At 63.5% G+C, this 56,556-nt stretch carries 53 protein-coding genes (1 of these 53 cut by a window edge); 31 read left to right on the top strand and 22 right to left on the bottom strand.

Annotated features, from left to right (window positions below):
- Positions 1-138: 138 nt before the first annotated feature.
- The 7 genes from BraRD5C2_RS26245 to BraRD5C2_RS26275 form a co-directional block, all read right to left on the bottom strand.
- Positions 139-492 carry a cupin domain-containing protein gene (locus BraRD5C2_RS26245; protein WP_223973370.1) on the bottom strand — a complete coding sequence of 118 codons (354 nt, stop codon included), beginning with the start codon at positions 490-492 and terminating at the stop codon, positions 139-141.
- 57 nt (positions 493-549) lie between these two features.
- Positions 550-753: a DUF2934 domain-containing protein gene (locus BraRD5C2_RS26250; protein ID WP_223973373.1), complete on the bottom strand. Its 204-nt coding sequence runs from the start codon at positions 751-753 to the stop codon at positions 550-552.
- Between the two features lie 431 nt (positions 754-1,184).
- Positions 1,185-2,270, bottom strand: coding sequence for an alpha/beta hydrolase family protein (locus BraRD5C2_RS26255; RefSeq protein ID WP_223973375.1), 1,086 nt, complete (start codon positions 2,268-2,270; stop codon positions 1,185-1,187).
- A gap of 48 nt (positions 2,271-2,318) precedes the next feature.
- Entirely contained in the window at positions 2,319-3,704 is a 1,386-nt protein-coding gene (gene gor / locus BraRD5C2_RS26260; RefSeq protein WP_223973377.1) for a glutathione-disulfide reductase, read from the bottom strand.
- Between the two features lie 153 nt (positions 3,705-3,857).
- Complete coding sequence (locus BraRD5C2_RS26265) at positions 3,858-4,391, bottom strand: DUF2059 domain-containing protein (RefSeq protein ID WP_223973379.1); 534 nt, start codon at positions 4,389-4,391, stop codon at positions 3,858-3,860.
- Positions 4,392-4,414: 23 nt separating this feature from the next.
- Positions 4,415-5,113 (bottom strand): ribose-5-phosphate isomerase RpiA, encoded by a 699-nt coding sequence (gene rpiA / locus BraRD5C2_RS26270; protein WP_223973387.1) that lies wholly within the window; start codon positions 5,111-5,113, stop codon positions 4,415-4,417.
- A 105-nt stretch (positions 5,114-5,218) separates the two neighbouring features.
- The gene (locus BraRD5C2_RS26275; protein ID WP_223973389.1) at positions 5,219-6,052 is read right to left on the bottom strand and encodes an SDR family NAD(P)-dependent oxidoreductase; all 834 of its coding nucleotides are present in this window, start codon (positions 6,050-6,052) and stop codon (positions 5,219-5,221) included.
- Positions 6,053-6,126: 74 nt separating this feature from the next.
- Between BraRD5C2_RS26275 and BraRD5C2_RS26280 the strand changes: the two genes are divergently transcribed.
- The 6 genes from BraRD5C2_RS26280 (at position 6,127) to BraRD5C2_RS26305 (ending at position 12,765) form a co-directional block, all read left to right on the top strand.
- The gene (locus tag BraRD5C2_RS26280; RefSeq protein ID WP_223973390.1) at positions 6,127-6,807 is read left to right on the top strand and encodes an HAD hydrolase-like protein; all 681 of its coding nucleotides are present in this window, start codon (positions 6,127-6,129) and stop codon (positions 6,805-6,807) included.
- A 161-nt stretch (positions 6,808-6,968) separates the two neighbouring features.
- A complete protein-coding gene (locus tag BraRD5C2_RS26285) occupies positions 6,969-7,433 on the top strand; it encodes a hypothetical protein (RefSeq protein WP_223973392.1) in 465 nt (154 codons plus the stop codon).
- A gap of 280 nt (positions 7,434-7,713) precedes the next feature.
- On the top strand, positions 7,714-8,748 hold the full coding sequence (gene moaA, locus BraRD5C2_RS26290; RefSeq protein ID WP_223973394.1) for a GTP 3',8-cyclase MoaA: 1,035 nt from the start codon (positions 7,714-7,716) through the stop codon (positions 8,746-8,748).
- 348 nt (positions 8,749-9,096) lie between these two features.
- Positions 9,097-9,636 carry a TRAP transporter small permease subunit gene (locus BraRD5C2_RS26295; RefSeq protein ID WP_223973396.1) on the top strand — a complete coding sequence of 180 codons (540 nt, stop codon included), beginning with the start codon at positions 9,097-9,099 and terminating at the stop codon, positions 9,634-9,636.
- Complete coding sequence (locus tag BraRD5C2_RS26300; protein WP_223973398.1) at positions 9,633-11,237, top strand: TRAP transporter large permease; 1,605 nt, start codon at positions 9,633-9,635, stop codon at positions 11,235-11,237. The genes BraRD5C2_RS26295 and BraRD5C2_RS26300 overlap by 4 nt, the downstream gene beginning before the upstream one ends.
- Positions 11,238-11,460: 223 nt before the next feature.
- Positions 11,461-12,765: a M20/M25/M40 family metallo-hydrolase gene (locus tag BraRD5C2_RS26305; RefSeq protein ID WP_223973400.1), complete on the top strand. Its 1,305-nt coding sequence runs from the start codon at positions 11,461-11,463 to the stop codon at positions 12,763-12,765.
- A gap of 44 nt (positions 12,766-12,809) precedes the next feature.
- Here the strand turns inward: BraRD5C2_RS26305 and BraRD5C2_RS26310 are convergent, their stop codons facing one another.
- Both BraRD5C2_RS26310 and BraRD5C2_RS26315 read right to left on the bottom strand, forming a co-directional pair.
- Positions 12,810-14,144, bottom strand: a complete 1,335-nt coding sequence (locus BraRD5C2_RS26310) for a sensor histidine kinase (protein WP_223973402.1) — start codon at positions 14,142-14,144, stop codon at positions 12,810-12,812.
- 2 nt (positions 14,145-14,146) lie between these two features.
- Positions 14,147-14,821 carry a response regulator gene (locus BraRD5C2_RS26315; protein ID WP_092125557.1) on the bottom strand — a complete coding sequence of 225 codons (675 nt, stop codon included), beginning with the start codon at positions 14,819-14,821 and terminating at the stop codon, positions 14,147-14,149.
- 391 nt (positions 14,822-15,212) lie between these two features.
- Between BraRD5C2_RS26315 and BraRD5C2_RS26320 the strand changes: the two genes are divergently transcribed.
- From BraRD5C2_RS26320 to BraRD5C2_RS26335, 4 genes are all read left to right on the top strand, one after another.
- Complete coding sequence (locus BraRD5C2_RS26320; RefSeq protein WP_223973404.1) at positions 15,213-16,412, top strand: efflux RND transporter periplasmic adaptor subunit; 1,200 nt, start codon at positions 15,213-15,215, stop codon at positions 16,410-16,412.
- A gap of 56 nt (positions 16,413-16,468) precedes the next feature.
- On the top strand, positions 16,469-19,726 hold the full coding sequence (locus BraRD5C2_RS26325) for an efflux RND transporter permease subunit (RefSeq protein ID WP_223973413.1): 3,258 nt from the start codon (positions 16,469-16,471) through the stop codon (positions 19,724-19,726).
- Positions 19,726-21,321, top strand: a complete 1,596-nt coding sequence (locus BraRD5C2_RS26330; RefSeq protein WP_223973415.1) for an efflux transporter outer membrane subunit — start codon at positions 19,726-19,728, stop codon at positions 21,319-21,321. Before BraRD5C2_RS26325 ends, BraRD5C2_RS26330 begins: the two co-directional genes overlap by 1 nt.
- 306 nt (positions 21,322-21,627) lie before the next feature.
- Entirely contained in the window at positions 21,628-21,960 is a 333-nt protein-coding gene (locus BraRD5C2_RS26335) for a hypothetical protein (protein WP_223973417.1), read from the top strand.
- A gap of 37 nt (positions 21,961-21,997) precedes the next feature.
- Here the strand turns inward: BraRD5C2_RS26335 and BraRD5C2_RS26340 are convergent, their stop codons facing one another.
- The 6 genes from BraRD5C2_RS26340 to BraRD5C2_RS26365 all read right to left on the bottom strand — a co-directional run bounded on the left by BraRD5C2_RS26340 (position 21,998) and on the right by BraRD5C2_RS26365 (position 27,275).
- Positions 21,998-22,327, bottom strand: coding sequence for a hypothetical protein (locus BraRD5C2_RS26340; RefSeq protein ID WP_223973419.1), 330 nt, complete (start codon positions 22,325-22,327; stop codon positions 21,998-22,000).
- Between the two features lie 82 nt (positions 22,328-22,409).
- Positions 22,410-23,498, bottom strand: a complete 1,089-nt coding sequence (locus BraRD5C2_RS26345; RefSeq protein WP_223973427.1) for a TRAP transporter substrate-binding protein — start codon at positions 23,496-23,498, stop codon at positions 22,410-22,412.
- A 247-nt stretch (positions 23,499-23,745) separates the two neighbouring features.
- On the bottom strand, positions 23,746-24,834 hold the full coding sequence (locus BraRD5C2_RS26350; protein ID WP_097672506.1) for a TRAP transporter substrate-binding protein: 1,089 nt from the start codon (positions 24,832-24,834) through the stop codon (positions 23,746-23,748).
- Between the two features lie 326 nt (positions 24,835-25,160).
- Positions 25,161-25,397 carry a hypothetical protein gene (locus BraRD5C2_RS26355; protein ID WP_223973429.1) on the bottom strand — a complete coding sequence of 79 codons (237 nt, stop codon included), beginning with the start codon at positions 25,395-25,397 and terminating at the stop codon, positions 25,161-25,163.
- Positions 25,398-25,597: 200 nt separating this feature from the next.
- The gene (locus BraRD5C2_RS26360) at positions 25,598-26,728 is read right to left on the bottom strand and encodes an Mrp/NBP35 family ATP-binding protein (RefSeq protein ID WP_223973431.1); all 1,131 of its coding nucleotides are present in this window, start codon (positions 26,726-26,728) and stop codon (positions 25,598-25,600) included.
- Positions 26,729-26,837: 109 nt separating this feature from the next.
- Positions 26,838-27,275 carry a VOC family protein gene (locus BraRD5C2_RS26365; RefSeq protein WP_223973434.1) on the bottom strand — a complete coding sequence of 146 codons (438 nt, stop codon included), beginning with the start codon at positions 27,273-27,275 and terminating at the stop codon, positions 26,838-26,840.
- Positions 27,276-27,477: 202 nt separating this feature from the next.
- Here BraRD5C2_RS26365 and BraRD5C2_RS26370 point away from each other — a divergent pair, with 202 nt between their 5' ends.
- From BraRD5C2_RS26370 to BraRD5C2_RS26385, 4 genes are all read left to right on the top strand, one after another.
- Positions 27,478-28,350 carry an NAD(P)-dependent oxidoreductase gene (locus tag BraRD5C2_RS26370; RefSeq protein WP_223973436.1) on the top strand — a complete coding sequence of 291 codons (873 nt, stop codon included), beginning with the start codon at positions 27,478-27,480 and terminating at the stop codon, positions 28,348-28,350.
- A gap of 453 nt (positions 28,351-28,803) precedes the next feature.
- A complete protein-coding gene (locus BraRD5C2_RS26375; RefSeq protein ID WP_223973444.1) occupies positions 28,804-30,408 on the top strand; it encodes a sensor histidine kinase in 1,605 nt (534 codons plus the stop codon).
- A 154-nt stretch (positions 30,409-30,562) separates the two neighbouring features.
- A complete protein-coding gene (locus BraRD5C2_RS26380; RefSeq protein ID WP_223973447.1) occupies positions 30,563-30,766 on the top strand; it encodes a DUF1289 domain-containing protein in 204 nt (67 codons plus the stop codon).
- 25 nt (positions 30,767-30,791) lie between these two features.
- The gene (locus BraRD5C2_RS26385; RefSeq protein ID WP_223973449.1) at positions 30,792-31,376 is read left to right on the top strand and encodes a TIGR02281 family clan AA aspartic protease; all 585 of its coding nucleotides are present in this window, start codon (positions 30,792-30,794) and stop codon (positions 31,374-31,376) included.
- Positions 31,377-31,502: 126 nt separating this feature from the next.
- Here BraRD5C2_RS26385 and BraRD5C2_RS26390 read toward each other — a convergent pair whose 3' ends face one another.
- The 3 genes from BraRD5C2_RS26390 to BraRD5C2_RS26400 form a co-directional block, all read right to left on the bottom strand.
- Complete coding sequence (locus BraRD5C2_RS26390) at positions 31,503-32,600, bottom strand: alpha/beta hydrolase (protein WP_223973452.1); 1,098 nt, start codon at positions 32,598-32,600, stop codon at positions 31,503-31,505.
- Between the two features lie 294 nt (positions 32,601-32,894).
- Positions 32,895-33,185 carry a muconolactone Delta-isomerase gene (catC, locus tag BraRD5C2_RS26395; RefSeq protein ID WP_223973454.1) on the bottom strand — a complete coding sequence of 97 codons (291 nt, stop codon included), beginning with the start codon at positions 33,183-33,185 and terminating at the stop codon, positions 32,895-32,897.
- 111 nt (positions 33,186-33,296) lie between these two features.
- Entirely contained in the window at positions 33,297-34,874 is a 1,578-nt protein-coding gene (locus BraRD5C2_RS26400) for a 4-hydroxyphenylacetate 3-hydroxylase family protein (protein ID WP_223973456.1), read from the bottom strand.
- Between the two features lie 274 nt (positions 34,875-35,148).
- Between BraRD5C2_RS26400 and BraRD5C2_RS26405 the strand changes: the two genes are divergently transcribed.
- The 5 genes from BraRD5C2_RS26405 to BraRD5C2_RS26425 all read left to right on the top strand — a co-directional run bounded on the left by BraRD5C2_RS26405 (position 35,149) and on the right by BraRD5C2_RS26425 (position 39,571).
- Positions 35,149-35,778, top strand: coding sequence for an FAD synthetase (locus BraRD5C2_RS26405; protein WP_223973458.1), 630 nt, complete (start codon positions 35,149-35,151; stop codon positions 35,776-35,778).
- Positions 35,775-36,299 (top strand): flavin reductase family protein, encoded by a 525-nt coding sequence (locus BraRD5C2_RS26410; RefSeq protein WP_223973460.1) that lies wholly within the window; start codon positions 35,775-35,777, stop codon positions 36,297-36,299. Before BraRD5C2_RS26405 ends, BraRD5C2_RS26410 begins: the two co-directional genes overlap by 4 nt.
- A gap of 72 nt (positions 36,300-36,371) precedes the next feature.
- Entirely contained in the window at positions 36,372-37,241 is an 870-nt protein-coding gene (locus tag BraRD5C2_RS26415; protein ID WP_223973462.1) for an intradiol ring-cleavage dioxygenase, read from the top strand.
- A 68-nt stretch (positions 37,242-37,309) separates the two neighbouring features.
- On the top strand, positions 37,310-38,488 hold the full coding sequence (locus tag BraRD5C2_RS26420) for a muconate/chloromuconate family cycloisomerase (protein WP_223973464.1): 1,179 nt from the start codon (positions 37,310-37,312) through the stop codon (positions 38,486-38,488).
- Between the two features lie 165 nt (positions 38,489-38,653).
- Complete coding sequence (locus BraRD5C2_RS26425) at positions 38,654-39,571, top strand: LysR family transcriptional regulator (protein WP_223973466.1); 918 nt, start codon at positions 38,654-38,656, stop codon at positions 39,569-39,571.
- Between the two features lie 8 nt (positions 39,572-39,579).
- On the opposite strand, the gene dusA is transcribed toward BraRD5C2_RS26425, so the two are convergent.
- Entirely contained in the window at positions 39,580-40,575 is a 996-nt protein-coding gene (dusA, locus tag BraRD5C2_RS26430; protein WP_223973468.1) for a tRNA dihydrouridine(20/20a) synthase DusA, read from the bottom strand.
- Positions 40,576-40,839: 264 nt separating this feature from the next.
- On the opposite strand from dusA, the gene BraRD5C2_RS26435 reads away from it, so the two are divergent.
- The 3 genes from BraRD5C2_RS26435 (at position 40,840) to BraRD5C2_RS26445 (ending at position 42,380) form a co-directional block, all read left to right on the top strand.
- Complete coding sequence (locus BraRD5C2_RS26435) at positions 40,840-41,376, top strand: hypothetical protein (RefSeq protein WP_223973470.1); 537 nt, start codon at positions 40,840-40,842, stop codon at positions 41,374-41,376.
- The gene (locus BraRD5C2_RS26440) at positions 41,373-41,753 is read left to right on the top strand and encodes a hypothetical protein (protein WP_223973472.1); all 381 of its coding nucleotides are present in this window, start codon (positions 41,373-41,375) and stop codon (positions 41,751-41,753) included. The genes BraRD5C2_RS26435 and BraRD5C2_RS26440 overlap by 4 nt, the downstream gene beginning before the upstream one ends.
- A gap of 96 nt (positions 41,754-41,849) precedes the next feature.
- A complete protein-coding gene (locus BraRD5C2_RS26445; protein ID WP_223973474.1) occupies positions 41,850-42,380 on the top strand; it encodes a flavin reductase family protein in 531 nt (176 codons plus the stop codon).
- A 6-nt stretch (positions 42,381-42,386) separates the two neighbouring features.
- Here the strand turns inward: BraRD5C2_RS26445 and BraRD5C2_RS26450 are convergent, their stop codons facing one another.
- Positions 42,387-43,046 (bottom strand): Crp/Fnr family transcriptional regulator, encoded by a 660-nt coding sequence (locus tag BraRD5C2_RS26450; RefSeq protein WP_223973483.1) that lies wholly within the window; start codon positions 43,044-43,046, stop codon positions 42,387-42,389.
- Positions 43,047-43,157: 111 nt separating this feature from the next.
- On the opposite strand from BraRD5C2_RS26450, the gene BraRD5C2_RS26455 reads away from it, so the two are divergent.
- The 3 genes from BraRD5C2_RS26455 to BraRD5C2_RS26465 all read left to right on the top strand — a co-directional run bounded on the left by BraRD5C2_RS26455 (position 43,158) and on the right by BraRD5C2_RS26465 (position 46,261).
- A complete protein-coding gene (locus tag BraRD5C2_RS26455; protein WP_223973485.1) occupies positions 43,158-44,378 on the top strand; it encodes an acyl-CoA dehydrogenase family protein in 1,221 nt (406 codons plus the stop codon).
- Positions 44,379-44,401: 23 nt separating this feature from the next.
- Positions 44,402-44,821, top strand: a complete 420-nt coding sequence (locus BraRD5C2_RS26460) for a RidA family protein (protein ID WP_223973487.1) — start codon at positions 44,402-44,404, stop codon at positions 44,819-44,821.
- A 723-nt stretch (positions 44,822-45,544) separates the two neighbouring features.
- A complete protein-coding gene (locus tag BraRD5C2_RS26465; protein WP_223973489.1) occupies positions 45,545-46,261 on the top strand; it encodes a TetR/AcrR family transcriptional regulator in 717 nt (238 codons plus the stop codon).
- Between the two features lie 7 nt (positions 46,262-46,268).
- Here the strand turns inward: BraRD5C2_RS26465 and BraRD5C2_RS26470 are convergent, their stop codons facing one another.
- Positions 46,269-47,081 (bottom strand): enoyl-CoA hydratase/isomerase family protein, encoded by an 813-nt coding sequence (locus BraRD5C2_RS26470; protein WP_223973491.1) that lies wholly within the window; start codon positions 47,079-47,081, stop codon positions 46,269-46,271.
- A 69-nt stretch (positions 47,082-47,150) separates the two neighbouring features.
- Between BraRD5C2_RS26470 and BraRD5C2_RS26475 the strand changes: the two genes are divergently transcribed.
- A complete protein-coding gene (locus BraRD5C2_RS26475; protein WP_223973494.1) occupies positions 47,151-49,097 on the top strand; it encodes an AMP-binding protein in 1,947 nt (648 codons plus the stop codon).
- A gap of 100 nt (positions 49,098-49,197) precedes the next feature.
- Here BraRD5C2_RS26475 and BraRD5C2_RS26480 read toward each other — a convergent pair whose 3' ends face one another.
- Positions 49,198-50,007, bottom strand: coding sequence for an enoyl-CoA hydratase/isomerase family protein (locus BraRD5C2_RS26480; RefSeq protein ID WP_223973495.1), 810 nt, complete (start codon positions 50,005-50,007; stop codon positions 49,198-49,200).
- A gap of 132 nt (positions 50,008-50,139) precedes the next feature.
- Here BraRD5C2_RS26480 and BraRD5C2_RS26485 point away from each other — a divergent pair, with 132 nt between their 5' ends.
- From BraRD5C2_RS26485 to BraRD5C2_RS26505, 5 genes are all read left to right on the top strand, one after another.
- Entirely contained in the window at positions 50,140-51,681 is a 1,542-nt protein-coding gene (locus tag BraRD5C2_RS26485) for a class I adenylate-forming enzyme family protein (RefSeq protein ID WP_223973497.1), read from the top strand.
- Positions 51,678-52,859, top strand: a complete 1,182-nt coding sequence (locus BraRD5C2_RS26490; RefSeq protein ID WP_223973499.1) for a thiolase C-terminal domain-containing protein — start codon at positions 51,678-51,680, stop codon at positions 52,857-52,859. The genes BraRD5C2_RS26485 and BraRD5C2_RS26490 overlap by 4 nt, the downstream gene beginning before the upstream one ends.
- Positions 52,859-53,275 (top strand): Zn-ribbon domain-containing OB-fold protein, encoded by a 417-nt coding sequence (locus BraRD5C2_RS26495; RefSeq protein ID WP_223973501.1) that lies wholly within the window; start codon positions 52,859-52,861, stop codon positions 53,273-53,275. The genes BraRD5C2_RS26490 and BraRD5C2_RS26495 overlap by 1 nt, the downstream gene beginning before the upstream one ends.
- Before the next feature lie 166 nt (positions 53,276-53,441).
- Positions 53,442-55,049, top strand: coding sequence for a carboxyl transferase domain-containing protein (locus BraRD5C2_RS26500; protein WP_223973503.1), 1,608 nt, complete (start codon positions 53,442-53,444; stop codon positions 55,047-55,049).
- 17 nt (positions 55,050-55,066) lie between these two features.
- Positions 55,067-56,556, top strand: partial view of an acetyl/propionyl/methylcrotonyl-CoA carboxylase subunit alpha gene (locus BraRD5C2_RS26505; RefSeq protein WP_223973505.1) — the 5' portion only. The gene runs 511 nt beyond the window's last position; the window shows 1,490 of its 2,001 coding nt (coding positions 1-1,490); the start codon lies at positions 55,067-55,069; the stop codon falls past the right edge of the window.

Below are 56,556 nucleotides of genomic sequence, written 5' to 3' on the forward strand. Positions count from 1 at the left end.
GATGACAGTTCGGACACCGACTTGTGCCGGTTGCGGGTACTAGCCGAGCATGGTTGCTGCGGCGAAGCAGCGAAATTGATTATTGTTTATTTCGTAAGCGCATTCTTGGTTCTCACCTCTTGGGGCCCGGCACCGATCTCACACCACCTTCCGAGGCGCAGCCGTCGCCTTATCACCTGTGTTCGGCGTCCCCGTCGGTTCGATCAGCAACAGATGCACCTCTTCCCTTGCGACGGGTCGATGCTCGACGCCCTTCGGCACGATGTAAATCTGGCCGGGATGCAATGTGATGGTGCGATCGCGCAGCTCGATGTCGAGCACGCCTTTCAGCACGAGGAAGAAGTCGTCGGTGTCGTCATGCTTGTGCCAGACGAACTCGCCCTGCACCTTCACCACCATGACGTCGCAGGCGTTGAATTGCGCGACGGTGCGCGGCGACCAGTGATCGGTGAATGTCGACAGCTTCTGCGAAAGATCGATCGCGTCGCTCATGATGCCTCCGGGTCCGGGCCAGCTTGCCGGGCTCGTTAGCTCAGGCGCGCGACGCACTCAATGCACGCCCCTCAACTTCTCCGGATACGTTCCGTTGTGCCCGTTGACCTCGAAATGCGCCTCGCCGTTGGCGGCCTTGCGCTCGAGCAGCTCGCGTTCGGCCTTGTACCAGAGCTGATCCATCTGGCCCGGCGGTTCGCCAGCGTCCTTCCACAATTCGTAGGCGCGGGTCCGAATCTCCTGCTCGGTTGGGCCTGTCATGGGCGGCTCCCTCAATTTGAGACATCAAACTGTTTGGAGTGGAACTGCCAGCATAGCGCAAGGTTCCAAGGCGCGCGAGATCGCCGCGCTGCCATCCGTGCACAAGCGCCGTTGCGCAGGCCATTTGCCGGAAGCTGGGTCTGATTTGAGCGCGCGCGAAGAGCGGCCTATGCGCGTCAGCAAGGGTGCCCTAGTTCCCGCGACCCGATGCGGCCGCCGACAGCGCGCTGTCTTGCGGAGGCCCACCTACCCCTTTTGAGGTATGAAACCTTTGCGCGCTCCCACAGACTTAAGGTTATCAGGATTTTGCCATCACCTTCCTGGGGCTAGAGACAACGCCGCTCGCATGTATTTTAAGCGGGCGGCGTTGGACTTTCAGGCAGGGCTCGCTCCGTCCCCCCGCGAGAGCCGCACCAAGGCGCCGCGGTTGCTCAGCGCAAGCTTGCGGTGAAGAAATCGAGCGCAAGGCCGATCGTCTCGGCATGGACCGCGTCGCGGTCTGTGCCGTCGGGATCGCGGCATACGGTCCCGATCACCAGACGCCCTACCAGTGTACAGGTGTCGAAGAAGACGAAATGGCCCGCGCGCGGAAACAGCTTCAGCGTCGCATCGGGAATAGCCTTGCCGAGCGCCTCGGCGCCCGAGGCCGGCGGCGTGATCTCGTCGGCGCTTCCCGCGACGATCGCGACCGGGATCGATATGGCGCCAAGACTCTCCGGCGTGAAGGCTGGCACCGGCCCCGGCGCCATCGCGAACACGGCGCGAACGCGCTCATCGCGATAGGACTGGCCACCAAGGCTGTACCGCTGCCGGAAATCGGGATCGGTGGTCAGGCGTATCACGCTCTTCTGGCGCAGTTCCGTCGCGCCAGGCTGTGACGTGCACAACGCGTCCGCGGCGGGCGAGCGGCAGAATGCCTGAGTCCGCTCCGGATCGGTGATGCCGCCGGCGATGGCGATGACAGTGTAGCCGCCGTAGGAATGGCCGACAGCGCCGATCCGCGCCGGGTCGATCCGGTCGCCGAAGGTCCGGTCAGTGCGCATGGCGTCAATGACCCGGCTGAGGTCGACGGCGCGAAGCCACTTCAGCGCATAACCGTCGACCGTCCTGTCCTCGGATCGATTGTTGCCGGGGTGATTGACCGCAACGGCGATGAAGCCGTGCGCCGCAAGCCCCGCGCCGAGCCAGGCGAGATCGGTCGCGAGGCCGCCGAAGCCATGGGACAGCAGAACAAGCGGACGTGGTGGCCCCGCTGCCGGCGCCGCATCAGGTGCGGCGCGTCCGGTGCTGACGAACGGGACGAGGCGTGGCCCGATCCATTGCGGCTGCTCGTGCGCATCGGCCGCAGCTGGATACCAGATCACGGCGCGGAGCACATGCGTCCCGGCGCCGCGCCAGTCGTAAGGCTCGGCCGGAATGAAATCGCGCGTGGTGACGCCGACCTTGAATACGGCGTCCTCGGCAAATGCGAGATCCGGCGCCGCGAGCATGATCAGCAAGAGCGCCAGAAACCTCATCGGGATCTCTCCCTCCGGGTCGCAGGATCACCCCGGATCGCGTGTACCCTACTCCGCCGCCTGGCGGACGTGGCGTGCGGTTGGCGTCCGCATCGTCACCAGCTCTTCCGAGGCGGTCGGATGTAGCGCGACGGTGGCGTCGAAGTCCGCCTTGGTCGCCTTCATCTTGACGGCGATCGCAACGGCTTGCGTGATCTCGGCGGCGGCATCGCCGACGATGTGGCAGCCGAGCACGCGGTCACTCGAACCATCGACCACGAGCTTCATCAGCACGCGGGTGTCGCGGCCGGACATCGTCGCCTTGATCGGGCGGAAATCGGTCTTGTAGATGTCGACGTGGCTGTACTGCGCCCGCGCCTCTTCTTCCGTGAGGCCGACGGTGCCGACCTCAGGCTGCGAGAACACCGCGGTCGGGATCGTCGCGTGGTCGACCTGCACCGGGCGCTTGCCGAACACGGTATCGGCGAAGGCATGCCCCTCGCGGATCGCGACCGGCGTCAGATTGGTGCGGTGGGTGACGTCGCCGACCGCGTAGATATTGTCGACCGAGGTCTTCGACCAGCCGTCGACCTGGATGCCGCCATTGGCGGGATTGATGGCGACGGCGGCGGCCTCCAGCCCGAGACCCCTGACATTGGGATGCCGGCCAATCGCGAACATCACCTGGTCGGAGGCGATGCTCGAGCCACTGGACAGATGCGTGGTGTAATCCTTGCCGTGCTTGTCGACCTTCGCCACCGTGCAGCCAGTGATGATGGTGATGCCGCGCTTCTCCATCTCGGTGCGGACATGCTTGCGCACGTCCTCGTCGAAGCCTCGCAGGATGTTGTCGCCGCGGTAGACCACGGTGACGTCGGAGCCGAAGCCGGCGAAGATGCCGGCGAATTCCAGCGCGATGTAGCCGCCGCCCTGGATCACGATCCGCTTCGGCAGCTCCTTCAGATGAAACGCCTCGTTGGAGGAGATCACGTGCTCGATGCCGGGAACGGCCGGCCCGTGATTGGGCGCGCCGCCGGTGGCGATCAGGATGTATTTCGCCGTCACCTTCTCGCCGGTGGCGAGGCGGATGGTGTGGGCATCCTCCAGCACCGCGCGGGTCTTGACGATCCTGGCGCCCGACTTCTCGACATTGGTGGTGTAGGCGCCCTCGAGCCGGGCGATCTCCTTGTCCTTGTTGGCAACGAGCGTCGCCCAATCGAACGAGACCTGACCGATGCTCCAGCCGAAGCCGGCCGCGTCCTCGATCTCCTGGTGGACGTGGCTGCCGATCACGAACAGCTTCTTCGGCACGCAGCCGCGGATCACGCAGGTGCCGCCCATCCGGTACTCTTCGGCGACCATGACCTTCGCGCCATAATTGGCGGCGATGCGGGCGGCACGAACGCCGCCCGAACCACCACCGATGACAAACAGGTCGACGTCAAACTCGGCCATGGCAACCTTCTTTCTTCCTGCTCCCTCGCCCCGCTCTTGCGGGGAGAGGGTTGGTGTGAGGGGCTCTCTCCACGATCCAATTCGCGGAGAGTCCCCCTCACCCGGCACTACGTGCCGACCTCTCCCCGCAAGCGGGGCGAGGTGGCAACCGCCTTAGATATCCTTGCCGCGCTTCTTCATCTCGGCCTTGAACTGGCCGTTGACGATCACGCCGAACTGCTGCGCCCACTGCTGCATATATTGCAGCGATCCGTTGATTGCCGTGGGCTCCGCGGTCAAAAGCTTCTGACCGAGCGGGGTCTTGTAGAACGTCACGAGGTCCTTCAGCTCCTGCTCGGTGAACTCGGCGGCGTAGATCTGCGCCATGCCGTCGCCGATCTCCTTCTCGCCGCCCGCGAATTGCTTGGCGACGATCACCGCGACCTCGTCGAGATCCTTCTGGTAGTTCAGGTACTGCTGCAGCAGACCGGTCTTGGTCTTTTCGATGATGCCGGGAACGGCGCCGGAATACATCACCGCCACGTTCTTCATCGTCAGGATTTCCTTGGCAGCCGCAATCGCCGCCGGGGTCGACTGCTTGACCTTGGGCATCGGAGGCAGCTGCTGCTGCGCCATGGCCGGTGCGGCCGCGAGCGCCAGTCCAGCCGCCAGGGCCGCTGCCGACAAAAGTCCCGAAAAACGCTTCATTCCAAGTCTCCTTGCTTGCGGCGCTATCGCCGTTCAACAACCCGAATTCCCTGTGCGCCGGCCAGAACGGCGACGCTGCCGAGCCCGATGAACAGACCATGTTCAACCACGCCCGGGATCACGCTGAGCAAACCGGCGAGACGCGGCGGGTCGCCGATCCGGCCGAGATGGGCATCGACGATCCAGTGGCCGCCATCAGTGACAAAAACGTGACCGTCCTTGCCCTTACGGATGATCATTTGGCCGGACACGCCGGCCTCGGCGAACGCCCGCGTCATCGCGGCCTGGGTCGCGGCGAGCCCGAACGGGATCACCTCGACCGGCAGCGGAAAGCGGCCGAGCACGTCGACCCATTTGCTGTCGTCGGCGATCACGATCATGCGATCACTGGCGGCTGCCACGATCTTCTCGCGCAGCAGTGCGCCGCCGCCGCCCTTGATCAGATTGAGCGCGTGGTCGATCTCGTCGGCGCCGTCGATCGTGAGGTCGAGATGATCGACCTCGTCCAGCGTGGTCAGCGGAACCCCGCAACGGATCGCATCCGCTCGGGTCGCCTCCGAGGTCGGCACGCCGATCACCTTCATGCCTGATCGGACCTTCTCGCCGAGCAGCTCGACAAAATGCTTGGCGGTCGACCCGGTCCCGAGCCCAAGCGTCATGCCGTCACGCACTTCTTCGAGCGCGCGCGCCGCCGCCTGGCGTTTCAGTGCGTCCATGTCCACGGCCGATAGCCCTCGGTTGTCCCTTACGGGCGCGCCATCGGCCGCCCGGCGGGCGCATATCTAGCCTCGATTCACGGGCAGGAATAGCGCCATCCGGGCCCGTCTTTAGGCCGAAACGGCATCCATCGCGGCCAAAATCGCCGCAAAACGGTCCTCGACCTCGGCCCGCATCCCGGGGTGGGTGAAAACATAGAGCTGGTCGTCGTGAATCGCGGCCAGCACGCGGGCGGCAACCGACGCCGGATCGAGACCGGCTTCCAGCCGGCGCGCGATCTCGGCGACGACAGCGGCCATCGGGCTTGCCGGGTCGAGTTGGCGGGGCGGTCCGTAGTGCTGGGGGCGATTGCGCCCGCTCTCGCCGATCCGGGTCCGCACATAGCTCGGACAGAGCACGCTGACGCCGATCCCGAGCGGCTTCAGTTGCGCCGAAAGCCCTTCGGACAAGCTGACGACGGCGAATTTGGCCGCCGAATACGGGCTGAAGCCGAGTCCGGCATTCATGCCGGCCATCGAGGCGGTGTTGACGATATGGCCGCCCTCACCGTGCGCGCGGGTGTGCGGCAGGAAGCTCCTGATGCTGTGCACGACGCCCATCAGGTTGACGTCGATCACCCAGCGCCAGTCGTCGACCGAGATCTGGTCGATGCCGCCGCCACCCGCGACGCCGGCATTGTTGCAGACGACATGGACGTTGCCGAAGGTGCGGAACGATGCCTCTGCCGCGCGGTCGACGCTTGCAGGATCGGCGACGTCGCAGACCACGCCATGGACATCCGCGCCACCGGCCCGCAGCGCATCGACGGCCTTGTCCAGCGCGCTACTTTCGATATCGGCGAACATCACCTTCATGCCCTCACGCGCGAACGCGGTTGCCATGGCGAGGCCAATTCCGCTGGCCGCGCCGGTGACAAAAGCGGCTTTTCCGGCAAGTTCCCGCATCCGAGCCTCCCTTTTTTGCGGGACACTAGCATCTTCGCTTGCATCGCGCCGCGCTGCCCGATAGCCAGAAACAGATGTCCGCCTCCTCTCCCCCCATCATCGTGTTCGATCTCGACGGTACGCTGGTCGACACCGCGCCTGACCTGATCAGCGCGCTGAATTATGTGCTCGCCCGCGAAGGCCTGCGGCCGGTTCCGCTGTCGGCGGCGCGCAACATGATCGGCGCCGGCGCGCGCAAGCTGCTCGAGCGCGGGCTCGAGGTCGACGGACGCGTGGTTAGCCTCGCGGACCTCGATCGTCTGACCAAGGATTTCATCGACTATTACGCCGAGCATATCGCCGACGGCTCGCGCCCGTTCGACGGGCTTGAAGCCGCGCTCGATCGGCTCGCGGCCAAGGGCCATCGCTTCGCGGTCTGCACCAACAAGCTGGAGTGGCTGTCGAAGCTGCTGCTCGACCGGCTCGGTCTGACGCCGCGCTTTGCCGCGATATGCGGCCAGGACACGTTCGGTATCGCCAAGCCCGATCCGGCGTTCCTGCGCGAGACGGTCGCCCGTGCCGGCGGCAAGCTGCCCGGCGCCATCATGGTCGGCGATGCCGGTCCCGATGTCGGGGTCGCCCGGCGCGCCAGCGTCCCGGTGATCGGCGTCGATTTCGGCTATACCGACGTCCCGATGACCGAGCTGAAGCCGGACCGGCTGATCAGCCATATGCGCGATCTGCCGGACGCCGTCGCCAGCCTCGGCGCAGCATAATCTTTCCGCAACACATTGATATTGCTTGGCAATGATCTGCCATGCGAATCTTCCATTAACCATCGCTTAACGAACAGACCTCCCCCTGTTGCACCTCTGTTCCGACGCTCCTATGGTCGCGCCGGGGATTGTGGCTGATTGCCGCAGTAAGAGTGTGGATCATGCGTCGTACCATCGTGATTGCGGCCGCTGGGCTGAGCCTGGCCGGCTGCTCTTCGTTCTCATTGGATTCGTTCAAGTCGGCACCGCCGCCGATGCAGGTGCAACTGGATTCGGCCCCGCAAGGCGCCGACGCCGTGACCTCGATCGGACCGGGTTGCAAGACGCCTTGCTCGGTGTCGATCCCGGCGCCGGAGGCCAACTTCACCGTTACCTTCAACATGCCGAAGTTCCAGCCGGCGACGGTGCCGGTGACGGTGACCCGCTCGCCCGGCGACTTCACCAGCCCGGCCACCACCACGCTCGATCCGAGCCCGGTGTTCGCCGAGTTGCAACCCGCCGGCCCGCCGCCGCGCGGGCACAAGGCGATGCGGCCGAAAAAGAAGAAGCCGAAGCCGGCTGCCGCTGCGGCTCCTGCCGCTCCGGATGCCGCGGCACCGCCGCCGGCCGCCGCGCCCACGCGCTGACGCGCAACGCTGCGCCTATCCGGTCGAGATTGCACTGCACAAGAACCCGGCCCAAAGCCGGGTTTTTGTATTTTGTGGAGACACATCGGCGATTGCGATCATGCATCGCGCGATCTGTCTCACCTATCGCTTTGCAATTGGCGTTGCAGGTTGCGGATCATCCATTGGAACGCATTGTGACGGCGTGCCAACATGCATAGATTGCGTGTGCGGGGCCCGTCACGGCCCGGCGCTCTGGGAACGCCTTGGTTTGAAGGCTTGGCTTGAAGGCTTGGGTTGAATGAACGGATCCACGCAGGCGCAGTCCGACACGCTGTTTCGTCCGATGACCGATCCGTTCGGCCGGACGATCCGCTACCTGCGCGTCTCCGTCACCGACCGCTGCGACCTGCGCTGCTTCTACTGCATGTCGGAAGACATGACCTTCCTGCCGAAGGCTGACCTGCTGACCTTGGAAGAGCTCGACCGTCTGTGCTCGGCCTTCGTCGCCAAGGGCGTGCGCAAGATCCGCCTCACCGGCGGCGAGCCGCTGGTCCGCCGCAATGTGATGGGCCTGGTGCGTTCGCTGTCGCGCCACCTTTCGACCGGCGCGCTCGACGAACTGACGCTGACCACCAACGGTTCGCAGCTCGCGCGCTTCGCGCAGGAGCTGGCTGATTGCGGCGTGCGCCGCGTCAACGTCTCGCTCGACACGCTCGACCCCGTAAAATTCCGGGCCATCACCCGCTGGGGCGACATCGACAAGGTGCTGACGGGCATCGAGGCGGCGCGATCGGCGGGACTCGCGGTCAAGATCAACGCGGTCGCGCTGAAGAACATGAACGAGGACGAGATTCCCGCGCTGATGGAATGGGCGCATGGCAAGGGCATGGGCCTGACCTTGATCGAGGTGATGCCGATGGGCGACATCGGCGAAGGCCGCATCGATCAGTACGTTCCGCTGTCGCTGCTGCGCGCGCGGCTCGAGAAGCACTACACGCTGACCGATCTCGCCGACGACACCGGCGGCCCTGCCCGCTATGTCCGGGTCGCCGAGACCGGCGGCAAGCTCGGCTTCATCACGCCGATGACCCACAATTTCTGCGAATCCTGCAACCGGGTGCGGATCACCTGCACCGGCACGCTGCACACCTGCCTCGGCCATGAGGACGCCTCCGACCTGCGCCGGCCGCTGCGCGCCTCCGACGACAACGATCTGCTGTCGGCGGCCATCGACCGGGCCATCGGGCTGAAGCCGAAGGGGCACGATTTCATCATCGACCGCCGCCACAACCGCCCGAGCGTCAGCCGCCACATGAGCGTCACCGGCGGCTAGCTATAAAGCCCGCTGCCGACGCCTGCGACGTCCCCCGATTACCAAGGCGGGACAACGATTTGCCGCGCCGTCAATTTGCCCATTTTCCGATTGACGGCGTTCGACGGCGCTGATTTGGTGCCCCGGCTTTCACGCTCGCCCGGCCGGATAGGCCGCTGCCCCTGTCGGTACCCGCCGACGATCCGGCAGCCAAGAGCAACGAACAACGGCGGAAGCGGATTTCGGGGGAGGACGATCGCTTGCAACTGCTCCTGAAGGTGAGCCGTGGCTCCGTGCGCATGCGCGCGGCGGCCTGATGATGCTTGAGAAGATATTCGGTGCGCAGATCGCGCGACCGCGGAGATCGTGATGCGCCCAATGTTGGCACTCAGTCAGGCCATCGACCGACTGAACGAGAAGATCGGCTACATCTGCAATCTCCTCGTCCTGCTCGCCTGCCTGGTCAGCGCCGGCAACGCCATGATCCGCTACGCGTTCAGCTACTCCTCGAACGGCTGGCTCGAGGCGCAGTGGTACATGTTCGCGATCCTCGTGATGTTCGGCGCCTCCTACACCTTCAAGCGCAACGAGCATGTGCGCGTCGAGATCCTCTATCTGATGCTGTCCGAACGCGGCCAGCTCTGGCTCGACTTGATCGGCACCCTGTTCTTCCTGATCCCCTCCTGTCTGCTGCTCGCCTATCTGTCCTGGCCGTTCTTCCACCAGGCCTACGCGGTCGGCGAGATGAGCGGCAATGCCGGCGGTCTGCTGCGCTGGCCGATCAAGTTCGTTATCCCGTCCGGCTTCGTGATGCTCGCGTTGCAAGGCGTCTCCGAGGTGATCAAGCGGATCGCCGCGCTGCAGGGCTATGTGACGATCGACGCGAAGTACGAGAGGCCGACGCAATGACGATTACGCTGGAGATGATGCCGCCACTGATGTTCGGCGGCCTGATCATTGCAATGCTGATCGGCTACCCGGTGGCGTTCACGCTCGCCGCGGTCGGCCTGTCGTTCGGGTTTCTCTCGATCTATCTCGGCTTCTTCGACCTCAACTTCCTGCAGGCGATCCCGGGCCGCATCTTCGGCAGTGTGCTGTCTAACGAGCTGTTGCTCGCGATCCCGTTCTTCACCTTCATGGGCGCGATATTGGAGAGATGCGGGCTTGCCGAGGACATGCTGGATTCGATGGGCCAGCTGTTCGGCCCGATCCGCGGCGGCCTCGGCTATTCCGTGATCATCGTCGGCTTCATCCTCGGCGCCATCACCGGCACGGTGGCGGCGCAGGTGATCGCGATGGCGCTGATCTCAATGCCGGTGATGATCCGCTACGGCTACAATATCCGCTACATCACGGGCGTGCTCGCCGCCTCCGGCACCATCACGCAACTCGTCCCTCCCTCTCTCGTCCTGATCGTGCTCGCCGACCAGCTCGGCAAGTCGGTCGGCGACATGTATCTCGGCGCCTGGGGCCCGTCGGTGTTCCAGATCCTGCTGTTCGCCGGCTACACCTTCCTGCTCGGCATCTTCAAGCCAAGCCATGTGCCGGCGGTGCCGATCGAGGCGCGCACGCTGACCGGCTGGGCGCTGTGGAAGAAGTGCCTGCTCGGCATCATCCCCTCCGCAGTGCTGATCTTCGTCGTGCTCGGCACCATGATGATGGGCCTTGCGACCCCGACGGAAGCCGGCGCCATGGGCGCGGTCGGCGCCATCGTGCTCGCCGCGATCCACCACAAGGATTTCAGCGCGACCGGCCGTAAGGTGCTGATAACAGGCGTGATCGCCGGCGGCATCGGCACCATCATCGCGATGCTCTACACCGAGAACCTGCTCTTCAAGCTCGCCTTCGCGATCACCTACGCCGCGGTGGTCTGGATCTGCGCCGAGGCCGTCAAGATTCCGGACCTGCGCGACCTGATCAAGCAGGGCTACGAGACCACCATGCGCATCACCTGCATGGTCACCTTCATCCTGATCGGCTCGACCTGCTTCTCGGTGGTGTTCCTCGGCGTCTCCGGCGGCGTCTGGCTCGAGCACCTTCTGACCTCGCTGCCGGGCGGCGTCTGGGGCTTCCTGATCTTCATCAACCTGTTCATCTTCTTCCTGGCGTTCTTCCTCGACTTCTTCGAGATCGCCTTCATCATCCTGCCGATGATCGCGCCGATCGCGCAGAAGGTGCTGGCGCCGGTGGTCGGTCCCGACGCCGCGCTGATCTGGTTCGGCGTCATGCTCTGCGTCAACATGCAGACCTCGTTCCTGCATCCGCCGTTCGGCTTCGCTTTGTTCTATCTGCGCGGCGTGGCGCCGAAGGAAGTGAAGAGCTCCGACATCTACTGGGGCGCAATGCCCTGGATCGGGCTGCAGGCGATCATGGTGGCGCTGGTGATCGCGTTCCCTGTCGTCGTCACCGGACTGCTCGACAAGCCGCTCGATGTCGACCTCAACAAGGTGAAGATCGAGGTGCCGCAGATCGAGCTGCCGCCGCTCGATTTCGGGCAACCTAAGCAGTAGCCGGCGTCAGCTTCTGACGCGTGCCTAGAGCATTTTCGGTTCTGATTGAATCAGAACCGAAGCTCTAGATTCTTGTTTTGACGCGTTTCTTTACGCGAACCGGTGTCCACTTCGCTCGAAAACGCTCTTGCGGAAGTGGGGCACGCTGGAACCGTTGACGGCAGCGTCGAGTCCTGTGAAGACGCGGGGATACGGATCGTCCTCCAACTCACAGATGCCGACCATGCCCCAACCGCATCCTGCCCGTTCAATCGTTCGCCCGCTCGTCGTTTCCCTCGGCCTGGCCTCCCTCAGCCTGGCGTTTGCCGCTGCCACAGCACATGCGGCGCCGACGGCCGACATTCGCGCACTGGCGCAACAGGAGCAGCAGCCGCTGCTCGACACCCTGCGCGACCTCGTGCAGATCGAATCCGGCAGCAAGGACATCGAAGGCCTCAACCAGATCGCCGCGCGCATCGCCGGCCAGCTCAAGGAGCTCGGCGGCACAGTGGACATCCTGCAGACCACCGACATCTACCGCCTGGACGACACGCCGGAGAAGATCGGCCCGGCCGTGCAGGCCGTCTTCAAGGGCACCGGCAGCGCGAAGATCATGCTGATCGCCCACATGGACACGGTGTATCTCAAGGGCATGCTGAAGGATCAGCCCTTCCGCGTCGATGGCGACAAGGCCTACGGCCTCGGCATAGCCGACGACAAGCAGGGCATCGCCACCATCCTCCACAGCGTGGCGCTGCTGCAGAAGCTCAACTTCAAGGACTACGGCACGCTCACGGTGCTCATCAATGGCGACGAGGAGATCTCTTCGCCCGGCTGGCGCAGCACCATCACCCGCGTCGCCTCAGAGCAGGATGCCGTGTTCTCGTTCGAAGGCAGCGACGCCAGCGGTACGCTGCGCCTCGCCACCAGCGGCATCGGCTCGGCCTACCTCACGGTGCATGGCAAGTCGTCGCATGCGGGCGCGAGGCCCGAAGGCGGCGTGAATGCGCTCTATGAGCTGTCGCACCAGGTGCTGCAGATGAAGGACCTGTCGAAGCCCGAGCAGGGCCTCAAGCTGAACTGGACGGTTTCGAAGTCCGGCACCAACCGCAACGTGATCCCCGCCGAAGCCACCGCCCAGGCCGATGCGCGTGCGCTCAAGGTGTCCGATTTCGACGAGCTCGAGACGGCGCTGCAAGACAAGATCAAGAACCGCCTGTTGCCCGACTCCAAGGTGGACGTGAAGTTCGAGGTCCGCCGCCCGCCGCTCGAAGCCAACGACGCCTCGCGCCACGTGGCCGGCCACGGCAAGACGATCTATCAGGACCTCGGTATGCCGCTGAACGTGGCCGAGCGGGCCACCGGCGGCGGCACGGACGCTGCGTTTGCCGCCCTCAAGACCAAGGGAGCCGTGGTTGAAGGCATGGGCCTCTCGGGCTTCGGCGCGCACTCCAATGATGCCGAGTATGTGCAGATCAACAGCATCGTGCCGCGCCTGTATCTGACCACGCGCATGATCATGGACCTGTCCGACGGCAAGCTGAAGTAGGCCGGCAGGCCTCGCGGCACGACAGGTGCCGCAGCCCGAGCCGCTCAGGCAGCCGCCGGCTCCGCCTTGGCGAGGCGGAAGCTCAGCGTGAACTGGGCACCGCCGGACGGCAGGTTCTCCACCCTGATCGTCGCGTCGTGATCATCGACGACGCCCCGGACGATCGAGAGCCCGAGCCCCGCCCCGTCGGTACGCTGGCGCTGGCGATCGCCGCGCCAGAAGCGCTGGAACACCAGGCCCTGCTCGGCGGGCGCAATCCCTGGCCCGCAGTCGCGCACCTGCACCGAACCGTCCTCATGCACCTCGACATCGACCGAGGTCGCGTCCGCGGTGTACTTGATGGCGTTCTCCGCTAGATTGAAGATCGCGCGCTGCAGCATCTCGGCATTGCCCTTGACCCGCACCGGACCGTCGGTGCCGCGCAGCGCGATATCCTTCTGCTGCGCCAGCGCATAGGGCGCGATCGAGCCGACCACCTCGGCGCACACCGCGCGCAGATCCGCGGTTTCGCCGGGGTCCAGCACCAGCGTATCGAGCTCGGCGATCTCGAGCAGCTGGCTGACGATGCGGCTCATGCTCTCGATGTCGGCATGCAGCTCCTTGGTCCCCTTGGCTACATCCAGCGTCTCGATCCGGGTCCGCAGGATCGCGAGCGGGGTGCGCAGTTGGTGCGCAGCATCAGCAGTAAACTGCCGCTGCACGTGAAACCCGTCCTCCAAACGGTCGAAGGCCTGGTTGACGGCGGTCACCAGCGGCAGGATCTCGCTCGGAATCCCCTCCGTCGGCAGACGAATGTCGGTCCTGGCCGGTCCGATGGCCCTGGCCTCCTCCGAAGCCCGCAGCAGCGGAATCACGGCGCGGCGGAAGATCAGGATGTCGGTCGCCAGCAGGATGAGGAGGATCGGGATGGTGATCCAGCCGACCCGGCGGAAGAAGTTGGAAACGATGTCATCGATGATGACGTCGCGATGCGACAGATCCTCGGCGACCTGGATGCGCAGCGTCTGGCCGCCGACGAGCTTGGTGGCGCTGGCGCCGGAAATCCGGTCGGCCAGGGCCGGCAGCCGCGGCGCACCGCGATGCGACGAAAACAGCAGATTGTCGTCCGCATCGTAGATGTCGTAGCGATAGCGGCCGTAGGCGTCGGAATAGAGCCCCCTCAGGCTGTCCGGCAAATTGAGCTGCACCTTGCCGGCGGAATCGACCACGAGGTTCTGGCCGAGATCGGCGGCTTGATCGCGCATCGCTTCGCGATGCAGCTGGTTGATCTCCGAATTCAGCAACCACAGCAGCAGCAGCGGCAGGAAGATCGCGGCGACCGCGACCGCCACGATGTGCAGGAACACGATCCGCGAGGTCAGCGACGTGAAGCGGAACACCCCTATTTCTCCTCCGCCATCAGATAGCCGACGCCGCGAATGGTGTGGATGATGACCTTGGCGCGGTGCTCGGTGAGCAGCTTGCGCAGGCGCGACACGTAGACCTCGACCGCATTCGAGGCGACCTCGCCGGACAGACCGAAGATGTGGTCCTCGACATTCTTCTTCGGCACCACCCGTCCCTGCCGTCGCAGCAGGATTTCGAGCACCGACGTTTCACGCGCGGAGAAGACGTGCGGAGCACCGTCGACGAACACCTGCTTGCTCTCGGTGTCGTAGACCAGATTGGCGAGCTTCAGCGATGAGCCGAGCAGCTGGCCGGGCCGGCGCAGGATGGCTTCGAGCCGTGCCACCAGCTCCTCCAGCGCGAACGGCTTCGCCAGATAATCGTCCGCGCCGCTGCGCAGGCCGTTGACCCGGTCCTGCAGGCCGTTGCGCGCGGTCAGCACCAGGACCGGCAGCGGGTCGGTCTTGCGGCGCAGCTCCGACAGCACCGACAGACCATCGCCGTCAGGCAGACCGAGATCGAGGATCATGGCAGCATAGGTGACGCTGCGCAGCGCATCACGCGCCTCGGCAACGCTGTTGACGATATCGGACTCATATCCCGCCGCCACCAGCCCGCTCGCGAGCAGTCGCGAGAGCTCGAGATTGTCCTCGACGATCAGAAGGCGCATCGCAGCAGTCCTGTTTTCATTCGACCGGTCTTCCGTTTGCACACCGTGTTGCGATGCGCCAGCCTAGCGACAATTCCGCAACAGATCGCACGCTGAGCAATCCCGATGTGCAAACGATACGCATTTAAGCACAACGCCCGGATTGCCGCCCACAGCGCTATGTTTTGGCTATGTGCCGCCGCTGCTATTCCCACGCAAAATAGATAAACCGGGACCCGCCGCAATCAAATTCGCGCGCCGGGCGCGCTATTGAAAAGGGCAAATGTAAGGCTGGCGTCAGCTAGCCCTGATAACTGTTCATTCGCTCTCACCGGGAGATCGGACGACGGCCCGCCACGCGGCAAGACCTCGTCTCTCGCGCGAGGCTTTCATGCAGTATTGGCGGCCGGCGATGTCATTTCGAATGAAGTATATGGGCTTTGCGGCGATGCCGGTGCTGGCGGCGCTTCTCGTCGGCGCGTGGCTCACGACGCGCGCCGATGGTGTCGTGAATGCCAAGGCCGCGCAGGAGTCCGCGCCGCAAGACGTCAACGTCGAGCAGCAATACGTCGCGCTGAGCGACAAGCAGGCGGCTTCGCTGAAGACCATCGCCGCGGAGCAGCGTTCGTTCCGGACCCTGAAGAACGCGGTCGGCTCGATCGACTTCAATCAGAACATGCTGGTGCAGGCGTTTACCCCAAATCCCGGCAGGATCGTCGACACGCCCCTCAATGTCGGTGACGAGGTTGCGAAGGGCGACAGGCTGTTCACGATCGACAGCCCCGATCTGCTGCAGGCCGAGTCGTCGCTGCTGGCCTCGGCGGGCGTGCTCGAACTGCAGACCAGAACGCTGGCGCGGGTCAGGCAGCTGCTGAAGACCGGCGGCGGCGCGCAAAAGGACGTCGACCAGGCGACGTCGGATCAGCAGACCGCCGAGGGCAACTACAAGGCCGGGCGCGACGCGGTGCGCATCTTCGGCAAGAGCGACGCCGAGATCGACCGCATCGTCGCCGACCGCAAGGTCGATTCGATCCTGGTGGTGCCGAGCCCGATCTCCGGCCGGATCATTGCGCGCAATGCAGCGCCGGGACTCTTCGTGCAGCCCGGCAATGCGCCGGCGCCCTATTCGCTGGCCGACATCTCGACGATGTGGATGGTCGCCAATGTGATCGAGACCGACGCTCCCGCCTACCGGATCGGCCAGCCGGTCGAGGTGCGGGTGCCGGCCTATCCGAACGAAGTGTTTCGCGGCCGCGTGACGACGCTTGGCCTCAACATCGATCCGAATTCGCACCGCCAGCTGGTGCGTTCGGTGATCGACGATCCCCAGCACAAGCTGCGCGCCGGCATGCTGGCGAGCTTCACCATCGAAACCGAGCCGCCAAAACTGTCGGTGAGCGTTCCGCTGGACGCCATCGTGCGCGAGGGCGACGGCACGATGACAGTGTGGGTCACGAGCGACGGCCGCAAGTTCGACCGCCGCACAGTGACGATCGGCATGGAGCAGGACGGCTGGCGGCAAATCCTCAACGGCCTCGCAGCCGGCGAGAAGGTTGCCTCTACCGGCGCGATCTTCCTCAGCAACAAGTTCGCCAACGCGGCCACCGGCTAGCGCGCCAGCCGCAACGCTGGCCGCGCCCTCGTCCGCTCAAGAGTAAGTGCAGCACCTTGATCAAGAGCCTCCTCCAATTCGGCCTGACCCGAAGCGCCGTCATCGTGCTCGGCCTCGCCGTGTTCTGCGCCGCCGGCTTCGCTGCGTTCACCAAGCTGAACATCGAGGCCTATCCGAACCCGGCACCCGTCATCCTCGAGATCACGGCGCAGGCCGCCGGCCTCTCCGCCGAGGAAATGGAGAAGTACTATACGATCCCGATGGAGGTCGGGCTGTACTCGACGCCGGGCGTGGTCAACATCCGCTCGACCTCGTTCTACGGCCTGTCGTTCGTCCGGGTCACCTTCAGATACGGCGTCGACTATTACTTCGCGCTCTCGCAGGCCACCAACAACCTCACGCAGAATGTCCAGCTTCCCGGCAACCAGATCCCCCAGATCCAGCAGTCCAGTCTGGTCGGCGAGATCTATCGCTACCAGCTCGTCGGTCCGCCGAATTTCGGCCTGACCAATCTCCGGACGTTGCAGGATTACGTGGTTGCCCGCCGGTTGATGACGATACCGGGCGTCGTGCAGATCAATTCCTGGGGCGGCACCACCAAGCAGTTCAACGTCGACGCCGACCTAGCCAAGCTCGAAGCCTACAACATCACCGTGCCGCAGCTGATCAGCGCGCTCGGCAACGCGAACATCAATGTCGGCGGCCGCGAAATCGCCATCGGTCAGCAATCCGTCAACATCCGCGGCATCGGCCTGATCAATTCAGGCGGCGATGACGACATCACCAAGGGCTACCGGGTCCGGGACATCGAGAACGTCGTCCTGACCCAATCCAACGGACTGCCGATCCAGATCAAGGACGTCGCGAAGGTCTCGGTCGGCTATGTGCCGCGGCTCGGCATCGCCGGCAAGGACAGGAACGACGACGTCGCCGCGGCGATCGTCGTGATGGGACGCACCCAGCACACCAACGACATCGTGCCCAAGGTCGAGGAGGAAGTCGCCAAGATCAACAGCGACGGCACCCTGCCTGCCGGCGTCAAGGTGGTCCCCTATTACGACCGCACCTCGCTGGTCAGCGTCACGACCCACACCGTGCTGCACAATTTGATGTTCGGCTGCCTGCTGGTGTTCGTGATCCAGTGGGTCTTCCTCGGCGACCTCAGAAGCGCGCTGATCGTCAGCGCCAACATCCCGTTCGCGCTGTTCTTCGCGATCATCATCCTGGTGCTGCAGGGCGAGGACGCCAATCTGCTGTCGCTCGGGGCTGTCGACTTCGGAATCATCGTCGATTCCGCCGTCATCATGATGGAGAACATCTTCCGCAACTTCCAGTCCAGCCCGGAGAACCGGCTCCGGGTGCTGCAAAACCTCGCCGAGGGATACTGGGGTGGCGATCCCACGACGCGAAACGGCCAGCCCGCGCCGGGCTGGACCGAGCGGCTGCGGATGATCTTCGTCAGCGCATTGCAGGTCGACAAGGCGGTGTTCTTCACCGCTGCCATCACGGTGACCGCGTTCGTGCCGCTGTTCACCATGCAGGGCGTCGAAGGCCAGATCTTCGGACCGATGGCGCGAACCTACGGCTACGCGCTCGCCGGCGCGCTCTTGGCGACCTTCACCGTGACACCGGTGCTGGCATCGCTGCTGCTGCCGCGGCATATCGAGGAAACCGAAACCATCATCGTGCGCTCGCTGCGCAAGGCCTACACGCCGGTGCTGCGCTGGTCGCTGACGCATCTGAGCGTCGCGGTCGCAGCCGGCATTATCTTCCTCGGACTGAGCGGCCTTGCTGCGAGCCAGCTCGGCAGCGAATTCCTGCCCGCGCTCGAGGAAGGCAATTTCTGGATCCGCGCCTCGATGCCGCCAACCATGTCGCTCGACGCCGGCACCGAGCCGACCCGCAAGATGCGCGAGATCCTGTTGCGTCACCCTGAGATCATCACGGTGGTGTCGCAGCATGGCCGCCCTGACAATGGCAGCGACGCTTCTCCGTTCTCGAATGTCGAGCTGTTCGCGCCGATCAAGCCGTTCGACCAGTGGCCGCCCGGCCTGACCAAGGAGAAACTCACCGAGGAACTGCAGCGGGAGTTCGACGAGGAGCTGCCCGGCGTCACCTTCAACTTCTCGCAATACATCCAGGACAACGTCGAGGAGGCGCTGTCGGGCGTCAAGGGCGCGAACTCGGTCAAGATCATCGGTCCCAACCTCGCCGTGCTCGAGCAGCTCGCGACCAAGGTCGCGCAGGAGATGGCCAAGATCCGCGGCGTCGCCGATCTCGGCATCTTCCACCTGGTCGGGCAGCCCAACCTCAACATCAAGGTGAACCGCGAGAAGACTGCGCGCTACGGTCTCAATACCGGCGACGTCACAACTGTGGTGCAGGCCGCGCTCGGCGGCACCAGCGCGACGACGGTGCTGGAGGGCGACCGGCAGTTCGGCGTGGTGGTGCGGCTCGATCCGAAATTCCGCCAGAGCATCGACGAGGTGCGCGAGATCAAGGTGGCCTACCAGACGCCATCCGGCACCAACGCCTACATCCCCTTGAGCGAGCTTGCCGACATCTCGCTCGATACCGGCGCGTCGTTCATCTACCGCGAGCGCAGCCAGCGCTACATCCCGATCAAGTTCAGCGTGCGCGGCCGCGATCTCGGAAGCACGGTGGCGGAGGCGCAGACGCGCGTCGGCGAGGCCGTGCAGCTTCCGACCGGCTACCGGATGATCTGGTCCGGCGAATTCGACAATCTCGAAGCCGCCAAGGCGCGGCTGATGATCGTCGTGCCGGTGACGCTGCTGCTGATCTTCGTGCTGCTCTACAGCCTGTTCAACTCGCTACGCGACAGCCTGCTGGCGCTGGCTGGCATTCCCTTCGCGGTCGGCGGCGGCCTGATCGCGCTGTACTTCGCCGGGCTCGATTTCTCGATTTCGGCCGCGATCGGCTTCATTTCGCTGTTCGGCGTTGCCGTCATGGACGGCATCCTCAACATCACCTATTTTCGCGAATTGCGGGCCTCGGGCATGAGCATCGCGGAGGCGGTGTTCAACGGCGCCGAGCAGCGCATGCGGCCGATGCTGATGACCGCGCTGTCGGCGGGCGTCGGCCTGTTCCCCGCGGCGCTGTCGCACGGCATCGGCAGCCAGGTGCAGCGACCGCTCGCGACCGTGGTGGTCGGCGGCATGTTCATCGGCCCGCTGCTGCTGCTGATCGTGGCGCCTGCGCTGCGCAAGATCTTCCTGTCGCGCGAGCCTGTCGCCTCTCCCGACCAGGCGGCTGCCACGGCGCCGCCCGAAGCGGCGCATGAAGGGGGCGCCTGATGTCCGAGATCGTCGCAAAAGTTGTTGCCGCGCTCGCGCAGTGCGGAAGGCGCGCCCTGCGTCCGACGCTTGGCGCCGGCGCCGCCGGGCTGTTGCTTGCAAGCTGCGCCGTCGGTCCGAATTTCGTGCCGCCGGTCGCCCCCGACGTCGATCGCTACACGCCGGAGAAGCTGGCCTCCCCCAGCTCGAATGCCGGGGGCCCCAGCGTGCCCAAGCAGCACTTCGTCAGCGGGGAAGACGTATCGCTGCGGTGGTGGACGGCATTTCGCTCAAAGCCGCTCGACGAGCTGATCAAGATGTCGGTCGAGCACAACCCGTCGCTGCAGGCGGCCGAGGCGTCGATCAGGATCGCGCAGTACAACGCGCTGGCGCAGCGCGGGCTGTTCTTCCCGCAGCTCGGCGCAAACTACACGCCTTCCCAGCAGCAGATTTCCGGCGCGTCGGGTTCGGGCCCGGGCGGCCAGTCGCCTTCGGTATTTTCGCTTCATACCGCGCAATTGAACGTCAGCTTCGTGCCGGATATCTGGGGCCAGAATGTTCGCGCGGTCGAGAGCCTCGACGCGGTCTCCGAGCAGCAACTGTTCCAGCTGGAAGCGGCCTACCTCACCCTGACCGCCAACGTCGTCACCGCGGCGATCCAGGAAGCATCGCTGCGCGGCCAGATTGCCGCGATCCAGCGCGTCGTGAAGATCGAACGCGGCATTTTGGAGATCGTGAAGAACCAGTTCAACGCGGGCAGCGCCGCCCAGGTCGACGTGCTGGCGCAGGAGGCCGCGCTGGCCCAGTCCGAGCAGCTGCTGCCGCCGCTCGAAAAGCAGCTCGCGGTTCAGCGCGACCTGCTGACGTCGCTGGCCGGGCAATTCTCGGCCGACGAAATCCTGCAGAAGTTCACGCTCGACCGCCTGGCGCTGCCCGCACATCTGCCGGTGAGCCTGCCGAGCAAGATGATTGCCCAGCGTCCCGACGTCAGGGCCGCGGAGGCGCTGCTGCATTCGGCGAACGCCCAGGTCGGCGTGTCGATCGCGGCGCGGCTGCCCAACATCACGATCACCGGCAATGCCGGCGCCGCCGGCTTCAGCCTCGCCGAATTGTTCGCGCCGGGGACCAGTTTCTACGTCATCGCCGCGAGCGCGACCCAGCCGTTGTTCGATGGCCTGACGCTCTACCACAAGCAGAAGGCTGCGGAGGCGGCGGTGGACCAGGCGGATGCGCTCTATCGCCAGGCTGTCGTCACGGCGATGCAGAACGTCGCCGACGCCTTGCGCAGCCTGCAGGCCGACGCGCGCGCCTTGCAGGCTGCGGTCAAGGCCGAGCTCGCCGCCAAGGCCAGCCTCGACATCATCCAAAAGCAGCTTGCGCTCGGGCAGGTCAATCAGGTGGTCGTGCTCAATGCCCAGCAGGTCTATCTGACGGCGGCAGTGGTCCGCGTTCAGGCCCAGGCGACGCGTCTCTCGGACAGCGCCGCGCTTTTCATGGCGCTCGGCGGCGGCTGGCCGACAAACTGCGCATCCGACGACTGGCGCAAGTGTGCCCTGGAGGATTTGCCCGCCACCACCCCGCAACGGGTCAGCGAAAACGGACCTGCTGCCCGCTGACAAGCGCCGCACAACGCTACTGACTGGAGGAACCGACGAATGAAAAACATTCTCGTCTTGGCGGCAATTCTCCTCGCGGTCTCCGCGGGATCCGCGGCCGCACAGAGCGCGGTCGGCGGTCCGAAGAAGCCAAGCAATCTCGGCGGTCCCACCGAGCAGAAGAACCCGGTGGTTCGCACAACGCCGGCTGCCGGATCAACAACGCCTCCGGCAGCGCCGCCAAAGCGATCGCCGAGGAAATAGCGGCAGGCTTCTGCGATCGAATTGGCTTCCGAGATTCACGCTGATCGGCTCGATGAGACCCATATGAAAAATACAACGCGTCTGCTTCTCATCGCTGCGGCCGGTGCCATGTTGGCGTCGGTTGCCTGCGCGGCGCCTGTTCAGGTCACGCGGCCGTCACCGCAAGGCCCGGCAAGCATCGTTCAGGTACGGCTCGCGTGTGATCAATACTGCCATTGCTGGCAGACACGCTATCAGCAGCGAAGCTATCGCCGGACAATCGACGATCAGGCGCGACAGGATCCGAATTACTGCCCGGGCGGCGGGCACTATAACGGCCATTACCGCACCGGGCCGGCCACCGGATTGAGCTTCGAAAGCCGCCTTCCCGTGCGCTCATTGCCGTTTCCATTTTGAACGACGGCAGGTGCACGGTGGTTGCGAGCGAAGGCGCCTACCAGATGACGGCCGCGCATACCAGCGCCAACGGCACCGCGGCGCCGCCGATCACGACCCACCTGCGCATATCAGCGGGATCTCTGGAATACCTGAAGATCTGGACGGCGACGAAGAGGCAGACCGCGGCGCCCAGGATGATGCGAAACAGATCGGATGGCGTCTCGTAGGCCGACCAGATGGTTTCGTTTTGCGGGCTCGCGACGCGAGCCGTTATGACCACCACAAGGATCAGAAACAACGTCCGCAGGATAAGACCGAGGAAACGCATTTGGCGCCCTGATTCACGCTCCCGGGCAACGTTAGCACGAATCTCGCCGAAAAGCATTCATTTGACTGGCCCCTCGCCGGCTCCAGCAAAAACCCCGGGCCTTTGCCCGGGGTTTTGCTCGCATTGAAGGTGCGTGGCATCAGGCCTGAGAGTGGCGTGCCATGAAATTGTCGTAGCCGACTTCGGCGACCTGGAACCACTGGTAGCCGTTGTTGGAGAACGTCGTCAGCGAGTCATAGACCTTCTTGAAATTGGCGTTCGTCGCCGATACCTCGGCATGCAGCTCCTTGGCGGCCTTGAAGGACGCTTCCATCACCGTAGCCGGGAACGGGCGCAGCTTGGTGCCGGCCGCCAGCAGCTTCTTCAGTGCGAGCGGGTTGGCCTGGTCGTAGCGCGCCATCATCCAGTTGTTGGCGAGATGGCCAGCCTGCTCGAGCACGAACTGATAGTGCTTCGGCAGCGCGTTCCACTTGTCGAGGTTGATCATCGCCACCAGCATCGGGCCGCCTTCCCACCAGCCGGGGAAGTAGTAGTTCGGCGCGACCTTGTAGAAACCGAGCTTCTCGTCGTCGTAGGGACCGACCCACTCGGCCGCATCAATGGTGCCTTTTTCCAGCGCCGGATAGATGTCGCCGCCGGCGAGCTGCTGCGGCACCGCGCCGAGCTTCTGCATCACCCTGCCGGCAAAGCCGCCGATGCGGAATTTGAGGCCCTTGAGATCGTCGACGCTGTTGATCTCCTTGCGAAACCAACCACCCATCTGGCAGCCGGTGTTGCCGGCAAGCAGCGAGGTGACATTGTAGCTCTTGTAGAACTCGTTGAGCAGCTCCTTGCCGCCGCCCAGCATGAACCAGGCCTGGTTGAGCCGCATGTTGGGCCCGAATGGCACCGAGGAGCCGAAGGTGAAGGTCGGGTCCTTGCCGAAATAGTAATAGGGCGCGGTGTGCCCCATCTCGACCGTGCCGTTCTGCACGGCGTCGAGCACCTGCAGGCCGGGCACGATCTCGCCGGCGGCAAAGGTCTGGATCTGGAATTTGTTGTCGGTGGCCTCCCCCACCGCCTTGGCCATCAGCTCGGCACCGCCGTGCAGCGTGTCGAGCGACTTCGGCCAGCTCGTCGTCAGGCGCCATTTGAGCTCCGGCATCGACTGCGCGATCGCGGGAGCTGCGACCGTTGCCGCGCCTGCGACACCTAAACCCGTGACCTTGATGAAATCTCTGCGCTTCATTTGAATCCCACCCTGTATGATTGTGTTTATCCGAGCGTCGACGGCTTGCGATCGTCGCGCTGCGTTTCTTTGCCGTCATGACCGGTGACCGGTCACGCGCCCGCCTTCGTGCCGAGGCTTCGGGCGCGAGCATGGAACATCCCCTCGGCGAATGCCAGACGCAAAGAACCCGGCCCCCTTGCGGGGGCCGGGCTACTTAAGTCGAAGCTTCTGGCGCGTTCTCTGCTCGCGAACGCTCGAAGCGCTGTTAGCCGCGGGTGCGCGAGCGGATCATGAAGCTGTCGAAGGTGTATTCGGCGACCTGCCACCACAGATACTGATCGGAACGGTACGCCTGCATCGCGTCGATCGACTTCTTGAAGTCGGCATTCTTGGCCGAGATTTCACCCCACAGCTCGTTGGTCGCCTTGAGGCAGGCCTCGAGCACTTCGTTGGTGAACGGACGCAGCTGCGTGCCGCCGGCAACCAGCCGCTTCAGCGCCGAAGGGTTCTGCATGTCGTAGCGCGCAGCCATCCATGTGTTGGCGTTGGCGGTCGCGTTGGTCAGGATCGCCTGGTAGTTCTTCGGCAGCGCGTTCCACTTTTCGAGGTTGCAGTAGGCGTGCACGGTCGGGCCGCCTTCCCAGAAACCCGGATAGTAGTAGTACTTGGCGACCTTCTGGAAGCCGAGCTTCTCGTCGTCATAGGGACCGACCCACTCGGCGGCGTCGATGGTGCCCTTTTCCAGCGCCGGATAGATGTCGCCGCCGGCGAGCTGCTGCGGCACCACGCCGACCTTCTGCAACACTTGGCCGGCGATGCCGCCGATCCGGAATTTGAGGCCGGAGAGATCGGCGACCGTCTTGATCTCCTTGCGGAACCAGCCGCCCATCTGGGTGCCGGTGTTGCCGCAGGGGAAGCCGATCACGCCGAACTTCTTGAAGAACTCGTTGCCGAGCGCCTCGCCGCCGCCCTGGTACCACCAGGAGTTCTGCATGCGGGCGTTGAGGCCGAACGGCACCGACGCGTAGATCGCAAAGGTCGGGTCCTTGCCGACATAGTAGTAGGACACGGTGTGGCACATCTCGACCGTGCCGTTGGAGGTCGCGTCCAGCGCCTGCAGGCCGGGGACGATCTCACCTGCCGCGAACACCTGGATCTGGAACTTGTTGTCGGTCATTTCGGCGACATACTTCGCCACCTGGTCAGCACCGCCGTAGATGGTGTCCAGCGACTTCGGGAAGCTCGAGGTCAGGCGCCACTTGATTTCAGGCGAGGACTGCGCAATCGCCGGCGCGGCAACCGCCGTCGCGGCAGCACCAGCCGCAGACACTTTCAAAAAATCACGACGCTTCATCGTAAGGCTTCTCCTTGAGGGGCGTTTCCCAGTGACCGCAAGCAGTTCTCCGGCAGGAGGCTCGCAAGCAGAACACTTGCAAAAGGCCCGCCGAGGCGCTCTCGATCGGCCCTTTAACACGGAAGACGGCCTCACGGAAACGCGACAATGGCATGACCGCACCAATTAAACGAAAGTCTGATGAGGCGGGAAATTTGCCGGAAAATGCAGGCTCAGGCTGCGGCAACGACGACTTGCAGCGGCTGGCGAAGCTTGCTGCCGTCACGCGGTAAATCGCCGCGTGCGGGCCGCCCGGCCGGCGCTCAACCACCGGGCTAACGTGGCAATCAGCGCCGCGCCGTCTCTCGCGCCTTCTTGGCTTTATCGGCCAGATGCCGCCCACGCCGAATCCAGCTTTGCGCCGTCGTCTTGCTGACGCCAAAGGTCTTGGCGATCGCCACGGCGGCCTCGCCGATCGAGTCGGATTTCTTGGCAAGATTGAACGCCGCCCGGGAGGCCTCTTCGCGCTTCTCCCGCGTCAGGTGCTTGCGGCGTTGTTTGTTTGCTTCGCGTGATGCTGCCATGTCGCTGGTCGCCTCACGGCCCCTCCCCGTATGTCGGCTGCCCGTGCCCGCCTTCAATTGACGGAACGGTGGTACGATTCGGCCAGTGCCGGACAAACATACAGGCCGGACGCGATTCAGCAATCGTCCAAGGGCGACATGCCTGTGAAGAAGGGCCGCCGGGATCCCGGCCTTTCGGGCTCATCGGCCATCGCGCAGGCTCAGGCGGCGGCGATCACGCCTTGCAGCTGCTCACGGACCTTGCTGCCGATCGCGCGGTAGATCGCCGCATGCGGGCCGTCCGGTTCGCTCTCGACAACCGGGTTGCCGGAATCCGAGGCAGCGCGGATGGCGATGTGCAGGGGGATTTCGCCGAGGAACGGCACCCCGAGCTTCTCGGCCTCGTGGCGGGCGCCGCCATGGCCGAAGATGTCCGAGCGCGTGCCGCAATGCGGGCACTGGAAATAGCTCATGTTCTCGACAATGCCGAGCACCGGCACGTTGACCTTCTTGAACATCGCCAGTCCCCGCCGTGCGTCGATCAGCGAGAGGTCCTGCGGCGTCGAGATGATGACAGCGCCCTTGAGCGGGACGTTCTGCGCCAGCGTGAGCTGGGCGTCGCCGGTGCCGGGCGGCATATCGACGACCAGCACATCGAGCGTGCCCCAGACGACGTCGCGCAGCATCTGGGTGATCGCCGACATCACCATCGGCCCGCGCCAGATCATCGCGGTGTCTTCCTCGACCAGGAAGCCGATCGACATGATCGCCAGGCCGAAGCGCTGCAGCGGGATCATCTTCTTGTCGTCGTTGAGCTGCGGCTTCTCGCGGATGCCGGTCAGCCGCGGCACCGATGGGCCGTAGATGTCGGCATCGAGCAGCCCGACGCGCAGGCCGATGTCGCGCAGACCGAGCGCAAGGTTGAGCGCCGTGGTCGACTTGCCGACCCCGCCCTTGCCGGAGGCAACCGCGATGACCGCGGAGATGCCGGGAATCTCGGCCTGGCGCGCCATCGGCGATTGCGCACCGGGCGGGTGCGGATGACGGTGCGCGGACGCAGGCTGGACACCGCCGGCCGGTCGCGGCGCAGGCGCCGCACCGCCCGCCTTGCGCTCGGCGGTCAGCGCAATCATCGCGACGCTGACCCCGGGAATGGCGCGCACGGCGTTCTCGGCCTGCGCACGCACGCTCTCCCAGGCGCGGGCTTCCGCGGCATCGACATTGATCGAGAAGAACACCTTGCCGTCGGTGACCGTGATCGCCGACAGCACATTGGCGTTGGTCAAGGCTGTGCCGCGCGGCGACATCACCTTGGCAAGACAATCGAGAACCTGTTGCTGCGTCACGCTCACCGCGCATCTCCTGGCTTTTTAGCGGGGCGTGATCTTGTCGGAAAACCGCTTCACACTTTTCCGGATCACGCCCAGGAGACGACCCAATAAAGCGTTGCAGCGCAAAAGGCTACCTCGCTCCGACGTCGTCCCGCCGTTCGGACGGCGCTGCGGAGCCGCCCTCCTTGGCGGCCTCGTAGTTCAGCTCTATCATGACCCCGTTGGGGTCGTTCACGAAGATCTGCCAGAGGTCGCCGCCGGGAACCTGGCGCGAGTCGAATTCCATGCCTTTGGACTGCAGCCGCTTCCGCATCCCGTCAAAACCCTGACTGGCAAAGGCGACGTGATGGACGACGCCGGAGTCAGGCTTTTGTGCCTCGTCGGTCGCGGAAATATCGACCAGATGCACGACCGCCTTGCCCTCGCTATACATCCACGCACCGGGGAACGCGAAGTTCGGCCGCGCACCCTTTTCCAGGCCCAGAATGTCCTCATAGAACCGCACCGTGGCGGTGAGATTCCGGGTCCGGATATTGAAATGATCGAGCACACCGACGCTCATGCCCATGCGAGACACTCCCTTTTTTGTGAGGTTCTTTGGTGGGCCGATCCTAGCACAAAACCGGGGTCTGCCATCCAACGAAGCCGTTGCCCTCCGCTGCGCAGGGGGTATGGTGCGGCTCCCTTCCATGGACGGAATGCCCTGCCCGCCGCGCCGTTTTCCGGCGGTCTCAAGGGGCGATCACCACGGCAATCACAAGGTAACAGACATGGCTAAAGTCGCTTTCCTCGGTCTCGGCGTAATGGGTTTCCCGATGGCGGGACACCTCGTGAAAAAGGGCGGCCATGAGGTCACCGTTTACAACCGGACCGCGGCGAAGGCGAAGGAATGGGCCGACAAGTTCGGCGGCAAGACCGCGCCGACCCCGAAGGCCGCCGCCGAAGGCCAGGATTTCGTGATGTGCTGCGTCGGCAACGACAACGACCTGCGCGCGGTCACGATCGGCCCCGACGGCGCCTTTGCCGGCATGAAGAAGGGCGCGACCTTCGTCGACCACACCACCGCCTCCGCCGAGGTCGCCCGCGAGCTCGACGCCGCCGCTACCAAGGCCGGCTTCAAGTTCATCGACGCGCCGGTGTCCGGCGGCCAGGCCGGCGCCGAGAACGGCGTGCTGACGGTGATGTGCGGCGGCAGCGCGGACGCCTATGCCGGCGCCGAGCCGATCATCATCGCCGCCTATGCGCGGATGTGCAAATTGCTCGGACCGGCAGGCGCCGGCCAGCTGACCAAGATGGTCAACCAGATCTGCATCGCAGGCCTCGTGCAGGGCCTGTCCGAGGGCATCCACTTCGCCAAGAAGAGTGGCCTCGACGTCGCCGCCGTGATCGAGACCATCTCCAAGGGCGCCGCGCAGTCCTGGCAGATGGAGAACCGCTACAAGACCATGAACGAAAACAAGTACGATTTCGGCTTCGCGGTCGAGTGGATGCGCAAGGACCTCTCGATTGCACTGGCGGAAGCCCGCCGCAACGGCGCCACTTTGCCGGCGACCGCGCTGGTCGACCAGTTCTATGCCGAGGTCGAGAAGATGGGCGGCAAGCGCTGGGATACGTCGAGCCTCTTGGCGCGGCTGCAGCGGTAGCTGTCCGCATTGGCACGGTGACCCGCGTCGGCGGGCCACCGTGCCATGCAGCGTCGTCTCGCGAAGGAGCATTCCCCTTAGAAGGTGCGCGCTGCCAAAATATCGAAAACAACCCCATGCAAAGTAGCCCGCCGCCGGCATTCGATTTGGCAACTTGACACGTCGGGCAAATCAGGCGCACATTTCCATTATTCCGAAATCATGGACGTGGCTAGCGTCTGGGGTTCACAGGCGGTCACGCAATAGATGTATGCCGAAACTTGCCGTCTTTCGTTGCAGTCCTCGAAAGCCGTGGCTCTCCTCGGACCAACGGCGCGGCGCCCGGCGCAAAAGTTAATTTAACCTCCGGTTAACGCTTTTCTTTAGCTCTTTAAGGTAACGCTTAATGAATTGGCGTCACAGATAGACAATGCAAAAAGCCCGCGCGGTTCGCGGGCAGGATTTGTGTTGTTGATGAGTAATCCCGCAGAAAAGCCTGAAGTTGTACAGCTTCCGGCAGGACCTCAGGTGACGGTGCCGGTCAACAACCGGCGCGTCGCAGCACAGCGGGTGCGCGAGGCGCGGGATCGGTTAACGTCAACCAGTGGAACCCGCCCGGCTTTCGACGCCGAACTGCTCCGGCAATATGCCCAGACCCGGATGTCGGCATCCTATGTCGTGATGCTGCTCGTGGTGGCAACCGGCGTCCTGTTTAGCCTCTGGATGAAGCCGATCGTGGCCGGCGCCTGGACGGTCGGCATCCTCGGCGTCCATCTCGCCATCATCCGCAGCTGCTCCCGCTTCCTCGCCGAGCCCACCTCGGTCGCGGTGACCCGCAAATGGCGGACCCGCTTCGTACTGCTCGACCTGCTGTACGGCCTGTGCTGGACCGCGATCCTGATCCACCCCGCCGGTCGCGATCTCTCCTCCAACACGCTGATGATGTTCCTGATGCTGCTGGTGATCGCGGTCTCCAGCATGCTGGCGGCGAGCCTGCCTATCGCAGCACTCGCAGCGACCGTTCCGGTGACGGTCGGGATCGCGCTCGACCTCGTGCTCAACGGCGCGTTCGACAATTACGTGCTGGCGCTGCTCGCACTTGCCGCCGAGGGTTATTTCGCGCTGCTGGCGCATCGGCTGCATTCGACCACGCTGGCGACGCTGGAAGCCCGCGCCGAAAAGGACGCGCTGATCGGCGAGCTGGAACAGGCCAAGGCGATCTCCGACGAGGCGCGGCACCGGGCCGAATCCGCCAACGTCGCCAAGTCGCGCTTCCTGGCCCAGATGAGCCACGAACTGCGCACCCCGCTCAACGCCATCCTCGGCTTCTCCGAGGTGATGAAGAGCGAGATCTTTGGCGCGCACGCGGTGCCGGTCTACAAGGAATATTCCGCCGACATCCATAACTCCGGCGTGCACCTGCTCAATCTCATCAACGAGATCCTCGATCTGTCGCGCATCGAGGCCGGCCGTTACGAACTGAACGAGGAAGCCGTGGCGCTGGTGCATGTCGTCGCCGACTGCCACCATCTCCTGAAGCTGCGCGCCTCCAGCCGCGGCATCACCATCCACGAGGTATTCGAGCACGGCATGCCCAGGATCTGGGGCGACGAGCGCGCCATCCGCCAGGTCGTGCTCAACCTGCTCTCCAACTCGATCAAGTTCACCCCGCAGGGCGGTGAGATCTGGCTGAAGGTCGGCTGGACCGCGTCGGGCGGGCAATATCTGAGCGTGAAGGACACCGGAAGCGGCATCGCCGAGGACGAGATCCCGGTCGTGCTGGCCTCGTTCGGCCAAGGCTCCAACTCGATCAAGTCGGCGGAACAGGGTGCGGGCCTTGGACTGCCGATCGCGAAGAGCCTGATCGACATGCATGGCGGCACCTTCACGCTGAAATCGAAGCTGCGCATCGGCACCGAGGTGATCGTGACCTTGCCGCCGGAGCGGGTGATGAGCGCGCTGGCGCCGATGACGGAAGAAGCGCCGCCGATGCAGCCGGAGCCCGCCGAGCCCTCGATGGGCGCCGACCGGAAACGCGTGCGCCGCAAGTCGATCATGAGTGCCGGCACCGGATTGTAGAGCATGTCGCGGACAATCGTGACGCGGTTTTCGTTGCCCATAGACGCAAGGCGTTCGCGCCAACACCATGCTCGCGCCAAAAAGCCGGGGCGTGATGGCGCATCCCGATTCGACCGGCTTGCACTGGCGGGTGAAACGGGTCAACAGTTGAACAATGAGCTCAGAAACGCCGTGTATCGCAGTCTGCATGATGGACCCCAGGACGAAGCTCTGCTTCGGCTGCGGTCGCACGCTTCCGGAGATCGCGCGCTGGCACAAGATGGACCGCACCGAGCGGCTGTCCGTCATGGCGACGCTGCCGGCGCGGATGGCCGAGGCTGGGCTCGAGCGCATGGAGCCGCATCCGAAGCGCGCGTGACCACCGCCGCGACCGGAGCCGCACCGTGAACCGCATCCTTCTTGTCATCCTGCTCTTGATGGCAACCGCCGGCGCCGTGGTCGCCTACGGCGATCCCGATCAGATCGCGCGCGCCAGGCAGAATCTGACCCAGATCTTCGGCCGCGGCATCGCCGCGCCGGCCGCCGTCCCTGCCCCCGCGGTGCAGATTGCGCGCAGCCAGGGCGGCGAGTTCGCGTTCCGCGCCAAGATCAACGGCATCAGCGCACCGATGGTGATCGACACCGGCGCGACCTCGGTGGTTCTGACCTGGGAAACCGCCAAGGCGATCGGGCTGCCGACCGACATGCTCGAATACAATGTCGACCTGGAGACCGCCGGCGGTCACACCAAGGCGGCGCGGCTGACGCTCGATCGTCTCGCGGTCGGCAAGCTGGTTGAGAAATCGGTGCCGGCGCTGGTGGTGCAGCGCGGGCAGATGAAGACCAACCTGCTCGGCATGAGCTTCCTCGACCGGCTCGAAAGCTGGGGGGTCCGTTCCGACACGCTGAGCCTCACCGGATACCCTGATGTCACCGGCAGCATCACGCCCTCGAGCCGCCACCGGCGCCCGCGCGCGGTTGTCGACTAGCGGTGTGCATCTCAGGCAAAGCCAAAGTCAGTTGGCTTAGCCCGTCATCGACAGCTCTTGATCTAAATCGGATATGTCGGAAGGTCCGGTGAAAATTGGTGCTGTGCGCCAACGGGCCCGAAAGCCTCATTTGGCAGACGCCGCTCGTGACGTATCCTCTCCGAGTTGTTGACCCTGGGCCAACCTCCGCTCCAACATGCCCATTACGGTGCTTACTTCGTCGAAGGCTCTGGAGTGCGAGTCGTCTCCCCCCAGATGAGTAAGGTCGAACACCAGAATTTTCTGCTGAGCAATCGCGCTCTTGTACGGTTCTTCTTCCGGATTGATGTCGCCGACGCGGTTTGTCCCTCCCGCAATTGATTTTGAGATTTTGAGAGCGACATCATCTTGAGACAGAAGCAATCCGATCCGAGGGCGCCGGGATCCCATCTCTCCGACCTGGCTGATGAACTGGTCAAACGCGACGTCGGGCGCGACAAATGCCACATTCTTCAGCTTCGAAATCGTGCTACCGCGGGATGCTTTCATATGGAGCGCATCAAGGGTTACAAGACAACCCATGGAATGGCAGACAAGTGTGATCTCCTTGATGCTAGGATTCGAGTTCACGACGTCCAGGAATTGGGCCAGGGGCGCGGCTGACTGCGTCGCAACCTTGCGGTCGTACTCATACGACCCCAGATTTGCGGCTCCCTGTGACGGCCACGAAAAGAGGACCGGAACAACGGGAAGTCTGCCGTCTTGCACGAATTGCGCGTACCGATACACCGCATCGTCGAAGCGGTTGTTGAATCCATGAACGAAGACCATCGCCTTGCTGCGATGTTTTGCTTTTGCCACGATGGTGACAGCATTTCCAAATCCGGCGCGATCCAGATACTCCGTCGACGTCGTTACAAAGTCTTTACGTGGGTCGCCCGGGAGAGTCACCGGCCACTGTATTTCGCCGACCGCCCGTGAATGATCCGGCGGAATAGAGACCGTGACCTGACCGAAAGCCATCTCGTTGGACGGATCCCGGCCGAACATCTCGCCGACATCGCTGCTGGACCGAGCGCGCGTCGTTCCAATAAGAATAGGGACTTGCGAGGCGGCATCAACCGTCTCACTGCTCGGCACAAGCACGCCTTGCAAGGGACGGATCGTGCATGAACAGCAGGCAATGGCCGCCAACACGGCGATTGTAACCCGCAAAGAAGCGACAGCACGGCCCCGTGGATGCATCCGGCTCTCCTCTTGCCACACAGCGAGGACCCGAAGCAGCCAGCATTCTCATAGCGTCTGCCTGACCTTGACCTTCGGCCCCTGCCGGCGGGTGCATCCAACACCTGAGTGAGTTCCACACAGTCCGGATTGATTCAGATCAATGATCCGGTCCGGTTGCCGAACCCACCGGGAGCTTCCCGACGTCAGCGATCCTCTTCGCTGGCGCTGGCATACAAATGCTGATGACACGAGTTCTGGACCCCTGGTCCAGACGGCCGCTCCCACAACCCGAGTGGCCTTACCAGTCCGTCATTACCGGTCATCGTCGTGGATCGACGACTGATGCCGGCATAGCGGCGTGACCTGGATCTCCATGAACGGAAACAGCGGCAGGCTGGACAGGATGTCGTGCAATTCCTGCGCGCCCGACACATCGAAGATGCTGACATTGGCGTAGCGTCCGGCCACCCGCCACAGATGACGCCAGGCCCCGGTGCGTTGCAGCTCCGTGGCACGGGTACGCTCGGCCTGCTTCAGCGCATCGACCTTTTCGGCCGGGAGATCGTGCGGGATCCGCACGTCCATTTCGACGTGAAACAGCATGATGATCAACTCTCTCTGCAAGCGATGAAGCGGTAGCGCGAAAAACGAACGGGAGCCGCCGCACGATCGCGGCGGCTCCATTGCTCGTCTATCAGATATTCGTCCCTGTCGTCAGCCCTGCACCAGACCGCGGCTGACGAGGTTGATGTCATCCGGATTGATGAGATCCTTCGCCGTCCAACCGGAGACGTCGTAGTCGCTCATGCAATTGCGCACGAAATCCTGCATGGCGCCGAGGTCGCCGGTCGCGCTCGCGGCCATCAGCGTCTCGACACGAAGGTTCTCGTAATTGCCCGCGTAGTTACGCTCGTAGAGCTCGTGCCGGCCGCCGAACTCGGAGCCGACTGCGTCCCAGAGCAACTTGAGCAGCTTGATCCGGTCGATCGCGGCATAGCCGTTGGAACCGCGCACGAAGCGATCGAGATAGGGCCTGATCGCCTCGCTCTCGAGATCGGCCGAGCTTGACGGCAGGTAGATCAAGCCGCTCGCGACATGGCGCTCGATCAGTTCCTTGATCCGCGGATAGGCCATCGGCGCGAACACGCGATAGGCCAGCCCGTAGTTCAGGTTGGGCAGATTGTAGCCCTCGGTCCCCTGCCAGGCGATCGGCGATTTCACCATCGCATCCGAAATGCCGTGGAACAGATTGCGCCAGGCGATCACCTCGCCCACCGCGGTCTGCACGCCGCGGAAATCCTTCGATCCGGTCGCCTCCACCGCCATCGAGAACAGGCCGGCAATGAAGTCGAGCTTGACGGCCAGCCGCGTCACGCCGTGCAGCGTGAAGCGCGGGATGAAGCCCGACGCCGGGAAAAACTGGTTGATCTTGTCGACGTCGCCGTAGATGAAGACGTTCTCCCAGGGCACCAGCACCTTGTCGAAAACCAGGATCGAGTCGTTCTCGTCGAAGCGGCTGGACAGCGGATAGTCGAACGGCGAGCCGGTCGCAGCCGCCGTGAATTCGTAGGACGAGCGAGCAATCAGCTTGACGCCCTTGGCATCCATCGGCGCCGTGAAGATCAGCGCGAACGACTTGTCCTTGATCGGGATGCCGTAGTGGGCAATGAAATTGTAGTGCGTCAGCGCCGAGCCGGTCGCAACCACCTTCGCGCCCGAAACGATCAGGCCGGCATCGGTCTCCTTCTCCACATGCATGAAGACGTCACGCACCTCCTCGATCGCCCGGTCGCGATCGATCGGCGGATTGACGATGGCGTGATTCCAGAAGTCGAGCCGCTCCTGGGTCCGGGCATACCATTTCTTCGCGTTGCCGGCGTATTCGCCATAGAAGCCCGAGTTCGCACCCAAGGTCCCAAGGAACGCCGCCTTGTAGTCCGGCGAGCGGCCCATCCAACCATAGGCAACCTTCTGCAATTCGGCGATCGCGTCGCGGCCCTTGATCAGGTCGTCGGCCGTTCGCGAGCCCAGGAAGAACGGATGGGTCAGCTGTCCGGAGCCGGTGTCGGTCAGGACGCCGATCTGATCCTTCTTCTCGTGAAAGCGGTCGTACCAGCGCGCCACCATTCGCGCCGAATTGCGGAAGGCGGGATGCTGGGTGACGTTCTTGACACGCTCGCCGTAGATGTAGATTTCCCGGCCATCCTGGATGCTGTCCAGGAATTCCGCGCCGGTATAGACGCTGGTGGTTGACGCAGGCACATCGGCCCGCAGGGCAGCTGCTGTAGTCATGGGTTTCTCCTCCGCTTGTGTCGTTGGACCGGCCGGCGTTGCCACATCGGCCCGGACCATCCCGTCACGCTCTTGGTCGGCGTGACATCGGAGGAAAAGCTACGCGCTCAGCCTAAGCGGGCGAAAGGTATCACACCATACCGCGCGAACTGCCGCGGCTCGCGCTATGACTCAGGTGGCAGGGACCGGACGGCAATGATCGTCCGGCCGACGCAACGCCGCAGCTGACGCAGCAATTGCACGGCACGGCTAGGGAGCGAAACCGGAGCGAGCCATGGGCAAAGACTCGGCCAAGGGTTTTGACAGCGCTGCTGTCGTTTTCCATCGCGATGGGGGATTGGCCCTCGACGCCAGCGTCGTCACCATCGGTGCGTTCGACGGCGTCCACCGCGGCCATCAGGAACTGCTGAGGCAGACAATTGCGGCAGCGCAACGCCGCGGCGTGCCGGCCGTGGTCTATACCTTCGATCCGCCGCCAAAGGTGTATTTCGGCCAGGCAGAGGCGCTGATCCCGCTGCGCGAAAAGCTCGAGCGCATCGCAACATTCGCACCTGACCATGTCATCGTCGCCGACTTCAACCATATCTACGTCCGCCGCACCGCGGCCGATTTCCTCGCCGAGTTGCGGCTTCTGCAACCGCGCGAGGTGATCGTCGGCGAGGATTTCCGCTTCGGGTCCTGCAAGGGCGGCACCGCGCAGCTGCTGCGTCAACACTTCAACACGCGCATCCTGCCGCCGGTGCGCTGCGGCAATGGTGAGATCGTCTCCAGCAGCCGGATCCGCAAGCTTCGGCGATCCGGCCTTGCGGCCGCCGCGTCGGCGCTGGAAAACTGGCGAGACATCGTGACCGCGTCACCAGCCAACCGATCCGGTTTGGTCCAACTCGAGGTCATCAACCCATGACCGCCATCGATCCGCGCGAGCTGCGCAATGCCTGTGGCCAGTTCGGCACCGGCGTCACCATCATCACCACGCATTGCGAGGGACGCGACCATGGCATGACGGCCAATGCCTTCATGTCGGTGTCGCTCGATCCGCCGCTGGTCGCGATCTCGATCGCGAAGAGCGCGAAGATGCTCTGCCACATCCAGAACACCGGCCGCTTCGCGGTCAGCGTGCTCGCCGAGGGCATGGAAGATCTCGCCTGGCACTTCGCAGGCAAGCCCAAACTCGACCTCTGCGACGTGTTCGAACGCCACAACGAGCTGCCCGTCATCGCCAACGCAGCGGCGTATTTCGTGACCGATCTTTCGGATGAGATCGTCGCAGGCGACCACACCATCTTCCTCGGCCATGTCCGCGAGATGGCACTGGAGCCCGGCAAAAAGCCGCTGCTGTTCTGCCGCGGCCGCTTCGGCGGCCTTGCCGACCCGCACCCGGCGCCCGCGATGCTGGAGAATGCGGCTTACGAATTTATCTGGTGAGACCGCCAGAAGATATTCCCGAAAACGGGGATGCAAGTTTGATCCAAACTGCAAGAAAAGGAGGAAACGACCATGCTGAACGTCAACAAGGACACCATCACCGACCACGTAATCGCCGCGCTCTCGAACGACATTCCGGATCGCAACCGTCAAATCATGACCAGCCTGATCCGCCACATGCACGCGTTCTGCAAGGAGGTCGACCTGACCTTCGCCGAGTGGTTCGCCGCCTGCGAATTCCTGCGCCGCGCCGGCGACATCTCGGACGAGAAGCGCAACGAGTTCATCCTGATCGCTGATATTCTCGGCGTCGAGGTGCTGGTCGACATGCTCGACCACCGGGTCACCGATGGCGAGAGCGAGTCCACCGTGCTCGGCCCGTTCTACCGGGAGAACCCGCCGGTGCTGCCGAAGGGCGCCTCCATCATCAAGAAGACGTTCGACAATGCACAGACCGTCAGGGTCAGCGGGCGGATCAGCGACACCGCGGGCCGGCCGATCGAGGGCGTCACCATCGACGTCTGGGAAGACGCACCGAACGGGCTGTACGATCTGCAGGATCCCGAGCAGCCGGCCTATAATCTGCGCGGCCGCTTCACGACCGACGCCAACGGCGAATACGCCTTCGTGGCACTCCGCCCCGAGCCCTACCCGATCCCCTATGACGGCGCCGGCGGCGAGCTCCTGAAATACATGGGCCACCATCCCTGGCGTCCCGGCCACATCCACTTCATGCTCTCGAAGGACGGCTATCAATCGCTGATCTCGCAGATCTACGATTCCGAGACCAAGTATCTCGACAACGACTCGGTGTTCGCCGTGAAGCAGAGCCTGATCGGCAAGTTCGCCAAGGCACCGGCCGGCGCCGACACCGACCTTGTTCTCGATTTCGACTTCAAGCTCAAGAAGGCCGCGGTCGAACGGCTCGTCGCGGCCGAATAATGCGCACCCCACTCTGCCAGGCGCGAGACGCCTGGCAGAGCTCACTTTGAACTGACCTGCGAGGACATATGAGTCGTGCCGTGATCGAAATCGCCGAGCCCGTTGAGCAAGTGCGGAGCCTCGCAAGGGACACTGCGATCCGTAGTATCCGCGCCACCATCGTGGAAGCGCCGACTCGCCGGCGCCACAAGCTTTCGAACACGGAGGTCACGCATCAAGGCTACGTTCTGGTGCGCGTGCTACTCGACAATGGTGTGACGGGCATCGGCGAAGCCTCGACGCTCGGTGGACCGCGCTGGGCCGAGGAGAGCGTGGAATCGATCAAGGCCGCGGTCACGAATTACCTGGCGCCCGCGCTGCTCGGGCAGCCTGCCCTCGCCTTCGAAGCCAATGCCTTGCGCATGGGCAAGGCCGCGACCCGCAATTTCGCCGCCAAGGGCGCGATCGAGTCCGCCCTGCTCGATGCCGCCGGCAAGACCCTCGGCCTTCCCGCCAGCGCGCTGCTCGGTGGTGCAGTTCGCCAGCGCATGGAAGTGATCTGGGCGCTGGCCTCGGGCGACAGCGGCCAGGAGCTCGAGGAAGCGAAGGAGAAGCTACGGCGCCGCGAACACCGCCAGTTCAAGATCAAGTTCGGCTTCAACCGCCCACCGGCGGACGTGATGCGGTTGCAGACGTTGCGCGCCGGCCTCGGCGACGAGGTGCGCCTGATCGTCGACGTCAACCAGGGCTGGACCGAAGCCGAATGCATCCGCTTCATGCCCGCGCTGGAGGAACTGGGCGTCGCTCTGGTCGAACAGCCGGTGTCGGCACAGCAACTGGAAACCATGGCGCGTGTCGCGGCGCGCACCTCCATCCCGCTGCTTGTCGACGAAGCGGCCTTCACCAAGGAGGAAATCGCCCGCGTCGCGACGATGGGTTGCGGCAGCGTCTATTCGCTGAAGCTCGTGAAGAGTGGCGGCCTGTTTGAAATGAAGCGTGCCGCCGCGGTCGCCGGCGCGCACGGCCTCGAGCTCTATGGCGGCTGTCTGCTGGAGAGCAGCATCGGCGCGGCCGCGCATCTCGCCGCATTCGCCACCCTGCCCAGGCTCGAATGGGGCACCGAGCACTTCGGTCCGCGGATCCTGGTGGAGGACCTCGTGGTCAACCCGATCAGGTTCGACGAGTTCGAGATCTGCCTCCCCGATGGCCCGGGCCTCGGCGTCGAGGTCGACGAGGACAAGATCCGTGCCTTCGCCCGGAAGGATTAGCGAGATGGCGTCGGCCAGGCGGATAATTGACAATCCAGGGACGCCCGCCCAGTCTTCGCGCCGGAACCACTGTCTCGATCATGCGCCGATGACCACGCGATATCAAACCCGGCAGGCCTTTCGCGCAGCTTCCGCGGAAGCGCGCGGACCAACGTCCGGCTGACCGTGACCGATCGCGACGACGTCATGGATCTGAGGCGGCTGGTCTACTTCGTGGCCGTCGCCGAGGAATTGCATTTCGGCCGTGCCGCATCGCGGCTCGCGATCGCCCAGCCGCCGCTCAGCCGGCAGATTGCGCAGCTGGAGAGCGATCTCGGCGTCGTGCTCATCGACCGGAGCCGGAGCCAGATCCGGCTGACCCAGGCCGGCAGCGTTCTGCTGGAACGTGCGCGCGATGTGCTGGAGCGGCTCGACCGGACCCATCGCGAGATCAAGCGGATCGGGGAAGGCTTTTCCGGGCACCTGCGTGTCGCTTTCGTCGGATCGGCGACCTATGGCGTGCTGCCCAACGTGATCAAGGCGTTTCGCTCGGCCTATCCTGATGTCGAGCTCGCGCTGTCGGCGATGAACAACGCCGAGCAGAAGCGCGCGGTGATCCAGCGCGAGATCGATATCGCAGTCGCCCGCCCCTCGCTCGACGACGAGGAATTGAAGTCGGAGCCGCTGCTGCAGGAGCCGTTGATCCTCGCGCTATCAGACACCTCGCCGCTGCTCGAGCAGAAGGTCACGCTTCTGTCGGCGCTCAAGGCCGAGACATTCGTGCTCTATCCGCGCAAGCCGCGCCCGAGCTTCGCCGACCACATCCTCAACATCTGCCTTGAGGAGGGCTTCATTCCGAAATCGCAGGTGCTGGCCCAGGATTACCAGACCGCGATCAGCCTGGTATCGGTCGGCGTCGGCATCTCGCTGGTGCCGCAATCCGTCTCGCAGGCGGACCGCCCCGGCGTCGCGTACCGCGCCTATGAGGGGCATAATCCCGGCACCGCGCTGTCGCTGAACTACCGGCGCGACAACCGGATGCCGCACCTCTTCAACTTCCTGAAGATTGCGCACGACGTCACGCGGCGGCAGCGCAAGCAGTAACCGCGGTCTCAGGCCGCGACCGCCGCAGGCGCGCGATCGTCAACACGTGCAATCGCGTCGCGCAGCACGTCAGTCCCGGCGCCCGGCCGCACACCATTCTCCGCGAGGTGCCTGCGAAACGCGCGCGCACCGGGAACGCCATGGAAGGCGCCGACGAAGTGGCGCGTGATCGAATGCAGCCGCGTGCCCTCGGCCAGTTGCCGCTCGATATAGGGCAACATCGCCGCGAACACGTCCTTCATCGTGGCGTGCGGCGACATTTCACCGAACAGCTCGGAATCCACTGACAGCAGCCGCCACGGCTCCTGGTAGGCCGCCCGCCCCAGCATCACGCCATCGACATGCGCCAGATGCTGCTTCGCTTCTACGATACTCGTGATGCCGCCGTTGATGATGATGGGCACGTCCGGCAGCGCCGCCTTGAGGCGATAGACGCGATCGTAGTCGAGCGGCGGGATGTCGCGGTTCTCCTTCGGCGACAATCCGTTGAGCCAGGCCTTGCGCGCATGCACGACAAGCGCATCCGCGCCGGCTGCAATCACGCCGCGCGCCAGCGCATCGAGCGCGACTTCCGGATCCTGGTCGTCGATGCCGATCCGGCACTTCACTGTCACCGGAATCTTCACCGCGCGCTTCATCGCCGCAACGCCCTCGGCGACCAGCGCGGGCTCCGCCATCAGGCAGGCGCCGAACCGGCCGTCCTTCACCCGATCGGACGGACAGCCGACATTGAGATTGATCTCGTCATAGCCGAAATCCTCGCCGATCCGCGCGGCGGTCGCGAGATCGCGCGGATCGGAACCGCCGAGCTGCAGCGCCACCGGATGCTCGCTGGCATCGAAGCCGAGCAGCCGCGCCCGGTCGCCGTGGATCACAGCACCCGTGGTCAGCATCTCCGTATAAAGCCGCGCCCGCCGCGACATCAGGCGATGGAAGACCCGGCAATGCTTATCCGTCCAGTCCATCATCGGGGCTACAGAAAAGCGATAGTCTTGCGATTTCAATTATTTACCTTACGCTTCAACAGGATGAACCATGAACGTGTGCCCTCCAAACTACCCGAATTTGCACACGCTTGTACCCGTTTTGACCTGTCAGTGCACACACAGCGCACACGAAATAGGGAGTGCACACGGCCGTGGCCAGCTTCGTTCAGCTACCGTCCGGGAACTGGCGAGTCCAAGTCCGCCGCAAGAACCGCTACGTGGCAGAGACCTTCCGTCGCCGCAAGGACGGCGAGGAATGGGCGCTCGACATGGAGTGCAATATTGATCGTAGGGGTCCCCAAGCCGCGTGCCGTCGCAAAGGCGAAAACCCTCGGTGACATTATCGACCTTCATATCGAAGACATGCACGAGGTCGGCCGCCCTCCCCGTAGATCCAAAGCGGCTGTCTTAGGGGCACTGAAGGAGGATCTTGGGCCCGTAAAGCCGCCTCGTCTCAGCAGAGAGCGACTGATCGAATACGGCAGAATGCGAGCGAAGGAAGGTGCCGGGCCGGCGACTCTTGCAGTCGACATGTCGTTCATCAGGACCGTGGTAACACACGCAGCAGCGGTTCACGGTATCGAGGTCTCAGCCGAGGAGGTTCGCCTGGCACGCGTTGCGCTAGCGTATCTGGGTCTTGTGGGAAAGGGCGATGAACGAGACCGGCGGCCCACCCAAGATGAACTCGACGAGCTCATTGAATACTTCGAGAAGAAGCCGCGACAGGTCATTCCGATGGGCCGGATTACGCTGTTGCTACGACTATGCGGCAAGAGGAATACAAGCCCGCCTCGAGTGCCGTCGGCCTGTATCAGATGACAGACCCGGCGTTCGCGGAGGCCAACAGCTACTGCATTCGCCAGCACGCGGTCGTCACTGCGGACTGCCGGTTCAATGGCCTCTATGTTCGCACGCTGCCGGGTCACGCCACGGAGCTCGCAGCGATATACCTGGACGGCAACGTCGCAAGGGTTCTCGCTGCCGTGCCGAAGAACACCGCCAGTCCCCAGCAGAAGCAGGATCTCGCCGCGCTCATCCATCTCTGCGGCACCGGCCCGGCACGAGCCTTCGTGCGCCGCAGTTTCCGGCCTGCCCCGGGCGAACGATGCGGCGACCACCTCGTCGCGGCATACATTGCGAAGGTCAACGAGATGAAACGTCAATTTCAGAAGCTTGCAGCAAACGAAGGGAGTTGAGCCGGAGGCGACTCTGTACTGCTGGATACAGCGAATGCCAGATCTCGCAGGTAGGATCAGACAACTTGAAGGCTCCAACCTACGGAGTGCGGCAGCATGAATGGGAATACCACCCGCGACTTTCGGACACTGTTTCGGAGGCTCACCACAGGTGTGACGTTGATCGCCGTTGCCGGCGACGGCAGCCCGACGGGCATGACAGTGAACTCGCTGACGCCGGTGAGCCTTGACCCACCGTTGCTGTTGTTTTGTGCGTCCCAGACGAGTGCGACCGCCAGGCGGATCGCAGCCGTCGGCGCATTTTCCGTCAACCTGCTCGCAGGCAGCCAGCAGGATGTCTCCATGCATCACGCCGGCAAACCACTTCCGGTGCCGACATGGCGCTGGCGGGAGAGTGATTGCGTGCCATGGATCGTGGGAGCCAATGCCGTCTTCCGATGCCAGCTCGTCGCGGAGTACCCGGGAGGAGACCACCGCATCCTGATCGGCCGGATCGATGAGATGTTCGGCCCGGAAACTGCCGCGACGCCGCTGCTCTATCATGGGGGGAAGTACGCGAGCCTTCCTTACGGTTCCGCGGATCAACCGGGCGAACAACGCATCGATGACCTCTGGTGGACCGGCTAGCCGATCTCAACCATCAAGATCGCGGGCGAGGATCGTGTAGCCATCCTCGACGGACAACATGCCCTTGTCGCGCAGCCGGCCGAGCGTCCGGGTGACCGTAACGCGGGATGTACCGGTCATCGAGGCGATCTGCTCATGCGTGAGATAGGTCAGGATCTTGCGGCCCCGCTCGTGATCGACGGCAAACATCCTGCTCAGCCGGCCCAGCAATTCGAGGATGCGTTCCTCCGGATCGTTGGAGACCAGGTGCTCCATCCGCAATGCGAGGATTCGCTGCTTCAGACTGGTCAGGCTGAGCAACGCCAGCGCAAATTCGGGGTCCGCCCGCATCAACGGCTCCAGCCGAGCAGTGTCGAATTCGAGCGCTTCAGTTGGTTCTATGGCGACCGCGGTCGAGAAACGCGGCAACCCGTCGAATGCAGCGCCTTCGCCGCATAGGGCGTTCGGTCCCATGTTCTCCAGAATCAGCTCGGTACCGTCCCGTCTGAAGATCGAGATCTGGACCAGGCCGGATTTCACGAAGTAGAAGCAGGAATTGATCTCGTCCTGTCGATAGAGCTGCTCACCTTCATCGAAACGACGCAGGCGCACCTTCCCCTCAAACGACCGCAGCTTGGCGGCGAGCGTATCCGTCATCCGCCAGGTCGCGGCGGGCTTCTTCGCCATTCATGCCCCTCCGCTGATTCTTGAAACGATCAACACGTATCCGGCGATACAGCGTGCGACGTCACCGCACGGTACCCCATGCAGATGATAACGCGAGAGGAGGCAATCGCAATGGGCTTGGCTCAGCTGACCGCAGTCCCAACCTCGACCGAGGCCGGGGCGGAGAAGGTGCTCGAACGAACAGCTGCGCTCGCGCCATGGCTTGGCGAACAAGCCGCGCGGATCGAAGAAGCGCGCCGGATACCTGACGATGTGGCCGAGCGCCTGTTCGAGACCGGGCTGTTCGACCTGATGCGGCCGACATGCTTTGGCGGGCTCGGCGTCTCACCCCGCTTCGCCTGGGAGGCCACGTTCAACGTGGCGCTGGGCTGTTCGTCGTCCGCCTGGCTGGCGGGATTGACAAGCGCCAATATCATCATGCTCGGCAAATTTGCTGCCGATGCCCAGCGAGAGATCTTTGCTCCCAACGTGTCGCCGATCGTTCCGATGCTGACCGGCGGCGTCGGCCAGGACATCAAGATCGGACCCGCCGACGGTGGCATCGTGCTGAGTGGTCGCTGGCGATACGCGTCCGGTGTGGACGTTGCCGACTGGCTCGGTCTCCTCATCAACATCTCCGGTGTTGACGGGTCGCCGGCTCCTCACGTCGTCGTTGTCCCTCAGTCCGAATTTGCCATCGACCACAGCAGCTGGCGCGTGATGGGCATGCGGGGGACCGGCAGCAAGAACGTCACCCTCAGCAAGACGTTCGTTCCGTCCCATCGCTTCATGAGCTGGACAGAGCTGCAGGCAGGCGCGAAGCATCCGACCTGCCCAAATACGGAACCAGTCTACGACTTTCCCCTGAACACCGCCAATGCGATGTCCGTTCTCGCGCCGACACTTGGCGTCGCCAGCGCATGCAGCGAGGAATGCATCAGAATCATCCGGGGTCGCGTCAGTTCCGGAAATCAGCAAGCGCAGATCAACGATAAGATTGCGCAGGTTGATGCAGGAACGAGCGCCGCCACGATGAGCTTTCTGCGCGATTTCCTGATCGCTGAAACAGCGGCTGTCGAACATCGAATTCTCCGAGGCGAGCCTCTCAGCCACGAAGAGCGTGGCTTGAGCCGCACCAAGGTGGCTATCGCGTCCCGCCAAGCGTTGAGTTCAGCGCAGCGGTTGTTCGCCGCACTGGGCGGCTCGTTGCTACCTGAGGGAACCCGTATCGAGCGCTTGTTCAGGGACGTCCACGCTATGAGTTCGCATTTCCTGCTTCAGCCGGAGCCAATCTCGGAAGCTTACGGGCGTCTGCTGCTCGGCCTCGAGCTGGCGCCCGGTACCAGACTCTAACGTTCGCAATCAGAGGACCTCCAATGACCAAGTCCACCTATGCTTCCAAGAACCCGATCTTCGCCCTAGCGACCGGGGGAACGATCTTCGACAAGTTTCAGTATTCCTCCGCGGTCAAAGCTGGAGGCCTCGTCTTCGTCGCCGGCCAGATCGGTCTCAATCAAGACGGTTCGATTCCCGAAAGGCTGGAGCAGCAGTTCGTCAACGCCTTCGAGCGTCTCAAGCTGGTTCTGGAAGAGACCGGCTGCGAGATGAGTGACCTGGTCGAACTCGTTTCCTACCACGTCGGCTTGAACACCAACAATCATTTGGCGGAGTTCATGAAGGTCAAGGAAAAGTACGTTCCTGCGCCGTTCCCGACGTGGACCATTCTCGACATCGCGGGCCTGGCTCGTCCAGGTCTGATCATCGAGATTAAAGCGGTTGCCGCAGCGAAGATCTAACTCGGGCTCTGCTCTTCCAGAACTTGGCCGGGATCGCGATGGTCCCCGCCAATCTTTTTGGAGATGATTTCCTTCGAGCCCTTCCCGACACGGTAGCGTCAACCAATCTCATGTCATTTCGGATCGCCGCATACTGCGGCTGCCGCAGATCCACCGCGCCAGCGGGGGGCCAGGACTCCGTACTGATCCGGGCTTCGAGAGATGGGACGAATCGTAGCAAGATCCCTGCCGATGTTACGTCTAGCTTGCAATATGTTCTTATCGTTCAGTTTTTTTCAGGCCTATTGCAGCCGTCCCGATTAGGACCACTCCTCGGACAGTCCTTTTCGATCCCACTCCGTTTCAGTGGGGCGTTGCGGGGATTCAGTTTTGACAAGGGAGCAACTCGCTCGAGACGCGGCAGAAATATTTCGACTATTGCGAGCATTCCGCTCGATCAAGGATCGAGCGGCGCGGCGGCAGATCGTCGAAGATGTCGAGGCAACGGCCGAAGGCCACACGGCCGACAAAGCACTCGACGACAGCGATGGAAAGCCGCAGGCTTGACGCTTGCTGAGAGCGCCGTCGATGCCTGCCCGGTTACCGGCCCGATGTTGATGCCTCCAGGCACCCGTCGGGGTGCTTTCTGACGGATATTGCCATAGGCTGCGGAATCTGCTTCGACAGCGATGATTGGTTGCACGAGCCGGCAGGCCAATAGTCGAGATGGAGCTTGCGGTAAGCATGAAGGTTGTGCGGTCATCCCTGCGTTCCGGTGACCGGTCAGGCCCGAGGCCGGCAGCGCGCCGGCCGAAGCCCCCGTCCGCAAGCCCAGGACGAAAGGCTGCGCCTGACAACACCTCTACGGCCGCAACGTCTAAGTCCGAGCGGTCGCGCGATCTCATCCTGCACTCGGCAGCACAGCTGTTTCGCCGCCAGGGATTTTCGGCAACGACCCTGCGCCAGATTGCAGCAAGAGCCAAGATCAAGGCTGGCAGCATCTACTACCATTTCGATTCCAAGGAGCAGATTCTCGACGAAGTGCTGGACCGCGGCCTCCGCCACGTGTTCGAGACCGTCAAGAACTCGGTCGAACGTGCCGGAAAAGTATCGCACCGGCGCAAGATTGGTCTTGCGATCGAAGCCCATCTCGTCGCACTGCTCGAGACCAGCGACTTCACTTCAGCCAATATTCGAATCTACGGGCAATTGCCGGAGCAACTGAAGAAGCCGCACCGGCCGCTGCGCCGCGCATACGCGGAATATTGGGACCAACTCTTCATCGACGCCCGCCGCGCTGGCGAGATCCGCGCTGACATGGAAGTGGTGCCATTGCGTATGTTCGTGATCGGCGCTCTCAACTGGACGATCGAATGGTTCAGACTGGAAAACAAGGATGCCGTGCTTGAATTGGCCCGTCGCACGGAGACGCTGATCTTCGAAGGCGTCAATAAACCCTGATCCCGATCTATCTGCCCTGCCAGACCGGCTTGCGCTTCTCTGCGAAAGCCTTCGGTCCTTCTATCGCATCGAGACTGGCATAGACCTCGGCGTGCAGCTGCTCGGCCGCGATGAGGCCCTGTGCAAGCCCCAGGTCCATCGCGGAAAGCACGCTCGCTTTGGCCGCCTTGACCGACAATGGCGCGCCCTCGACGATCTTTCGCGCCAGTCCAAGCGCACGTTCGCGCACGGCTTTCGGCGTGTCCTCAAGCGAGTTCAAAAAGCCCTGCTCCGCGAGCCGCTCGATCGGGATCGTCTCGCCGGTCAGAACCATCTCCATCAGTAGCGTTTGCGGCACCATCCAAAGCATTGGCACCGCCCACGGGGAGCCGCGCCCCATCTTCACCTCGGTAATCCCCGCGCGAGTGCCGCGCAACCCGATCCTCAAGTCGCATTTCAACGCAAGCATCATCCCGCCAGCCATCAAGGACCCTGTCATGGCAGCAATGATGGGCTTGGAGACCTTCTGCATCGCGTGCTGCATTGGATCACGCATCAGCGTCAGAATATCCACCCCATCCCTCGCCCGGATCTCTGCGGCCTGCTTCAGATCCAGCCCTGCGCAGAATACCCCGCAATCCGCTGAGGTCAGGATGATCACACGTACGGAGGCATCGGCTTCGGCCTTGCTCCAGGCGTCGGTCAGGCCGTTCATCGCCTCGACCGAGAGCGCATTCTTGCGTTCGGGACGCTCGATGGTCACGGTCGCGATGCCATGTTCGACCGAGTAACGGACCTGCTCATTTTCAGCCACGATATCTTCTTCCTTGAATTCTAACATTTGTTAGAATACATCGCCGCACGCCAGATGCAAGAACATGGCGCAGCTCTCGAGGCAGGAGGAAACAAGATGGCGTATCTCTGGACGCCCCCCGCGGAACTGGTGGAGAAGAGCAACCTGAGCGCGTTCCTTCGCGCCACGGGGCAGCCGAACTACGACACGCTCGCGGCCAAAGCCGAGATCGATCCTGCCTGGCTCGTGCAGGAAGTGTTTGAGTTCTGTGACGTCCGCTTCTATCAAAAGCCCGAGAAGATCCTGGATCGTGCACGGGGCGAACCGTGGGCGCGCTGGTGCGTCGGCGGGACCACGAACATCGTCCTCAATTGCATCGACAAGCACCGGGGAACCGAAGTCTGGGACGAGACATTCCTAGTCTGGGAAGGCGAAGACCGGCATGACCAGCGACGATTAAGCTACGCCGAATTCGAATCAGCCGTCGGACGGCTCGCTTCCGGCCTGCGCAAGCTCGGAATCGGCAAGGGCGACGTCGTTGCGATCTACATGCCCAACCTTCCCGAAACCTTCGTGGCTTTCTTTGCGATCCTGAAGATCGGGGCAATCGTGATGCCATTGTTCTCCGGCTTCGGTCCCGATCCGATCCGGGCCCGGCTCAACCACGGTGAAGCAAAAGCTGTCATCACCGCGAACGGCACCTGGCGCCGGGGCGCCCCGGCTCCGCTGAAATCGATTCTCGACGAGGCACTCGAGACCGCACCAACCGTCCGGCATGTGATCGTTGCCGACCGCGGCGGGCTCGGCATCGACACCCCCATGCAGATGGGACGTGACTATTGGTGGGATGAGATCGCCAAGGAGGAGGCATGGGTTCCGACCGTCGAGATGGACGCGGAAGACCCCGCCATCCTCCTCTACACGTCGGGAACGACCGGCGAACCAAAGGGCTGCGTGTGGACGCATATCAGTTTCATTGGCTCGATGGTGACGCGGGACATGATCATCTGCGGCGACTTCAAACCGACAGACCTGTTTTTCTTCTTCAGTGACATGGGGTGGATGGTGGGCGCGATGTGCGCGTGTATTCCAAGCTTCGCTGGCGGCAGGCTGCTCGTCGCCGAAGGGACCCCCGATTATCCCGATACCGGACGTTTCTGGCGCCTGATCGCCGATCACCGGGTCACCTATCTCGGCGTTTCGCCGACGATCGTGCGCGGCATGATGCGCTACGGTGACGAGGTCGAGCAGTACGACCTCTCCAGCCTGCGGATAACGGCCTCGGGCGGCGAGGCCTGGACGGAGACGCCATGGCGATGGTTCTTCGAACACGTATGCAAGTCGCAGATTCCAATCATCAACATCTCCGGCGGAACGGAAGTCGGCGGCTGCATCTTCACCGGCACTCCGAACCATCCGATGAACCCATGTTCGTTCTCCCGGCCGGCCCTCGGAGTCGGTGCAGATATCGTTGACATGGCGGGTGGCCGTGTCCCCGACGGCGAGGTCGGCGAGCTGGTGCTGCGTCATGCATCGATCGGGCTCACCAAGAGCCTGTGGAAAGGCGACCAGCGCTATCTCGAGAGCTACTGGAACACGATTCCGGGAATCTGGGTGCATGGCGACTTTGCAATGCGCGGCAAGGACGGTCTCTATTACATTCTTGGCCGTTCGGACGACACTCTCAAGATCTCGGGGAAACGCGTCGGTCCGGCTGAGCTCGAGGGCGTGCTGACCGCAACCGGCAAGGTCGCGGAAGCCGCCGTCTTCAGTGTTCCCCACCCGATCAAGGGCTCCACCGTCATGTGTGCATGCGTACCGAGCCCAGGTACAAAAGATTCACACGCGCTATCGGAGGAACTCGCCCTAGCCCTGGTGCACGGAATGGGTGCCTCGTACCGCCCGGAAAGAGTGCTGCTGGTCGATGACCTGCCGAAGACGCGCAACATGAAGATCATGCGACGCGTGCTCCGCGCTGTCTTCGAAGACAAGGACCCCGGCGATTTGTCGGCGCTGGCTAACCCGGAGGCCATCGAGCACATCCGCCAGAAGCTCAAGGGATAGCAACCGACCCGGATTGGCCAGGACCAGGCGACGCCGAATATTGCGAAGCAAGGCGTCAGGGCAACCACATGTCAGTTGCCTTGACGCGGAACAGGCGATCCTAGATCGGGCAATCCCTGGGGAACGCCGGCTTGCGCTTCTCAAGGTGCGAGGCCAGCCCTTCACGGGCCTCATTGCCGGCAAAGCCCAGGATTTCGAGGGCGGTCGACGTATCGAACAACGGCCCGTTGACGCGAAGCCAGTTGTTCAACGCGTATTTGGTCCAGCGGATCGCACTCTGTGCGCCGGCGGCGAGATCCTGCGCTGTTTCCAGTGCGATGCTTTGCAGCTCCGCATCTTCGACGCACAGCGAAACCAGGCCGATCCGCTCGGCTTCCTCACCCGACAGCGGCTTGCAAGTGAGCAGATAGTATTTTGCCTTCGCCAGTCCGCAAAGCAGCGGCCAGATGATGCAGGCGACGTCGCCGGCGGCGACACCGAGCCGGGTGTGCCCATCGACGATCCGCGCCGATTTGCCACAGATCGAGACGTCGGCAAGGATCCCGACGACGAGGCCGGCTCCAACGGCAACGCCGTTGATCGCGGAGATGATGGGCTTGTTGCAGTTGATGACGTTGTAAACGAGATCCTTGGCCTCTTTCCAGGTCGCCATCCGTGCGGCCGGATTGTCGAGCAGCGACTTGATCAGCTCGAAATCGCCGCCGGCCGAGAAGGCCTTGCCCGCCCCCGTGACGATCACGGCGTTGATGTCGGGATCGTTGTCGATGTCTCGCCAGATGTGCGTGAGCTGCGTATGGGTCTCGGCGTCGACGGAGTTGTAGGTCTCCGGTCGGTCGAAGGTGATCCGAAGGACCCGTTCAGCCGGATAGTCGAGCTTCAACTTCGTGTAAGCCGCGTATCGATTGGACATGTTGATCTTCCTGCTTTTGGCGCATAAGAAGCGCTACCAATTGTTTCTAACAGATGTTAGAATTTGTGGTCGGCCGGTGCAAGCGCTGGTTCGAAACAAGAATGTCGCAAGACAGCGCTCGAGGAAACGTTGATGGAAACCGGATTCAGTATCCAGACAGACGGCGGATCCGGCATCGGAACCGTCGGTGCCCTGTTCGAGGCCTGTGCTGAACTCCATGCGAACAGATTTGCAATCGAATTCCGCGACCGGCACGTGACCTATGGCGAGTTGCGGGATCGGGTGCGTCGGCTAACTGCCTTGTTTGCCGCGCGCGGCCTGCAGCGGGGCGACCGGCTTGGGCTGCTGTCGCGCAACCGTCCGGAATATCTCGAGATCGAGTTGGCGGCAGCCAATCTCGGAATCATCACGGCCTGTCTTAACTGGCGGCTGTCGGAGCGCGAGCTCTCTCATTGCATCGAGCTGGTGTCGCCCAAGCTGCTCCTGGTCGAGGCCGACCTCGCTGCAAACCTCCCGCCGGCCACCAAAGCGAATCCGATCCTGGAAATCGGACCTCAATACGAAAGCGAGCTCGCGCGACAGGAGGCGCGCGCATCCGCGTCTGTTGCCCAGCCGGAAGATGGGCTCGTCATTCTGTATACCAGCGGAACGACCGGCCTGCCGAAAGGTGCCGTGATTTCGCACCGCGCGATGGTGATGCGGGCTCTCGTGTTTTCCTCTGAGCTCGGCATCGGGCCGTTCGACACCTTCGTCGCATGGGCCCCGTTGTTCCACATGGCCTCAACCGATCATGCGCTCGCCACCCTGCTGCGCGGCGGAACTGTCGTCGTGATCGACGGCTTCCAGCTGGAGCCGCTGCTGGCGGCAGTTTCTCAACACCACATTGGCTGGCTGGTCCTCATTCCCGGCATGGTCGAGGCCCTTATCGATGGCCTGAAAGCGCAACGCACCACGGTGAAGGGCGTGCGGGTGTGCGGAGCGATGGCGGATCTTGTCGCCCCGCACGCCATTGCCGAAGTCACCCGGCTGCTCGGCGCCCCCTATCTCAACAGCTTCGGTTCGACTGAGACCGGCCTGCCGCCCGCGACGCGAGCGCTGATTGCGCCAGGCGATGTGCCGGCCAACCTGTCCAAGCAGCAAAATGCGTTCTGCCAGATCAAGCTGGTTGATACCTCCGACAGCGAGGTCGCGGTCGGCGAGCCCGGCGAGTTGGCAATTCGCAGCCCGACACTGTTCTCCGGCTATTGGCGCGCGGACGAGACCAACGCGCGCGACTTCCGCGGCGGCTGGTTTCACATGGGCGACGTGTTCAGGCGCAGCCCCGACGGATCGCTCGATTTCGTCGACCGCGCCAAATACCTGATCAAGTCGGGTGGCGAGAATATCTATCCCGCCGAAATCGAGCGTGTCCTGCTCGGCGACGACCGCATCGCGGAAGTCGCAGTCGTCCGCGCCGCTGACCCAAAGTGGGGAGAGGCGCCCGTTGCCTTCATCGCGTGCCGCGAAGGGACCGCCATGACAGAGGCTGAGCTCACCGAGTTGTGCCGCCGGGAGTTGGCGAGCTACAAGCGGCCGCGCGAATTCCGCTTCATTGCCTTTGGTGAATTCCCGCGCTCGACGAGCGGCAAGGTCCAGCGCCACGAACTCGAGCGCCTGTTGAAGGTTTCCACATGAGCGACACCAGCCTCAGGGGAAAAGTTGCCGTCATCGGCATCGGATTGTCGGCGGTCGGCAAGGTGCCAGGCCGCAGTCCGCTCTCGCTTGCGGCGGAAGCCGCCAGAAACGCACTTGCCGATGCCGGCGTCGCCAAGAGCGAAGTGGACGGCGTTCTGTCGAGCCATGCCTTCGCCTCACCGTTCCATCGTTTCAGCGTTGCTTTCAGCGAATATTTTGGAATCCGGCCGACATTCTCGAACACGCTGCAAGTGTCCGGCGCCACGGCGGCGACCATGTTCAGCATTGGTGCGGCCGCCATTCACGGCGGCCTCGCCAAGGTCGTGCTGCTGGTCGCGGCCGATAGTCTCATGACGGGACTGACGCCGGATCTGGCGCTGCGTTCGCTCACCGAAAGCCGCGATCAGCAATACGAGATGCCGTTCGGCATTCCGGTTGCCAACACCTTCGCAATGACCGCACACCGGCATATGAGAGAGTTCGGCACCACGCCCGAGCAGCTGGCAGAGGTCGCTGTGGTGCACCGGCGTCACGCGGCGCAAACCCCCGGCGCGCAGCAGACGACGCCGATCACCGTGGCAGATGTGCTGAATTCGCCGATGGTCACCACACCCTATCACAAGCTCGATTGTTCGCTGATCTCGGACGGCGGCGCGGCATTTGTCCTCACGTCGGCCGAACATGCGAAGGCACTCGGGATCGGCAGGCCGATCTACATCCTCGGCTGCGGAGAATGCTACACTCACGAGCATATCTTCCTGATGCCATCCCTGACCTCGACCGGTGCCGTCGAATCCAGCCGGCGGGCGTATGCAATGGCCGGGTACCGGCCGAGCGATATGGAGGTCGCCGGAATCTATGATTGCTTCACAGGCACCGTGGTCATGATGCTTGAGGACCTCGGGTTCTGCCGGAAGGGTGAAGGCGGTCCGTTCGTCGCCGACGGACAGATAAGCTACCGCGGCCAAATACCTTCCAACACCCATGGCGGCTTGCTGTCATTCGCACATTCCGGAATGCCGGGCGCCCTGTTCCACTTCCATGAGGTGATCGCGCAGCTGCGCGGTCAATGCGGCGAGCGGCAGGTCGAAAGCGCGGGGCTTGGGCTGGTGCACAGCCTCGGCGCGGGATTTGCGACCAACGCCACGACCATCCTCGGCACGGAGGGAACGTTGTGATGGCATCCGACGATTCCGCCCAAAAGCCCCTGCCCGCGCCGGATGCCGATACGACCACGTTCTGGCGCGGCTTGCGGGAAGGCAAGCTCCTGCTGCAGCACTGCCGCCAATGCCGAAACGCGCAGTACTACCAGCAAGCCACATGTCGCGAATGCGGCAGCGATGAGCTCGAACACAAGTCGGCAACCGGCCGGGGTAAGGTACACTCCTTCAGCGTGGTCTATCGGGCCCCCGGTCCCGCATTCAAGGCTGATGTCCCCTATGCCGTGTTGCTCGTCGAACTCGCGGAAGGGCCGCGCATGATCAGCACCCTGACAGGCAGCGATCCGGAGGACGTCACCTTCGACATGGAGGTCGAGCTCGCATTCGACCAAGTCTCCGACGATATAGCTCTGCCGCGCTTCCGGAAAGCCTGAGGATCAGCATGAGTTCTGCTTGCATCCGCGCGCGATCGATTCTAACAATCGTTAGAATTTTGCAATGCATCGATTTTGTAGCGCTCGCATCGCCAAACCACCGGTCGATTTACACCAGCGGCAAGCCACCGATCGGCTTGCCGCACAGCCGCCAGGACCACGCCCAATGGCAATCATGAAATCGGACGTCGTCACCTCGACCGAGGAGTACGCCCGTAACCGCAGCGCCTATGCCGAGCGCATTGCGGATCTCAGGCGGCGCCGCACTGCGGCAGCCCTCGGCGGCCCGGAGCGGGCGCGCAAGCTTCACAAGGAGCGCGATCAGCTGTTGCCGCGCGAGCGGATCGCGGCGCTGATCGATCCTGGATCACCGTTCCTTGAGTTCTGTCAGCTGGCCGGCGAAGGCCTGTACGAAGGCGTGCCGCCCGGCGGCAGCATCATCACTGGCGTCGGAATGATCTCCGAACGTCCCTGCATGATCATCGCCAACGAGCCCACCGTAAAGGGCGGCACCTATTACGGTATCACGTGCAAGAAGCATGTGCGCGCCCAACGCTTCGCCTGGCAGCACCGGCTGCCCTGCGTGACCCTGGTTCAATCCGGCGGCGCCAACCTGCCCGATCAGCCCAATATCTTCCCTGACGATGGCCAGTTTGGCTCGATCTTTTACAACCAGGTCAGAATGTCAGCTGAAGGCATCCCGCAGATTGCGGTGGTGCACGGTCCTTCGACCGCGGGCGGAGCTTACATCCCCGCTTTGAGCGATGAGACCGTGATCATCCGAAACCAGGGCGCCATGTTTCTCGGCGGACCGCAGCTGGTCTATGCGGCGACCCGCGAGGAGGTCGGCATCGAGGCACTCGGCGGCGGCGAGATGCATAGCCGGGTGAGCGGCGTTACTGACCATCTCGCCGAGAACGACGCCCATGCAATTGCTATCACGCGCGAGATCGTCGGCAGTCTCGGTGAAATTCCGCGGCAGAGCCGGACCGTCGCTCCGGTGCGCGAACCGCAGTTCGATCCGAACGAAATCTACGGCCTGATCAGTTCGGATCCGCGCGTTCCCACCAGTAATCGCGATGTCCTTGCGCGTCTCGTCGACGGCAGTGAATTCCATGAGTTCAAGCCGCTCTATGGCGATACGCTTGTGACCGGCTTCGCGCGGATCATGGGCTTCGAGATCGGCATCCTCTGCAACAACGGCGTACTGTTCTCCGAAAGTGCGTTGAAAGCCACGCACTTCATCGAACTGTGCTGCAAGCGCGACATTCCCCTGCTGTTCATGGCGGACGTCACGGGCTTCATGGTTGGCCGTGAAGCCGAGGAAGGCGGCATCACCAAGAACGGCGCGAAGATGATCACGGCAATGGCAAGCGCCAACGTCCCGAAATACACGCTGATCATGGGCAATGCCTATGGCGCGGGCTACCTCGCCATGTGCGGCCGGGCGTTCCGGCCGAACGCCATGATGATGTGGCCAAATGCCCGTTCCGCCATCATGGGTCCCGACCAGGCCGCAACCACGCTCGCGATGGTTCGCGACGAGGTGCACAAGCGGGAGGGCACGACATGGAAGGAAGGCGAGCGCGAGGCCTACATGGCGCCGACCCGCAGAACATTCGAGGATTTCGCCAATGCCTACAACTTTGCCCGCAACACCTGGTGCGACATGGTGATCGATCCGCTCGAAACCCGCAATGTGATGGCGCTGTTGCTAGACCTCGCCGGGCGCGCCCCGCGCCAGCACACCGATTTCGGCGTGTTCCGGATGTAGACGCAGGGGGATCCGCCATGTTCAGGAAAGTTCTGATTGCCAATCGAGGCGAAATCGCCTGCCGCATCGCCCGCACCTGCCAACGCCTTGGCATTGCGGTGTCCACCGTGCACTCCACCGCAGATGCCGACGCCTTGCACGTCAAGGCCATTGGTGAATCCATCGAGATCGGCGGCGCGGCGGCCTCAGAAAGCTATCTGCGGATCGATGCCGTCATCGCCGCCGCAATAGCCACGGGTGCGGAGGCGATCCATCCCGGGTTCGGCTTCCTAGCCGAGAACGCGGCCTTTGCCCGCGCGGTCGAAGCAGCCGGTCTGGTCTTCATCGGACCGACGCCGGAAACCATCGAGCGGCTTGGCGACAAGGCGTCCGCGAAACGGGAATCCATCGCTGCCGGCGTCCCCACGATACCCGGCAGCGAGGCTCCGAGCGAAAATCGCCTCGAAGTCGAACGTAACGTCCGCCGGCTCGAACTGCCGGTCATGCTCAAGGCCGCGGCCGGCGGCGGCGGCAAGGGCATGCGGGCGATCTCGACCTACGACGGGCTTGACGACGAAATCGAGTCCGCGATGCGAGAGGCCAGGAATGCCTTCGGCGATCCAGGACTGATTGTCGAGAAGCTGATCCTGCAGGGGCGCCACATCGAGGTCCAGATTGCGGGCGACGGCGACGGCAACGTGATTCACCTGTTCGAACGTGAATGCACGCTGCAGCGCCGCCACCAGAAGTTGATCGAGGAAGCGCCAGCCGCCAATCTGCCTGCCGCGCTTCGCCAGCGCATCCTCGACGACGCCGTCAGGCTCGGACGCAGGCTCGGATACCGTGGTGTCGGCACGGTCGAATTCATTGTCAGCGGCACCGACTACTACTTTCTGGAGGTCAATCCCCGGCTCCAGGTCGAGCATCCCGTCACCGAAATGGTCACTGGCATCGACATCGTCGAGACCATGCTCCGCATCGCCGCCGGCGAAGGACTGCCCGTGAAACAGGACGAAGTGGTGTGCCGGGGCCACGCGGTGGAGGCGCGCATCTGTGCCGAAGATCCGAACGACGGCTTCATGCCGTCCACCGGAGAGCTCGCCCACGTCAGGTTCCCGTCGGGCGGCATTCGCGTCGAGACTGGCGTCGAAAGCGGGTCGACCGTTACGCCCTATTACGACTCGATGCTCGCCAAGCTGATTGCCCACGCCGCCACTCGCGATCAGGCGCTCGACCAGCTTGATCGCGCACTCGGCGAGACCTCGATCTTCGGCGTCATCACCAACCGGGATTTTCTCCGCCTGCTGATCGCTCTGCCCGAAACCCGGTCCGCGACGTTTCATACCCGTCTGATCGATGAACAGATCGAAGCGCTCGCGACCACTGCCGGCTGTATCGACCCGAACGCGCTGGCGGTTGGTGCATATTTCTGGATGATGCGCCAGCGCGCTGCCGCTTCCAGCAATCCCTGGCAATCCAGCGATCTGACCGGCTGGCAGATGACGGCAGCCGATGACGGCTTGTCACC

Origin of the sequence: Bradyrhizobium sp. RD5-C2, assembly GCF_019972155.1 — a bacterium.
Taxonomy (GTDB): domain Bacteria; phylum Pseudomonadota; class Alphaproteobacteria; order Rhizobiales; family Xanthobacteraceae; genus Bradyrhizobium.

Bases quoted from the DNA above. Each gene is read 5' to 3' on its own strand.
- BraRD5C2_RS26245 (WP_223973370.1), bottom strand. From the start codon at position 492: ATGAGCGACGCGATCGATCTTTCGCAGAAGCTGTCGACATTCACCGAT.
- BraRD5C2_RS26250 (WP_223973373.1), bottom strand. From the start codon at position 753: ATGACAGGCCCAACCGAGCAGGAGATTCGGACCCGCGCCTACGAATTG.
- BraRD5C2_RS26255 (WP_223973375.1), bottom strand. From the start codon at position 2,270: ATGAGGTTTCTGGCGCTCTTGCTGATCATGCTCGCGGCGCCGGATCTC.
- gor (WP_223973377.1), bottom strand. From the start codon at position 3,704: ATGGCCGAGTTTGACGTCGACCTGTTTGTCATCGGTGGTGGTTCGGGC.
- BraRD5C2_RS26265 (WP_223973379.1), bottom strand. From the start codon at position 4,391: ATGAAGCGTTTTTCGGGACTTTTGTCGGCAGCGGCCCTGGCGGCTGGA.
- BraRD5C2_RS26275 (WP_223973389.1), bottom strand. From the start codon at position 6,052: ATGCGGGAACTTGCCGGAAAAGCCGCTTTTGTCACCGGCGCGGCCAGC.
- BraRD5C2_RS26280 (WP_223973390.1), top strand. From the start codon at position 6,127: ATGTCCGCCTCCTCTCCCCCCATCATCGTGTTCGATCTCGACGGTACG.
- BraRD5C2_RS26285 (WP_223973392.1), top strand. From the start codon at position 6,969: ATGCGTCGTACCATCGTGATTGCGGCCGCTGGGCTGAGCCTGGCCGGC.
- moaA (WP_223973394.1), top strand. From the start codon at position 7,714: ATGAACGGATCCACGCAGGCGCAGTCCGACACGCTGTTTCGTCCGATG.
- BraRD5C2_RS26295 (WP_223973396.1), top strand. From the start codon at position 9,097: ATGCGCCCAATGTTGGCACTCAGTCAGGCCATCGACCGACTGAACGAG.
- BraRD5C2_RS26300 (WP_223973398.1), top strand. From the start codon at position 9,633: ATGACGATTACGCTGGAGATGATGCCGCCACTGATGTTCGGCGGCCTG.
- BraRD5C2_RS26305 (WP_223973400.1), top strand. From the start codon at position 11,461: ATGCCCCAACCGCATCCTGCCCGTTCAATCGTTCGCCCGCTCGTCGTT.
- BraRD5C2_RS26315 (WP_092125557.1), bottom strand. From the start codon at position 14,821: ATGCGCCTTCTGATCGTCGAGGACAATCTCGAGCTCTCGCGACTGCTC.
- BraRD5C2_RS26320 (WP_223973404.1), top strand. From the start codon at position 15,213: ATGTCATTTCGAATGAAGTATATGGGCTTTGCGGCGATGCCGGTGCTG.
- BraRD5C2_RS26330 (WP_223973415.1), top strand. From the start codon at position 19,726: ATGTCCGAGATCGTCGCAAAAGTTGTTGCCGCGCTCGCGCAGTGCGGA.
- BraRD5C2_RS26335 (WP_223973417.1), top strand. From the start codon at position 21,628: ATGAAAAATACAACGCGTCTGCTTCTCATCGCTGCGGCCGGTGCCATG.
- BraRD5C2_RS26340 (WP_223973419.1), bottom strand. From the start codon at position 22,327: ATGCTTTTCGGCGAGATTCGTGCTAACGTTGCCCGGGAGCGTGAATCA.
- BraRD5C2_RS26345 (WP_223973427.1), bottom strand. From the start codon at position 23,498: ATGAAGCGCAGAGATTTCATCAAGGTCACGGGTTTAGGTGTCGCAGGC.
- BraRD5C2_RS26350 (WP_097672506.1), bottom strand. From the start codon at position 24,834: ATGAAGCGTCGTGATTTTTTGAAAGTGTCTGCGGCTGGTGCTGCCGCG.
- BraRD5C2_RS26355 (WP_223973429.1), bottom strand. From the start codon at position 25,397: ATGGCAGCATCACGCGAAGCAAACAAACAACGCCGCAAGCACCTGACG.
- BraRD5C2_RS26365 (WP_223973434.1), bottom strand. From the start codon at position 27,275: ATGGGCATGAGCGTCGGTGTGCTCGATCATTTCAATATCCGGACCCGG.
- BraRD5C2_RS26370 (WP_223973436.1), top strand. From the start codon at position 27,478: ATGGCTAAAGTCGCTTTCCTCGGTCTCGGCGTAATGGGTTTCCCGATG.
- BraRD5C2_RS26375 (WP_223973444.1), top strand. From the start codon at position 28,804: ATGAGTAATCCCGCAGAAAAGCCTGAAGTTGTACAGCTTCCGGCAGGA.
- BraRD5C2_RS26380 (WP_223973447.1), top strand. From the start codon at position 30,563: ATGAGCTCAGAAACGCCGTGTATCGCAGTCTGCATGATGGACCCCAGG.
- BraRD5C2_RS26390 (WP_223973452.1), bottom strand. From the start codon at position 32,600: ATGCATCCACGGGGCCGTGCTGTCGCTTCTTTGCGGGTTACAATCGCC.
- catC (WP_223973454.1), bottom strand. From the start codon at position 33,185: ATGCTGTTTCACGTCGAAATGGACGTGCGGATCCCGCACGATCTCCCG.
- BraRD5C2_RS26400 (WP_223973456.1), bottom strand. From the start codon at position 34,874: ATGACTACAGCAGCTGCCCTGCGGGCCGATGTGCCTGCGTCAACCACC.
- BraRD5C2_RS26405 (WP_223973458.1), top strand. From the start codon at position 35,149: ATGGGCAAAGACTCGGCCAAGGGTTTTGACAGCGCTGCTGTCGTTTTC.
- BraRD5C2_RS26410 (WP_223973460.1), top strand. From the start codon at position 35,775: ATGACCGCCATCGATCCGCGCGAGCTGCGCAATGCCTGTGGCCAGTTC.
- BraRD5C2_RS26415 (WP_223973462.1), top strand. From the start codon at position 36,372: ATGCTGAACGTCAACAAGGACACCATCACCGACCACGTAATCGCCGCG.
- BraRD5C2_RS26420 (WP_223973464.1), top strand. From the start codon at position 37,310: ATGAGTCGTGCCGTGATCGAAATCGCCGAGCCCGTTGAGCAAGTGCGG.
- BraRD5C2_RS26440 (WP_223973472.1), top strand. From the start codon at position 41,373: ATGACAGACCCGGCGTTCGCGGAGGCCAACAGCTACTGCATTCGCCAG.
- BraRD5C2_RS26445 (WP_223973474.1), top strand. From the start codon at position 41,850: ATGAATGGGAATACCACCCGCGACTTTCGGACACTGTTTCGGAGGCTC.
- BraRD5C2_RS26450 (WP_223973483.1), bottom strand. From the start codon at position 43,046: ATGGCGAAGAAGCCCGCCGCGACCTGGCGGATGACGGATACGCTCGCC.
- BraRD5C2_RS26455 (WP_223973485.1), top strand. From the start codon at position 43,158: ATGGGCTTGGCTCAGCTGACCGCAGTCCCAACCTCGACCGAGGCCGGG.
- BraRD5C2_RS26460 (WP_223973487.1), top strand. From the start codon at position 44,402: ATGACCAAGTCCACCTATGCTTCCAAGAACCCGATCTTCGCCCTAGCG.
- BraRD5C2_RS26465 (WP_223973489.1), top strand. From the start codon at position 45,545: ATGAAGGTTGTGCGGTCATCCCTGCGTTCCGGTGACCGGTCAGGCCCG.
- BraRD5C2_RS26470 (WP_223973491.1), bottom strand. From the start codon at position 47,081: ATGTTAGAATTCAAGGAAGAAGATATCGTGGCTGAAAATGAGCAGGTC.
- BraRD5C2_RS26475 (WP_223973494.1), top strand. From the start codon at position 47,151: ATGGCGTATCTCTGGACGCCCCCCGCGGAACTGGTGGAGAAGAGCAAC.
- BraRD5C2_RS26480 (WP_223973495.1), bottom strand. From the start codon at position 50,007: ATGTCCAATCGATACGCGGCTTACACGAAGTTGAAGCTCGACTATCCG.
- BraRD5C2_RS26485 (WP_223973497.1), top strand. From the start codon at position 50,140: ATGGAAACCGGATTCAGTATCCAGACAGACGGCGGATCCGGCATCGGA.
- BraRD5C2_RS26490 (WP_223973499.1), top strand. From the start codon at position 51,678: ATGAGCGACACCAGCCTCAGGGGAAAAGTTGCCGTCATCGGCATCGGA.
- BraRD5C2_RS26495 (WP_223973501.1), top strand. From the start codon at position 52,859: ATGGCATCCGACGATTCCGCCCAAAAGCCCCTGCCCGCGCCGGATGCC.
- BraRD5C2_RS26500 (WP_223973503.1), top strand. From the start codon at position 53,442: ATGGCAATCATGAAATCGGACGTCGTCACCTCGACCGAGGAGTACGCC.